The organism is Stenotrophomonas rhizophila, from assembly GCF_003751305.1.
Taxonomy (GTDB): domain Bacteria; phylum Pseudomonadota; class Gammaproteobacteria; order Xanthomonadales; family Xanthomonadaceae; genus Stenotrophomonas; species Stenotrophomonas rhizophila_B.
Window position 1 is genome coordinate 169,002 of sequence record NZ_RJKV01000001.1, and the last position, 57,121, is coordinate 226,122.

General features: G+C 66.7%; 50 protein-coding genes and 5 tRNA genes (2 of these 55 only partly in view). 33 read left to right on the forward strand and 22 right to left on the reverse strand.

Going from position 1 to position 57,121, the window contains the following annotated elements:
• On the forward strand, positions 1-873 hold the 3' portion of the coding sequence (pip, locus tag EDF74_RS00715) for a prolyl aminopeptidase (protein ID WP_123728413.1). The gene continues 72 nt to the left of window position 1, outside the view; only the last 873 of its 945 coding nucleotides appear in the window; its start codon lies beyond the left edge, outside the window; the stop codon is at positions 871-873.
• An 89-nt stretch (positions 874-962) separates the two neighbouring features.
• Here the strand turns inward: pip and EDF74_RS00720 are convergent, their stop codons facing one another.
• Positions 963-1,850 carry a LysR family transcriptional regulator gene (locus tag EDF74_RS00720; RefSeq protein ID WP_123728414.1) on the reverse strand — a complete coding sequence of 296 codons (888 nt, stop codon included), beginning with the start codon at positions 1,848-1,850 and terminating at the stop codon, positions 963-965.
• Between the two features lie 110 nt (positions 1,851-1,960).
• On the opposite strand from EDF74_RS00720, the gene EDF74_RS00725 reads away from it, so the two are divergent.
• Together EDF74_RS00725 and EDF74_RS00730 are read left to right on the forward strand one after the other, a co-directional pair.
• Positions 1,961-3,406 carry an MFS transporter gene (locus EDF74_RS00725; RefSeq protein ID WP_123728415.1) on the forward strand — a complete coding sequence of 482 codons (1,446 nt, stop codon included), beginning with the start codon at positions 1,961-1,963 and terminating at the stop codon, positions 3,404-3,406.
• A 4-nt stretch (positions 3,407-3,410) separates the two neighbouring features.
• A complete protein-coding gene (locus tag EDF74_RS00730; RefSeq protein ID WP_123729671.1) occupies positions 3,411-4,121 on the forward strand; it encodes a DUF7716 domain-containing protein in 711 nt (236 codons plus the stop codon).
• Here the strand turns inward: EDF74_RS00730 and EDF74_RS00735 are convergent.
• From EDF74_RS00735 to EDF74_RS00750, 4 genes are read right to left on the reverse strand one after another with little or no spacing between them, the layout of a single operon-like run.
• A complete protein-coding gene (locus EDF74_RS00735) occupies positions 4,078-4,887 on the reverse strand; it encodes an N-formylglutamate amidohydrolase (protein WP_123728416.1) in 810 nt (269 codons plus the stop codon). The genes EDF74_RS00730 and EDF74_RS00735 overlap by 44 nt on opposite strands.
• The gene (locus EDF74_RS00740; protein WP_123728417.1) at positions 4,880-5,431 is read right to left on the reverse strand and encodes an NUDIX hydrolase; all 552 of its coding nucleotides are present in this window, start codon (positions 5,429-5,431) and stop codon (positions 4,880-4,882) included. The genes EDF74_RS00735 and EDF74_RS00740 overlap by 8 nt, the downstream gene beginning before the upstream one ends.
• Positions 5,428-6,393, reverse strand: a complete 966-nt coding sequence (locus tag EDF74_RS00745) for a 5'-3' exonuclease (protein WP_226956695.1) — start codon at positions 6,391-6,393, stop codon at positions 5,428-5,430. The genes EDF74_RS00740 and EDF74_RS00745 overlap by 4 nt, the downstream gene beginning before the upstream one ends.
• Before the next feature lies 1 nt (position 6,394).
• A complete protein-coding gene (locus EDF74_RS00750; protein WP_123728418.1) occupies positions 6,395-6,970 on the reverse strand; it encodes a nitroreductase family protein in 576 nt (191 codons plus the stop codon).
• Between the two features lie 331 nt (positions 6,971-7,301).
• Here EDF74_RS00750 and EDF74_RS00755 point away from each other — a divergent pair, with 331 nt between their 5' ends.
• Positions 7,302-9,626, forward strand: coding sequence for a DUF1631 domain-containing protein (locus tag EDF74_RS00755; RefSeq protein ID WP_123728419.1), 2,325 nt, complete (start codon positions 7,302-7,304; stop codon positions 9,624-9,626).
• A gap of 71 nt (positions 9,627-9,697) precedes the next feature.
• The gene (locus tag EDF74_RS00760) at positions 9,698-10,780 is read left to right on the forward strand and encodes an NAD(P) transhydrogenase subunit alpha (protein WP_123728420.1); all 1,083 of its coding nucleotides are present in this window, start codon (positions 9,698-9,700) and stop codon (positions 10,778-10,780) included.
• A gap of 50 nt (positions 10,781-10,830) precedes the next feature.
• Here the strand turns inward: EDF74_RS00760 and EDF74_RS00765 are convergent, their stop codons facing one another.
• The 3 genes from EDF74_RS00765 to EDF74_RS00775 are packed head-to-tail and all read right to left on the reverse strand — an operon-like array spanning position 10,831 to position 12,166.
• Positions 10,831-11,259, reverse strand: coding sequence for a DUF3106 domain-containing protein (locus EDF74_RS00765; protein WP_123728421.1), 429 nt, complete (start codon positions 11,257-11,259; stop codon positions 10,831-10,833).
• Complete coding sequence (locus EDF74_RS00770; protein WP_428999128.1) at positions 11,259-11,594, reverse strand: hypothetical protein; 336 nt, start codon at positions 11,592-11,594, stop codon at positions 11,259-11,261. Before EDF74_RS00770 ends, EDF74_RS00765 begins: the two co-directional genes overlap by 1 nt.
• A complete protein-coding gene (locus EDF74_RS00775; protein WP_184996999.1) occupies positions 11,591-12,166 on the reverse strand; it encodes an RNA polymerase sigma factor in 576 nt (191 codons plus the stop codon). Before EDF74_RS00775 ends, EDF74_RS00770 begins: the two co-directional genes overlap by 4 nt.
• Before the next feature lie 130 nt (positions 12,167-12,296).
• Here EDF74_RS00775 and EDF74_RS00780 point away from each other — a divergent pair, with 130 nt between their 5' ends.
• Positions 12,297-12,605, forward strand: a complete 309-nt coding sequence (locus EDF74_RS00780) for an NAD(P) transhydrogenase subunit alpha (protein ID WP_123728423.1) — start codon at positions 12,297-12,299, stop codon at positions 12,603-12,605.
• A complete protein-coding gene (locus EDF74_RS00785) occupies positions 12,602-14,056 on the forward strand; it encodes an NAD(P)(+) transhydrogenase (Re/Si-specific) subunit beta (protein ID WP_123728424.1) in 1,455 nt (484 codons plus the stop codon). The genes EDF74_RS00780 and EDF74_RS00785 overlap by 4 nt, the downstream gene beginning before the upstream one ends.
• A 239-nt stretch (positions 14,057-14,295) precedes the next feature.
• On the opposite strand, the gene EDF74_RS00790 is transcribed toward EDF74_RS00785, so the two are convergent.
• Positions 14,296-14,715: a hypothetical protein gene (locus EDF74_RS00790; RefSeq protein WP_123728425.1), complete on the reverse strand. Its 420-nt coding sequence runs from the start codon at positions 14,713-14,715 to the stop codon at positions 14,296-14,298.
• A 118-nt stretch (positions 14,716-14,833) separates the two neighbouring features.
• Here EDF74_RS00790 and sufT point away from each other — a divergent pair, with 118 nt between their 5' ends.
• From sufT to EDF74_RS00805, 3 genes are all read left to right on the forward strand, one after another.
• On the forward strand, positions 14,834-15,385 hold the full coding sequence (sufT, locus tag EDF74_RS00795) for a putative Fe-S cluster assembly protein SufT (RefSeq protein ID WP_123728426.1): 552 nt from the start codon (positions 14,834-14,836) through the stop codon (positions 15,383-15,385).
• Between the two features lie 57 nt (positions 15,386-15,442).
• Positions 15,443-16,540, forward strand: a complete 1,098-nt coding sequence (locus tag EDF74_RS00800; protein ID WP_123728427.1) for a branched-chain amino acid aminotransferase — start codon at positions 15,443-15,445, stop codon at positions 16,538-16,540.
• Between the two features lie 422 nt (positions 16,541-16,962).
• Positions 16,963-18,708, forward strand: a complete 1,746-nt coding sequence (locus EDF74_RS00805; RefSeq protein ID WP_184997001.1) for a S8 family peptidase — start codon at positions 16,963-16,965, stop codon at positions 18,706-18,708.
• A gap of 66 nt (positions 18,709-18,774) precedes the next feature.
• Here the strand turns inward: EDF74_RS00805 and EDF74_RS00810 are convergent, their stop codons facing one another.
• From EDF74_RS00810 to wrbA, 3 genes are all read right to left on the reverse strand, one after another.
• Positions 18,775-19,260, reverse strand: a complete 486-nt coding sequence (locus EDF74_RS00810) for an asparaginase domain-containing protein (protein ID WP_026070231.1) — start codon at positions 19,258-19,260, stop codon at positions 18,775-18,777.
• Between the two features lie 103 nt (positions 19,261-19,363).
• A complete protein-coding gene (locus EDF74_RS00815) occupies positions 19,364-19,711 on the reverse strand; it encodes a DUF2069 domain-containing protein (RefSeq protein ID WP_123728428.1) in 348 nt (115 codons plus the stop codon).
• Positions 19,708-20,298, reverse strand: coding sequence for an NAD(P)H:quinone oxidoreductase (gene wrbA, locus EDF74_RS00820; RefSeq protein ID WP_019186096.1), 591 nt, complete (start codon positions 20,296-20,298; stop codon positions 19,708-19,710). Before wrbA ends, EDF74_RS00815 begins: the two co-directional genes overlap by 4 nt.
• 121 nt (positions 20,299-20,419) lie before the next feature.
• Between wrbA and EDF74_RS00825 the strand changes: the two genes are divergently transcribed.
• Entirely contained in the window at positions 20,420-21,694 is a 1,275-nt protein-coding gene (locus tag EDF74_RS00825; protein WP_123728429.1) for a YihY family inner membrane protein, read from the forward strand.
• Positions 21,691-22,254: a TlpA family protein disulfide reductase gene (locus EDF74_RS00830; protein ID WP_123728430.1), complete on the forward strand. Its 564-nt coding sequence runs from the start codon at positions 21,691-21,693 to the stop codon at positions 22,252-22,254. Before EDF74_RS00825 ends, EDF74_RS00830 begins: the two co-directional genes overlap by 4 nt.
• 59 nt (positions 22,255-22,313) lie before the next feature.
• On the opposite strand, the gene ppk2 is transcribed toward EDF74_RS00830, so the two are convergent.
• The 4 genes from ppk2 to hemA are packed head-to-tail and all read right to left on the reverse strand — an operon-like array spanning position 22,314 to position 27,241.
• A complete protein-coding gene (gene ppk2 / locus EDF74_RS00835) occupies positions 22,314-23,093 on the reverse strand; it encodes a polyphosphate kinase 2 (RefSeq protein WP_123728431.1) in 780 nt (259 codons plus the stop codon).
• A 51-nt stretch (positions 23,094-23,144) separates the two neighbouring features.
• Positions 23,145-24,854 carry a tetratricopeptide repeat protein gene (locus tag EDF74_RS00840; protein ID WP_123728432.1) on the reverse strand — a complete coding sequence of 570 codons (1,710 nt, stop codon included), beginning with the start codon at positions 24,852-24,854 and terminating at the stop codon, positions 23,145-23,147.
• Positions 24,855-24,879: 25 nt separating this feature from the next.
• Entirely contained in the window at positions 24,880-25,965 is a 1,086-nt protein-coding gene (prfA, locus tag EDF74_RS00845; RefSeq protein WP_123728433.1) for a peptide chain release factor 1, read from the reverse strand.
• The gene (gene hemA, locus EDF74_RS00850; RefSeq protein ID WP_019186102.1) at positions 25,943-27,241 is read right to left on the reverse strand and encodes a glutamyl-tRNA reductase; all 1,299 of its coding nucleotides are present in this window, start codon (positions 27,239-27,241) and stop codon (positions 25,943-25,945) included. The genes prfA and hemA overlap by 23 nt, the downstream gene beginning before the upstream one ends.
• Before the next feature lie 65 nt (positions 27,242-27,306).
• On the opposite strand from hemA, the gene EDF74_RS00855 reads away from it, so the two are divergent.
• From EDF74_RS00855 to EDF74_RS00895, 9 genes are all read left to right on the forward strand, one after another.
• A complete protein-coding gene (locus tag EDF74_RS00855) occupies positions 27,307-28,995 on the forward strand; it encodes a tetratricopeptide repeat protein (RefSeq protein ID WP_184997003.1) in 1,689 nt (562 codons plus the stop codon).
• Positions 28,992-29,651, forward strand: coding sequence for a lipoprotein insertase outer membrane protein LolB (gene lolB / locus EDF74_RS00860; protein ID WP_123728435.1), 660 nt, complete (start codon positions 28,992-28,994; stop codon positions 29,649-29,651). The genes EDF74_RS00855 and lolB overlap by 4 nt, the downstream gene beginning before the upstream one ends.
• Positions 29,648-30,517 (forward strand): 4-(cytidine 5'-diphospho)-2-C-methyl-D-erythritol kinase, encoded by an 870-nt coding sequence (ispE, locus tag EDF74_RS00865; protein ID WP_123728436.1) that lies wholly within the window; start codon positions 29,648-29,650, stop codon positions 30,515-30,517. The genes lolB and ispE overlap by 4 nt, the downstream gene beginning before the upstream one ends.
• Before the next feature lie 9 nt (positions 30,518-30,526).
• Positions 30,527-30,603: transfer RNA gene (locus EDF74_RS00870), tRNA-Gln, on the forward strand.
• 136 nt (positions 30,604-30,739) lie between these two features.
• Positions 30,740-31,699, forward strand: a complete 960-nt coding sequence (locus tag EDF74_RS00875; RefSeq protein WP_026070235.1) for a ribose-phosphate diphosphokinase — start codon at positions 30,740-30,742, stop codon at positions 31,697-31,699.
• Positions 31,700-31,810: 111 nt separating this feature from the next.
• Positions 31,811-32,425: a 50S ribosomal protein L25/general stress protein Ctc gene (locus EDF74_RS00880; protein WP_102789571.1), complete on the forward strand. Its 615-nt coding sequence runs from the start codon at positions 31,811-31,813 to the stop codon at positions 32,423-32,425.
• Between the two features lie 80 nt (positions 32,426-32,505).
• Complete coding sequence (gene pth, locus EDF74_RS00885; RefSeq protein ID WP_121044551.1) at positions 32,506-33,084, forward strand: aminoacyl-tRNA hydrolase; 579 nt, start codon at positions 32,506-32,508, stop codon at positions 33,082-33,084.
• 121 nt (positions 33,085-33,205) lie between these two features.
• Positions 33,206-34,297, forward strand: coding sequence for a redox-regulated ATPase YchF (gene ychF / locus EDF74_RS00890; protein ID WP_088434937.1), 1,092 nt, complete (start codon positions 33,206-33,208; stop codon positions 34,295-34,297).
• 351 nt (positions 34,298-34,648) lie between these two features.
• Positions 34,649-35,485, forward strand: coding sequence for a hypothetical protein (locus tag EDF74_RS00895; protein ID WP_148045893.1), 837 nt, complete (start codon positions 34,649-34,651; stop codon positions 35,483-35,485).
• Between the two features lie 113 nt (positions 35,486-35,598).
• Here the strand turns inward: EDF74_RS00895 and EDF74_RS00900 are convergent, their stop codons facing one another.
• From EDF74_RS00900 to EDF74_RS00925, 6 genes are all read right to left on the reverse strand, one after another.
• Positions 35,599-38,940, reverse strand: a complete 3,342-nt coding sequence (locus EDF74_RS00900; RefSeq protein WP_123728438.1) for an autotransporter outer membrane beta-barrel domain-containing protein — start codon at positions 38,938-38,940, stop codon at positions 35,599-35,601.
• Positions 38,941-39,345: 405 nt separating this feature from the next.
• Positions 39,346-39,987 carry a response regulator transcription factor gene (locus EDF74_RS00905; protein WP_123728439.1) on the reverse strand — a complete coding sequence of 214 codons (642 nt, stop codon included), beginning with the start codon at positions 39,985-39,987 and terminating at the stop codon, positions 39,346-39,348.
• 27 nt (positions 39,988-40,014) lie between these two features.
• Entirely contained in the window at positions 40,015-43,227 is a 3,213-nt protein-coding gene (locus tag EDF74_RS00910) for a hybrid sensor histidine kinase/response regulator (protein WP_123728440.1), read from the reverse strand.
• Positions 43,228-43,360: 133 nt separating this feature from the next.
• Entirely contained in the window at positions 43,361-44,599 is a 1,239-nt protein-coding gene (locus EDF74_RS00915) for an EAL domain-containing response regulator (protein ID WP_123728441.1), read from the reverse strand.
• Entirely contained in the window at positions 44,596-47,451 is a 2,856-nt protein-coding gene (locus tag EDF74_RS00920; RefSeq protein WP_123728442.1) for a response regulator, read from the reverse strand. Before EDF74_RS00920 ends, EDF74_RS00915 begins: the two co-directional genes overlap by 4 nt.
• Before the next feature lie 153 nt (positions 47,452-47,604).
• On the reverse strand, positions 47,605-50,352 hold the full coding sequence (locus tag EDF74_RS00925; RefSeq protein ID WP_123728443.1) for a TonB-dependent receptor plug domain-containing protein: 2,748 nt from the start codon (positions 50,350-50,352) through the stop codon (positions 47,605-47,607).
• Between the two features lie 262 nt (positions 50,353-50,614).
• Between EDF74_RS00925 and EDF74_RS00930 the strand changes: the two genes are divergently transcribed.
• The 12 genes from EDF74_RS00930 to rplL all read left to right on the forward strand — a co-directional run.
• Positions 50,615-51,634 (forward strand): isoaspartyl peptidase/L-asparaginase family protein, encoded by a 1,020-nt coding sequence (locus EDF74_RS00930; protein ID WP_123728444.1) that lies wholly within the window; start codon positions 50,615-50,617, stop codon positions 51,632-51,634.
• Positions 51,635-51,772: 138 nt separating this feature from the next.
• Positions 51,773-51,858: transfer RNA gene (locus tag EDF74_RS00935), tRNA-Tyr, on the forward strand.
• A gap of 28 nt (positions 51,859-51,886) precedes the next feature.
• Positions 51,887-51,960: transfer RNA gene (locus EDF74_RS00940), tRNA-Gly, on the forward strand.
• Positions 51,961-52,007: 47 nt separating this feature from the next.
• Positions 52,008-52,083, forward strand: a tRNA-Thr gene (locus EDF74_RS00945).
• Positions 52,084-52,124: 41 nt separating this feature from the next.
• Positions 52,125-53,315, forward strand: a complete 1,191-nt coding sequence (gene tuf, locus EDF74_RS00950; protein ID WP_123728445.1) for an elongation factor Tu — start codon at positions 52,125-52,127, stop codon at positions 53,313-53,315.
• A gap of 102 nt (positions 53,316-53,417) precedes the next feature.
• Positions 53,418-53,493: transfer RNA gene (locus EDF74_RS00955), tRNA-Trp, on the forward strand.
• 44 nt (positions 53,494-53,537) lie between these two features.
• Complete coding sequence (gene secE / locus EDF74_RS00960) at positions 53,538-53,945, forward strand: preprotein translocase subunit SecE (protein ID WP_019186114.1); 408 nt, start codon at positions 53,538-53,540, stop codon at positions 53,943-53,945.
• A 10-nt stretch (positions 53,946-53,955) separates the two neighbouring features.
• Positions 53,956-54,516 carry a transcription termination/antitermination protein NusG gene (gene nusG / locus EDF74_RS00965; RefSeq protein WP_019186115.1) on the forward strand — a complete coding sequence of 187 codons (561 nt, stop codon included), beginning with the start codon at positions 53,956-53,958 and terminating at the stop codon, positions 54,514-54,516.
• Between the two features lie 243 nt (positions 54,517-54,759).
• Positions 54,760-55,188: a 50S ribosomal protein L11 gene (gene rplK, locus EDF74_RS00970; protein ID WP_019186116.1), complete on the forward strand. Its 429-nt coding sequence runs from the start codon at positions 54,760-54,762 to the stop codon at positions 55,186-55,188.
• Positions 55,189-55,192: 4 nt separating this feature from the next.
• A complete protein-coding gene (gene rplA / locus EDF74_RS00975) occupies positions 55,193-55,891 on the forward strand; it encodes a 50S ribosomal protein L1 (RefSeq protein WP_121044663.1) in 699 nt (232 codons plus the stop codon).
• A gap of 387 nt (positions 55,892-56,278) precedes the next feature.
• Complete coding sequence (rplJ, locus tag EDF74_RS00985) at positions 56,279-56,812, forward strand: 50S ribosomal protein L10 (protein WP_123728446.1); 534 nt, start codon at positions 56,279-56,281, stop codon at positions 56,810-56,812.
• Positions 56,813-56,874: 62 nt separating this feature from the next.
• Positions 56,875-57,121, forward strand: partial view of a 50S ribosomal protein L7/L12 gene (rplL, locus tag EDF74_RS00990; RefSeq protein WP_019186119.1) — the 5' portion only. It continues 122 nt past the right edge of the window; 247 of the gene's 369 nt are visible here — the first part of the coding sequence; it begins with the start codon at positions 56,875-56,877; its stop codon lies beyond the right edge, outside the window.

Below are 57,121 nucleotides of genomic sequence, written 5' to 3' on the forward strand. Positions count from 1 at the left end.
TACTTCGAGCAGTGCGGCAATCCCGACGGCAAGCCGGTGGTGATGCTGCACGGTGGCCCGGGCGGCGGCTGCAGCGACAAAATGCGCCAGTTCCACGACCCGGCCAAGTACCGGATCATCCTGTTCGACCAGCGCGGTGCCGGCCGTTCCACGCCGCACGCGGACCTGGTCGACAACACTACCTGGGACCTGGTCGCCGATATCGAGAAACTGCGTGAGCACCTCACGGTGGACCGCTGGCAGGTGTTCGGCGGCAGCTGGGGCTCGACCCTGGCGCTGGCCTACGCGCAGACCCACCCGCAGCGCGTGACCGAGCTGGTGCTGCGCGGCATCTTCATGCTGCGCCGCTGGGAGCTGGAGTGGTTCTACCAGGAAGGCGCCAACCGCCTGTTCCCGGATGCGTGGGAGCACTACCTCAAGCCGATCCCGGCCGTGGAGCGCCACGACCTGATCTCGGCCTTCCACCGCCGCCTGACCAGCGACGACGAAGCCACCCGCCTGGCCGCGGCCAAGGCGTGGAGCGTGTGGGAAGGCGCGACCAGCTTCCTGCACGTGGACGACGACTTCGTGAACAGCCATCAGGACCCGCAGTTCGCGCTGGCCTTCGCCCGCATCGAGAACCACTACTTCGTCAACGGTGGCTTCTTCGAGGTGGAAGAACAGCTGCTGCGCGACGCGCACCGCATCGCCGATATCCCGGGCGTGATCGTGCACGGCCGCTACGACGTGGTCTGCCCGCTGCAGAGCGCGTGGGAGCTGCACAAGGCGTGGCCGAACTCGACGCTGGAGATCAGCCCGGCCTCGGGCCACTCCGCCTTCGAAGCGGAGAATGTCGACGCGCTGGTGCGGGCGACGGATCGTTTCGCGGGTTGAGGGAGGCGTGCCGACCAACGGTCGGCACCTACCGTGGCACCCGGTGATGTCGCGCGGTGGATCACGACCGTTGGTCGTGATGCGGCGGGTTACCAATCACCGCCCAACAACGCCTCGGCCAGCACCTGCAGCTTCGGCGACGCCTGTCGCGAGGGCGGGTACACCAGCGACAGCACCCGGCTGCGGCCCTCGAAGGGCTGCAGCACCCGCTGCAGCCGCCCGTCGGCCAGCGCATCGGCCACCGCGAAATCCATCACCTGCACGATGCCGATCCCGGCCAGCGCCCCTTCCACCAGCGGATCGCCGCTGTCGAACACCATCCGCGCCGGCGGCGTGAACTCGCGCAGCTGGCCCTCGGCCTCGCGGAACTGCCAATCCACCAGCCGCCCGCTGCGCAGATTGCGCACCGCCAGGCAGGCGTGATCGTGCAGCGCATCCACCGTCGCCGGTTCCCCGTGCTGCACGATGTAGGCGGGGGAGGCGACCGTGACCCAGTGCAACGGCCGCAGGGGGCGCGCCACCATGCGCACGTCGCTGATCGGCCCGGTGCGCAGTGCGGCATCGAAGCCTTCTTCGACCAGATCGACCAGCCGGTCGTTGAGCACCAGCTCGAACTGCAGCTGCGGATGCGCCGCCATCAACTGCCCGGCCAGCGGCACCAGCACCTTGCGCCCGAACATCGAGGGCGCCGTCAGCTTCAACACGCCCGACGGCGTGGAGGGGCGATCGCCCAGGCGGCGCTCGGCATCCTCCAGCCCGCTCAGCAGCGGCGCGCAGTGCTCGACGAACTGGCGGCCATCCGGGGTCAGGCTGACGTTGCGGGTGTTGCGGTGGAGCAGCCGCACCCCCAGGGCGCTCTCCAGCCGGCTGATCGCCCGTGACAGACCGGATTGGCTGATCCCCAGCTGGCCGGCGGCGACAGTGAAGCTGCGTGCTTCGGCCACCTGCACCAGCATGCGCACAGCGTTGAGGTCCATGGAACGCTCCGATTCATGCGGATATGCATGACAGATATCGAAGTATCCGGGTTTATTTCTGCAGCGTCATCAATGAGACTGCCCACCTTCTTACGCAGTACCGAGTCGGCATGACCTCCCCCCTGTCCCCCGCTGGCGCGCCGGCGCCCGCATTTCCACGCTTGGCCCTGGCCCTGCTGGCCACCGCCCAGCTGATCATCGCGCTGGACTCCACGATCATCTTCGTCGCCCTGCACGAGATGGGCGCGCAGCTGCGCATCAATGCCCAGCAGCTGCAGTGGATCGTCAGCGGCTACACCGTGGCGTTCGGCGGGTGCCTGCTGCTGGGCGGCCGTGCGGCCGATCTGCTGGGTCGCCGCCGGGTCTATCGGCTGGGCATGGCGCTGTTCGCGCTGGCCTCGCTGGTCGGTGGTTTCAGCACCAGTGCGTGGCTGCTGATCGCGGCCCGCGCGGTGCAGGGCATCGGCGCGGCGTTGCTGTTCCCGGCCACGCTGGCGCTGATCAACACGATCTACGCCGAAGGCGCGCCACGCAATCGCGCGCTGGCGATCTGGTCGATGGCCAGCGCCGGCGGCCTGGCCTTGGGCACGCTGCTCGGCGGCGTGCTGACCCAGAGCTTCGGCTGGGCCTCGGTGCTGCTGGTGATCGTGCCGTTCGCCGGCGGCTGCGCGCTGCTGGGCGGCTGGTGGCTGCCGCGCGATCCTGCGCCGCTGGCGGGCCGCTCGTTCGATCTGGCTGGCTGCGTCACCGTGACCCTCGGCGGCAGCCTGCTGGTGACCACCCTGGTGCAGGGCCCGGAGTGGGGCTGGCTGGCGCCACGCACGCTGATCTGCCTGGTCGTGTCGGCAGTGATGCTGGCCGCCTTCGTGCAGATCGAACGCCGCAGCCGCGACCCGCTGATGCAGTTCTCGCTGCTGCGCCTGCGCAGCCTGCGTGCGGCGATGCTGCTGACCCTGCTGTTCATGAGCAGCTACGGCGTGCAGTACTACTTCCTGGCGCTGTACTACCAGGATGGCTACGGCTGGAGCGCGCTGCAGGCGGGCCTGGCGTTCCTGCCGCCGACCCTGGTGTGCACGTTCGGCATCCGCATCGCCGAGCGCATGCTCGCGCAGCGTTCGCCGCGTCAGGTGCTGACGGTGGGCATGCTGGCCGGCGCGATCGGCATCGCCGCGGTCGCCGTCGCGCTGCCGTACGGCGCGACCTACTGGGCGCTGGTGCCGGGCATCGTGGTGCTCAGCCTCGGCCAGGGCATCACCTGGACGGCGATGTGGATCGTGGCCGGGCAGGGCGTGCCCGCCGCGCAGCAGGGTGTGGCCTCGGGCATGGCTGCCACCGCACAACAGATTGGCGGCGCGCTGGGTCTGGCGTTGCTGGTGATGCTGGCCAACGCCGGTCGCGGCAGCGCCGCCGCCAGCAGTGAGGCGGCCCTGCAGGGCATGATCCATGCGCAGTACGGCGCGGCCCTGTTCGCGCTGCTGGGTATGGGCGTCGCGCTGTGGCTGCGGCCCCAGGAAGACGCTGCGGCCGCAGCGCCGGTGTGCGCGAATGAAGGATGAGGCGATGACCGACCTGCTCACCCTTTGCCAGGCGCTTGAGGCGATCGCCGGATGCAGCAACGATCGTGACGTGTGGGACCGGTATGGCTGGGTCTATGCCACCGATGGCGACGAACGTGATGCGCGTTTCTGGTTGTCCGACCATGACGCTGAGCATGACGACCCCAGCGTGGAGGCATTCGCTGCCCAGCATGCGCTGAGCACGTATCTGGAGGCCGCCACCTTCGCCGATGTGCTGGACGTGCAGAAGCGCCAGTGTCCGTTGTCCACGCTGGAGGACTACGCGCAGGCGCTGGCGTACTACAGCGAGTACGACGCGTTCGCGCAGGTGGCGGGCATCGATGAAGCCCTGGGCGAGGCGACGGCCGAGGCGCGACAGTCCGCGCGTGCGCTGGGCGTGGGGCGCGGGATTTTCGCCGCGTTCGACGTGGCGCTGGTGCAGTGCCCGGCATCGAAGGTGAAGGACGCTGCCCGCCTCGTTGCAGCGGTGCTGGATGTCCCGGTGGGCCGGGCGTTGGCGTTGTGCCGTGAGCTGCCGGTGGAACTCGGTCGCGACCTGGAGCGCCCGCGTGCCGCTGCCATTGCGGCGGACTTCCAGGCGGCCGGCATCACGCTGGAGATGCGGGGATACCGTGCGTTTCCGTGGATGGATGCGCCTGCGACAGTACGCCTCATGCCGCTGGCACTGCCTCCAGCTGCGGCTGCAGGGCGGTGAAGATGCGCGCCAGCCGCTGCGCCCAGGCCTGCTGGCCGGCGGCATCGGCAATCAGGTCCTGGCGGATCTCCAGCTCCACGTGCACCAGCCCGCGGCCTTCGCCATGCACCGGCACGGCATAGTCGCTGGTGCTGCTGACCGCGTAGGGCTGGTTGTCGCCCACCACCAGGTCACCTTCTTCGCGCAGCGCCTGCAGGAGCGGAAGCGCAAAGCGCGTGTCCCGGTGGTACAGCACGCCGGCATGCCAAGGCCGCACAGCGTCGTTCATCACCGGGGTGAAGCTGTGCATCATCACCAGCAACGTCGGCCGGGCCTGCGCCTGGCGCGTGTCCAGCTCGGCATCGATGCGCGCATGGTAGGGCGCATGGATCGCCTCGATCCGCTGCTGACGCTGCAGCGGTGACAGGTGCTGGTTGCCGGGAACCACGGTCAGGTCGCTGACCGCCGGCATCAGCGTGGGCGAGGTCAACGGCCGGTTGCAGTCGATCACCAGTCGCGAGTAGGTCTGCGTGATCGCCCACGCATCGAGCAGGCGCGCCAGTTCAAGCGTGACGCCGGCGATGCCGATGTCCCAGCCGATGTGGCGGTCCCGTTCGCGCTGCGGCAGGCCAAGGTCGGCCAATGCCGCCGGCACCCGCTGACCGGCGTGGTCGGCGATCAGCACAAACGACGAGCGGCCCTGCGCCTGATGCACGGTGAACGGCGCGGGGTCGGCCGGGCCCAGCAGTGATGCCCCGGTGTGCGGAGGAGCGAACGCATCAGCCACGCGGGGTGCCGTCCAGATGGTGTTCGATCATCCACAGGCCGGCCCACAGCTTGGCGTCCAGTTCATAGCCCTGGCCCATCTTCTCGACCAGCCACGCGGCGGCGCGGGCGCGCGGGATCTCGTGCACGGTGATGTCTTCGCTGGCATCGCCGCCGCCCTCACCGACCTTGCGCAGGCCGGTGGCACGTACGAAGGCGATCTTTTCGCTGCTGGCCCCGGAGGAGGTCGGACCGATCATCAGCACCTCGGCGTGATCGGCGGTCCACCCGGTTTCTTCCTCCAGCTCGCGCACGGCCGAGACCTCGATCGACTCGCCGGCATCGATGTCGCCGACCAGGCCGGCCGGCATTTCGATGGTCCTGGCCTGCAGCGGCACGCGGAACTGTTCGACGAACAGCACGGTGTCATCCGGGGTGACCGCGATGATGATCGCGGCCAAGCCGCCAGCGTGGGTGCGCTCGCTGTACTCCCACGTGCCGCGCACGACCATGCGCTGGTACTTGCCTTCAAAAACGACCTTCGGGGCTTGCGTATTGGGGCTCATGCGAACTCACTGGCAACGGAAGAGGAATCGGACAGGCCGGCGGCGGTGAACAGGCGGCGCCGGGTCAACGGCCCGAACCGCAGTGCATCGCACAGGCCCTGCAGCATCTGTGCATCGGCCACGCCCCGGCTGAAATCCACGGCGGCGCCGTCCAGCGGCGCATCCAGCGCGATGGTGGTCAGCTGGCGCCACAGCAGCGCATGCTCGCGCTGTTCACGCAGGCGCACCGCCATCTGCGCTGCACCGCGCAGGCGCAGGAAAGGCACTTCATCCAGGCGCTCGTACAGCACGTCCAGGCTGCCGAAATGGGCCAGCAGCACCGCGGCGGATTTGGCCCCGACCCCGGTCACGCCGGGGATGTTGTCGACCGCATCACCGCACAGCGCCAGGTAATCGGCGATCTGGTGCGCATGCACGCCGTGGCGGGCCTTGACCCCGGCCATCCCCCAGCGCTGGTTGCGCGCGTAATCCCACTGCTCGTCATGCTCGAACAGCAGCTGCGAGAGGTCCTTGTCGGCGGAGATGATCACCCCGCGCATGCCGGCATCCCGGCGTGCATGCAGGGCGCTGCCGATCAGGTCATCGGCCTCGTACTCATGGTGGGCCAGCACGGCCAGGCCAAGCGCGGTGCACAGCGCCTTGCAGTGGGCGAACTGGCGGCGCAGCGCGTCGGGCGCGGGGTCGCGGTTGGCCTTGTAGGCGGCGTAGATCCGGTGCCGGAAGCAGCTGTCCAGGGCTTCATCGAAGGCGATGGCGATGTTGGCGGGGCGTTCGCGCTCGAGCAGGTCGAGCAGGAAGCGCGCGAAGCCGTGCACGGCATTGGTCGGCCAGCCCTGCTGATCCTGGAACTCATCGGGCATCGAATGCCACGCGCGGAACACGTACAGACTGGCGTCGACCAGGTACAGCGGCGCACGCAGCGGCGGGGGCGCCATGCCGGGGCCGGCGGGAAGGGCGGACATCTCAGCCCTCCCAGTCCTGCAGCAGCGCGACCGGGTCCGGGCGCTCGCGTTCGGGAACGGCGGTCTTCGGCGTGCCGATATGGATGAAGCCGGCGATCTGCTCGCCCTCGGCCAGGCCCAGGTGGGCGTGCACGGCCGGGTCGAAGGCCATCCAGGCGGTCAGCCACTGCGCGCCGAAGCCAAACGCCTGCGCGGCCTGCAGCAGGGCGAAGCAGACGCAGCCGGCGGTCATCAACTGCTCCGCCTCGGGCACCTTGGGGTTCGGGCGCGGGCTGGCGATGACGGTGATGATCAGTGGGGCATGGGAGAACCGTTGGCGATCCTTGTCCAGCTGGGCAGGCGACACCTGGGGGTCGCGCTGGACGGCGCGCTCGGCCAGGAACGCGCCCAGACTGTGACGCGCATCGCCAGCGATCCGCAGGAAGCGGTACGGCACCAGTTTGCCGTGGTCGGGCACGCGCACGGCGGAGGTGAGCATCCGCAGCAGGGTGTCCGGATCCGGACCGGGGTCGCCCAGTTGCTTGGCGGGGACCGAACGGCGGGCGTCCAGGGCATGCAGCGCGGGGGGAACGGACATGGTCTCTCAATCAGGCTTCACGATGCCCCGATTATAGTCGTCCGTGTTTGTGACACGGTCTTGGGCGATCTCGGTGCAATTTGCGACAAAGCGTGATGAACATCACCTAATCAGCGGACTTCCTTCACGTGGCTGTACTCGCTTCCACGTCCTGCTGCGCTTACGATACAAGGCCTGCCGGGTCACCGGTAATGAGGTCTAACGTGTCGACTGTTTCACTGTCTCTGACCGGTCGGCCGGCCTATCCTCCGAACGCGGGCGCATGGGGTGCGTCGACGTTCGTTGTATCCATGTTCTACTCAGTACCTGTGAAGGTGGGGAGCCTTCTCGCATGATCGCCACGCCCAATGTAGGGGGGCACCCGGGCCGTGACCCGGCGTTGTTGAAGATGGCCCGTGAGGCCGTGCTGCCTGGGCTGATCGAGTCGTTCTCGACGGTGCTGGCGCGCTTCGACGACGTGCTGTTCGACCGTGCCGGCACTGCCGGCGCGTCGCAGTTGCTGTTCCTGGATGGCATGCGCGAACTGCGCCGCCGCCGGGACGACATCGTGGCCGGGTTCCGCACTCACCTGGAGCAGGGCTGGGAGGCGCTGGAGCGGGGCGACCCGCTGTCGGCCGAAGCCACCTTGGCCGGTCAGATCGAGGATGGCCTCAGCCTGGTCCCTGAACACGTGCTGGAATCCCGCCTGGCGGTGCGCAACTTCGCCACCGTGCTGCTGCGTGACTTCAAGCCGGTGCTGTCGCGGCTTGACCGCCGCCTGGGCGCGATCGCCGGTGGTGTCGAGCTCAACGCCGATACCAATCCGATCAGCCCCGAGCATATCGGCGTGGCCATCCACGAGGCCTTCGCCGATTGTGAACTGGCACCGGAAGTGCGTCTGGTGCTGATCAAGCTGTGCGAGCGCGATCTGCAGCAGCCGATCGGCAAGCGCTACGAGAACCTGGATGAACAACTGGCCGCTGCGGGTGTGATGCCGCAGATGGCCGCGCGGCGGCCACCGCCGCGCGGATCGTCGCCGCCGCCGCGCCCCGAGCGCGAGGCCGGGGTTGACGGTTTCGATGCCGACACCGCGTTGGGCGGCACTGCCGAGGAGGGCCAGGCACCGGCCTGGGCCCGCCGCTTCGCCGATCGCTGGGCCGAGAGCCGCGGCCGCCTTCAGGGCGCCCAGACCGGGCATCAGGACCTGTCCGGCGATGCGGGAGACAGCCTCGGCGGCAACCAGGGCATGCTGCTCGATGCCCTGCACGAACTGCTGCAGCAGACCCGCCATGTGCGCGAAGACGCCACGTCGGCGGCCAGCGTCGCGGTCGGCCAGCAGCGCCCGCTGAGCCAGCGCGAAATGATGTCCGTGCTGTCGCTGCTGCAGGCCACGCCCAGTGCGACCCTGCGCGCGGCGATCGGTGAAGACGGTGAGTCGCTGGCGCAACGGCTGAAGAGCGAAGTGCTGTCCGGCGCGACCCGGCTCGGGGTCGATCCCGCGCAGGCGCGGCTGGACCCGCAGGACGAAGACGCGATCGATCTGGTCGGCATGCTGTTCGATGTGATGCTGGATGAGCGCGACCTGGAGGGCCGCTCGCGCGAGCTGATCGGCCGGCTGGTGGTGCCCTTCGTCAAAGTCGCCATGCTCGACCGCCGCATGTTCGTGCAGAAGACCCACCCGGCGCGCAAGCTGCTCAACTCGCTGGCCGAGGCCTGCGAAGGCAACACCGGCGAGAGCCAGGCCGAGCGCGTTCTGATGGGTAAGGTCGAGGAGATCATCGAGCGCCTGGTGGCCGAGTTCAACGAGAACCTGGCGATCTTCCTGACCCTGGAAGAAGAATTCCGCGAGTTCCTGACCCAGCACCGGCGCCGTATCGAGATCGCCGAGCGCCGTGCCGCCGAGACCCAGCGCGGCCAGGAAAAGCTCGAAATGGCGCGCCAGCGCGCCAGTACCGAACTGGACCGGCGGATTGGCGACACCACCTTGCCGCAGGCGATCGGTGAATTCCTGCGCCAGCCCTGGCAGCACCACCTGACCCTGACCGTGCTGCGCGAAGGCGAAGACGGCGCCTCGGTCGGTGAGGCACTGAGCCTGGCCGATGGCATGCTGGATGAGGTGGCCGAGGCGCGCCGGCATATCGTCGGCAAGCCGTGGCTGCAGGCTTGGCACCCCGCGCTGCGCAAGGTCTTTGCCAGCGTCGGTGTGCATGCCGACGCGGCCACCAGTGCCATCGATGCGCTGCACGATACCCTGCAGGGCATCGCCGAATCGCGCCCCGAGCTGGAACGCGCGCTGCCCGAACTGCCGCAGGTCGCGCTGCCCTCGCCACCGGCGCAGGAATCGGCGGCGGTGGAGCTGGGCAGCAAGGTGGATGTCAGCGATTTCGACAATGCCGATGCCGACCGCTTCCGCGGCCTGGAAATCGGCAGCTGGCTGGATTTCGTCGACAAGGACGGCAAGGTCCAGGCGGGCAAGCTGTCCTGGGTGAGCCCGATTTCCCAGCGCCTGCTGTTCGTCAACCGGCGCGGGGTACGGTTCTGCGTCGCCTCGCCGGAAGAACTGGCCGTGATGGTGCGCCTGGGGCGCCTGCGCGCGCATATCGACGATGGCGCCTTCGACAGTGCCATGCAGGGCGTGATCGATCGCCTGGATACCAAGAACGCCACCGTGCATTGACCCCGGGGGCCACCCTGGCCTGACGATCAGGTTACGATCAGCCCACAATCCGCTGATCGTCGGGGACAGGCATGGCTGTCGAGGTGTTGGTGGTAAAGGAACATGCGCCAGGGGAACGGCGCGTGGCGATGACGCCGGAAACGGCGCGCAAGTTGATCGCGCTGGGAGCGAGCGTCGCATTCGAGCCCGGTGCCGGGGTGGCGGCGGGCTTCCCCGATGCGGCCTATCAGGACGTGGGCGCCCAGCCAGCCGATGACGCCCGCCTGGGCCAGGCCGATCTCGTGCTGTGCGTGCAGCCCCCGTCCAATGACCGCCTGGCCCGGCTGAAATCCGGTGCCAGCCTGATCGGCATGCTGCACCCGCAGGCCGACGCCGAACGTGCGGGCCTGATCCAGTCACGTGGCCTGCAGGCGTTCCCGCTGGAACGTCTGCCGCGCACCACGCGCGCGCAGTCGATGGACGTGCTCAGTTCGCAGGCGGGCATGGCCGGTTACAAGGCGACCCTGATCGCGGCCCAGCGCGCGCCGCGCTTCTTCCCGATGCTCACCACCGCTGCCGGCACGATCCGTCCTTCCAAGGTGCTGGTGGTCGGTGCCGGTGTGGCCGGCCTGCAGGCGATTGCGACCGCCCGCCGTCTCGGCGCGCAGGTGGAAGGCTTCGATGTGCGCCCGGAAACCCGCGAACAGATCGAATCGCTGGGCGCCAAATTCCTGGATCTGGGCGTGAGCGCGGTCGGCGAAGGCGGCTACGCGCGGCCGCTGACCGATGAGGAACGTGCCGAGCAGCAGCGTCGCCTCGGCGAGCACCTGCGCACCGTGGACGTGGTGATCTGCACCGCCGCGGTGCCCGGGCGGCCCGCGCCGAAAATCGTCAGTACTGCGATGGCGCGTGGCATGAAGCCGGGCAGCGTGATCGTCGATCTCGCCGCCGAAACCGGCGGCAACTGCGAAGCCACGCAACCGGGCGAGGTAGTGGATCTGGACGGCGTGCTCATCGATGGTCCGCTCAACCTGGCCAGCCAGGGCGCAGTGCATGCCAGCGAGATGTATGCCCGCAACGTCTACAACTTCGTCGCGCTGTTCCTGAAAGACGGCGCGGTCACCTTCGACTGGGACGACGAACTGCTCGCCAGAACCCGCTGGGTCGCCGCCTGAAATAACAGGGACGGAGGTGGTTAATAATCCCCTCCGTCCCCGTTAACGGCTCAGCGCTTCGGCGGTGGCGGCGTCGGCGCAGGGTTGGCTTTGAGCCAGGCCTTGCGTTCATCCGGGGTCATCCGCGCCCAGCGGTCGCGCAGCGCCTGCCGCTGCTCCGGGGTCATGCTGCGCATCTGACCAAACAGTGCGCGCGCCTGTTCGCGCTGTTCCGGCGTCATGTTCTCGAAACGGTGGCGGCCCCGGTGCGCCTGCGCGCGCTGTTCCGGGGTCATGGTCAGCCAGCGCTGGCCGTGCTGGAGCATGCGCTCGCGTTGCGGCGCCGGCGCATCGTTCCAGCGGTCACGCACGGGCGCGATCAACGCTTCGCGCTGCTGCGGGCTGAGTGTGTCCCAGTCCGGGAGCGGGGCGGTCTGCGCCCAGCTGGCCGCACTCAGCGTCAGCAACACCAGCCCCAGGGACAGTCGCAGTTTCATCATCACTCCATTGCCAGGTCGGTACTGCCCAGCCACACATACAGATCGGGATTTTCGTCGAGAACGTCGCTGCCGTCATCGGCCGCGTTCGCCACGACCGGTGCCGGCGGGGCGGTCGATTCGCCGAGGAGGAAACTGTAGCCCAACGCGAGCGCGACCACCGCCGAACAGGCCGTGGCCATCCACCAGGACGGCGCATGCCGCTTGGCGGTCGAGGCGCCATGACGCGCGCTGCGCAACCGCGCCAGCGTGGCCGGCGAGAGCGTATCCAGCGCCTGCGCATGCAGCTGCCGCAGGGCGGCATCGTCATGCATCGAAGGGGGCAGGGGGCGGTTCACAGGGCGATCTCCAAAGACTGCTGCAGCGCCTGGCGGGCGCGCGAAAGATGGGTTTTGACCGCGCCTTCGCTGCAGCCCATGGCCTTGGCCGTGGTGGCGCCGTCCAGGTCCTGCAGCACGCGCAGGGTGAAGGCCTCGCGCTGGCGCGCAGGCAACTCCCGCAGCGCCTGTACAAGGCGTGCGTACTGATCGCGCTGCTCATGGGCCTGGGCCGGGCCGGGCGCGTGGTCGGCCCAGTCGATGTCATGGTCGCCGTCGGCCTCGTCGCTGCTGCGCCAGAACTTCAGGCGGAAGCCACGGCGGCGCTGCAGATCCACGACGCGGCGGCGCAGGATGCTCCAGAACAGCGGTGCCCACTCGGCGGCGGGTTTGTCGCGGTAGCCGAGCATCTTCAACATGCTGTCCTGCACCGCATCCAGCGCGTCGTCGCGCTGGCGCAGGCCGGCCTCGGCGAAGCGGAACGCGCGCGGGCCGATACCGGCCAGGAACGCATCCAGCGACACCGGCAGCACCACCTCGGCAGTGGCGGGCAGGTCGGCATCCGTCGACGGTAGGGGAGAGCTCACCAGCACAGGGTAGCGGTCCGGCAGGGGGATACCGTGAGAACGCCCCAGGGCGGGCGCGGTTGACCGGCCTGCCCGATTGGTTCAGCGCATGGTTATGATGCAGGGGACGGGATGACCGCCTGGGAGAGTGACTGCAATGAGCGACGGGTTCGTGGCGTTGTATATCTTCATGCTGGCCGCCATTGCCGGCCACGTGATCATTTCGCGGGTGCCGGTGATCCTGCATACCCCTTTGATGTCCGGCTCCAACTTCATCCACGGCATCGTGCTGATCGGGGCGATGGTGGTGCTGGGACACGCACAGACCCCGCTGGAGAAGATCATCGGGTTCATCGCGGTGGTGCTCGGCGCGGGCAACGCGGCCGGTGGCTACGTGGTGACCGAACGCATGCTCGACATGTTCAAGCCCAGCGCCAAGCGCGATACCGGGGAGAAGGCGCCTTGAACGTGACCACCGCGCAACTGCTGCAGTGGCTGGTCCAGGTGAGCTATCTGGTTGCCGCCACCCTGTTCCTGCTCGGCCTGCAGCGCATGGCCTCGCCGATGACCGCGCGCAGCGGCATCCGCTGGGCCGGGCTGGGCATGCTGATCGCCACGGTGGCGACGTTCTTCCTGCCCGAGCTGCACAACATCCCGCTGATCCTGGCGGCGGTGGCGATCGGCACGGGCGTGGCGTGGTGGTCGGCCAAGCGCGTGGCGATCACCGACATGCCGCAGATGGTGGCGCTCTACAACGGCATGGGCGGCGGCTCGGCGGCGGCGATCGGTGCGGTCGAACTGCTGCGTTTCTCGTTCCTGACCAACCGCGATACCACCCACTGGAGCGAGCAGGCACTGGCCGATCTCGCCGCACGCCAGCCGTCCTCCACCGTGCTGGCGCTGGCCGTGATCGGTTCGGCGATCGGCGCGGTCTCGCTGTCCGGTTCGATCATCGCCTGGGCCAAACTCGATGGTCGGCTCGACCGCCGCGTCACCTTCCCGGGGCAGCAGGTGTTCAACCTGCTGGTCGCGCTGGCGATGGTGGTGCTGGGGATCTGGGCGGCGGTCACCTTGAGCCCGCTGGCGATCATCAGCTTCTTCGTGGTCGCGCTCGCGTTGGGCGTGCTGATGACGCTGCCGATCGGCGGCGCGGACATGCCGGTGGTGATCTCGCTGTACAACGCGTTCACCGGCCTGGCTGTGGCTTTCGAGGGCTACGTGCTCGGCAACGAGGCGCTGATCATCGCCGGCATGATGGTCGGCGCAGCGGGCATCCTGCTCACACGCCTGATGGCCAAGGCGATGAACCGCCCGATCAGCGGCGTGCTGTTCTCCAATTTCGGTGGCGGCGGTGTCGCGCAGGAAATCAGCGGCGCGCAGAAGCCGATCGAGGCCAGCGACGTCGCTGCGATGCTGGCCTTCGCCGAGCGCGTGGTGATCGTGCCCGGTTACGGCATGGCCGTGGCCCAGGCCCAGCACAAGGTGTGGGAGCTGGCGCAGCGCCTGATCGATCGCGGCATCAAGGTGAAGTTCGCGATCCACCCGGTGGCCGGGCGCATGCCAGGGCACATGAACGTGCTGCTGGCCGAAGCGGGCGTGCCCTACGACCTGATCGCCGACATGGACGACATCAACCCGGAATTCCCCAACACCGACGTGGTGCTGGTGATCGGCGCCAACGACGTGGTCAACCCGGTCGCGCGCACGGACCCGGCCAGCCCGATCTATGGCATGCCGATCCTGGACGTGGTCAACGCGCGCAACGTAGTGGTGATCAAGCGCGGCAAGGGCACCGGCTTTGCCGGGATCGAGAATGCGCTGTTCTACGCCGATAACGCCCGCATGCTGTACGGCGATGGTGCGGGTGCGGCGAGCGCGCTGGTCAGCGAGCTGAAGGCGCTCGACGGCGGGCATTGAGGGGCGGATGCAATGGTCACGACCAACGGTCGTGACCTACAGCAGCACCGAAATTACGGCGGCATCCGACCGAAACCGGATCTACGGCGACACCGGACCTGCGGTAGTGCCGGCCGCTGGCCGGCTCAGCGTGATGCGTGAATGCCGTGCGATCCGTTCCAACGCCATGAGGCGCCGGCCAGCGTCCGGCACTACCGATGCATGCAACGCCACGCGGCGACAGCGCGCATGCAGGGCAGTTACTTCGCCACCCACCAACCCACGACCAGCGCCACGCCCAGCCACAGCCATTCGACCGCGCCGTTGGCCAGGCCGCTCAGGGTCCAGGCCAGATAGGGCCCCATGCGCAACGCTGATTCCCACGGGGTGAGTCCCATCGAGCCGCCGAGGTAGGCCGAAGCGATCCCCCAGTTGGCTGCCAGCGCCACCAGCACGGTGGCCAGCAGGGTCAGCACCACCCGGGTAGTACCGGCGCGCAGGGTGCCCAGACGCAGCATGAAGGCGATCTCCAACGCCGCCACAACCGCCATCCAGCCGGCCTGGCGGCCGGTCAGCAGGGCGATGAACAACCAGGCCAGCACGGCCGTGACGACACCAAGCAGCAACATCGGGGGCCAGAGCCAGTGACGGCTCCGGACAGGCACGGACGTGGGCGACATGCAATCTTCCTGTAAGTCCCCACAGGATACCGGCTTGCGCGGTGACCGGCGCGTGGGCGGCCACTGGGCTAAAATGGTCGCCTTGCGGGAATTGGCCGCGACCCCCATATCGATCCACATGTATTCCCGTAGCAGTGAACCTGTCCACTTCGAACGCGACTGCGAGGCCGTCATGGTCCCGCAGGGCGAAACGGTCACGCTGCCCGCTGGCAGCTATGGCTATATCACCCAGGCCCTGGGTGGCAGCTATACCGTCTTTGTCGAAGGCAATCTGTTCCGCATCGCCGGCAAGGATGGCGATGCCATCGGCAAGGAAGCGCCCCCGGCGCTGGAACTGCCCGCCGATGCCTCCGACGAGGAGGTCGAAAAACTGGTGTGGCAGCAGCTGCGCACCTGTTTCGATCCGGAAATCCCATTCAACATCGTCGATCTGGGCCTGGTCTATGAAGTGGACCTCAAGCACCTGGATGACGGCCAGCGCGAGGTCGAGATCAAGATGACCCTGACCGCCCCCGGTTGCGGCATGGGCGAGATCCTGGTCGATGACGTGCGCAGCAAGCTGGAAATGATCCCGACGGTGGCGCAGGCCGACGTCGAGCTGGTGTTCGACCCGCCGTGGGGCCGCCACATGATGTCCGAGGCCGCCCGGCTCGAAACCGGCATGCTGTAACCGCCCATCGCCAGCCGGCGTCACGGCGTTCCCCGTAACCAGAACAGGAAATATCCGGTGTCCCAGTCTTCCGTGAGCTTCAACACCACCCGTTCCGCCCAGCCGCGCAGCAGCGAGGAGCGTGAACGCATCCTGGCCGCCCCCGGTTTTGGTCTGCACTTCACCGATCACATGGTGGAAGTGCGTTGGGACAAGGACACCGGCTGGCACGATGCCGTGGTACGCCCGTACGGCCCGCTGCAGCTGGATCCGGCCGCCGCGGTGCTGCATTACGGTCAGGAAATCTTCGAAGGCATCAAGGCCTACCGCCACGCCGACGGCTCGATCTGGACCTTCCGCCCGGAGGCCAACGGCCGCCGTCTGCAGCGTTCGGCCCAGCGCCTGGCGCTGCCGGAACTGCCGGTGGAGATCTTCGTCGAATCGCTCAAGCAGATGATTGCGGTGGACGCCAGCTGGGTGCCGTCGGCTGACGAATCCAGCCTGTACTTCCGTCCCTTCATGATCGGCGATGAAGCCTTCCTCGGCGTGCGCGGGGCGCACAAGGCCGGCTACTACGTGATCGCCAGCCCGGCCGGTCCGTACTTCGCCAAGGGTGTGGCGCCGGTGTCGATCTGGCTGTCCACCGACTACGCACGTGCAGGCAAGGGCGGCACCGGCGCAGCCAAGTGCGGTGGCAACTACGCCGCTTCGCTGCTGCCGCAGCAGAAGGCGCAGGCGCAGGGCTGCTCGCAGGTGCTGTTCCTGGATCCGGTGGAAGGCAAGTACCTGGAAGAACTGGGCGGCATGAACGTGTTCCTGGTCTACAAGGACGGCACCCTGGTGACCCCGTCGCTGTCGGGCAGCATCCTGGAAGGCATCACCCGCGAGAGCATCCTGCAGCTGGCCCGCGACCGCGGCATGAAGGTCGAAGAGCGCAAGGTCACCCTCGAGGAGTGGAAGGACGGCGTGACCTCCGGCGATATCGTGGAAGCGTTCGCCTGCGGTACTGCTGCGGTGGTCACCCCGATCGGCCAGCTCAAGGGCGAAGGCTTCTCGGTGGGTGACATCAACGCGCCGGCCGGCGAAGTGACGATGTCCCTGCGCAAGGAACTGACCGACATCCAGTACGGTCGCCTGCCGGACCGTCACGGCTGGCTGGTCCGCCTGGACGCCTGATTCCTGCCGAGCCGAAGGGAACCAAAGAAACCCGCCTGGTGACAGGCGGGTTTTTTGTTGCCTGTCCTGCGGTGGCAACCTCGCAAGCCATTGATGCGCAAGCGTTGTCCTGGCCCCGTGGACAGTGACAGCCATTTCGGACATTCGTTGACGCAATTGGACTGTTCAAAACGGCTCGTGCGCCTTCACTTTCACAAACCCTCGACACAGAAAGTCTCAAATCCGACATTTCATGTCACTGAAGTGCAGCTGAAACATTGTTGATCGTGCGGTGAGCCACTAGCGTCGGTGTGGGCGGTTTGATGTCAGGGGAACCGATCCACTCACCGGGCCCGATCCGCGCCATCGCTTTCAGCAGCCCCCGGATCGGACCTGGATTCTCTGCCGCGACGACGGCATTCACTGTCTGAAAGGGAAATCCGATGTCTCATGTCTCGCAACACCGTTTGCGTCACCGTGCATTGGTTGTACTGGGCGCCTCTGTTCTGTCGACCCTGCTGCTGGCCACCCCGGCGTTCGCCGGTGATGTGCAGTTGAGCGGCCTGTCCTCGGCGCCGACCCACCAGCGCTTCATCGTGAAGTACAAGGATGGCAGTACCGAGGTCGCTACCCCGACCGCGCTGGCCAGTTCGCTGAAGGCCGCCGCCGCGGCCGTGCCGGCGGCCCAAGGCCGTGCGCTGGGGCTGCAGAAGCTGCGCCAGCTGGCGATCGGCCCGACCGTGGTCAAGGCCGACCGGCCGCTGGACCGCGCCGAAGCCGAACTGCTGATGCGCCGCTTGGCGGCCGACCCGGGCGTGGAATACGTTGAAGTCGATCAGCTGATGCAGGCCACCCTGGTGCCCAACGACACCCGCTTTTCCGAGCAGTGGGGCTTCGGCACCAGCAACGCCTCGATCAACGTACGCCCGGCCTGGGACAAGGCCACCGGCACCGGCGTGGTGGTGGCGGTGATCGACACCGGCATCACCAACCATCCGGACCTCAACGCCAACATCCTGCCCGGCTATGACTTCATCAGCGACGCGGCGATGGCGCGCGACGGCGGTGGCCGCGACAACAACCCCAACGACGAAGGCGACTGGTACGCCGCCAACGAGTGTGGCGCGGGCATTCCGGCCTCCAATTCCAGCTGGCACGGCACGCATGTGGCCGGCACTGTTGCGGCGGTGACCAACAACAGCAGCGGCGTGGCCGGCACCGCGTTCAATGCGAAGGTCGTCCCGGTGCGCGTGCTCGGCAAGTGCGGCGGCTACACCTCCGACATCGCCGATGCGATCGTCTGGGCTTCCGGCGGTACCGTCAGCGGAGTCCCGGCCAATGCCAACCCCGCCGAAGTGATCAACATGTCGCTCGGCGGCGGTGGCAGCTGCTCCACCACCTACCAGACCGCCATCAACGGCGCCGTCTCGCGCGGCACCACCGTGGTCGTCGCTGCCGGCAACAGCAACACCAACGTGTCCTCTTCGGTGCCAGCCAACTGCGCCAACGTCATCGCCGTTGCCGCGACCACCTCGGCCGGTGCCCGCGCCAGCTTCTCCAACTACGGCACCGGCATCGACATCTCGGCCCCGGGCCAGGGGATTCTCTCCACGCTCAACAGTGGCACCACGGTTCCGGGCACCGCATCGTATGCCTCCTACAACGGCACCTCGATGGCGGCGCCGCACGTAGCCGGCGTGGTCGCGCTGATCCAGTCCGTTGCCCCTACCGCCCTGAGCCCGGCCGCCATCGAGAGCCTGCTCAAGAGCACCGCACGGCCGTTGCCGGGCGCCTGCTCCGGCGGTTGCGGCGCGGGCATCGTCGATGCCGACGCGGCGGTGACGGCCGCCCTGGGCGGGACCAATCCGAACCCGGGCACCGGTAACGTGCTGCAGAACAACGTCCCGGTCACCGGCCTCGGCGCCGCCAGCGGTGCCTCGCTGGCCTACACCGTGACCGTGCCGTCCGGCCGCAGCCAGCTGAAGGTCACCATCGCCGGCGGCAGTGGCGATGCCGATCTCTACGTCCGCTCCGGCAGCGCCCCGACCGACACCGTCTACACCTGCCGCCCCTACCTGAGCGGCAACAACGAGACCTGCACGATCACCTCACCGGCGGCCGGCACCTGGCACGTACGGGTCAAGGCCTACTCGACCTTCTCCGGCCTGAGCCTCACCGCGCAGTACTGATCGCGGTCCCATCGCACCAACGCAGAACGCCCCGGCATGCCGGGGCGTTCGTTCAATCAACAGTGATTACGCAGCTTCGAACCGGTTCGCCGCCACGTTCTTGCGCACCTGTTCCGGATTCCAGATCCGGCCGTTCATCGCAATGTACACACCGCTCGGCAACGACTGCACCGCACCGATCGCACACCCGATGTTGAACTCCGCATCCGAGCCGCGGAAGCGCGCCGGGCTCAACGCACCGGTCATCACGATCGTCTTGTCGGTGATCGACTTCAGCACCTGGCCGGTCTGCACCATCGAATCGGTGCCGTGCGTCACCAGTACATGCCGCGTCGGCTGGGCGGCGATCGTGGCCCGGATCAACTCACGGTCCTCGTCGGTGATGTGCAGCGAATCCTTGCGCAGGATCGGGATCACATTGAAACGGAAGGTCACGCCCAGCTCGCGCAGGATCATCCCGATCTGCGGATCACCGATCTGATAGTCCGACTTGTCGTCGAAGTAGATCTTGTCGATCGTGCCACCGGTGGTGATGATCAGTAGTTCTTCCATTGCAAGCATCCTGGGTACCAGACAGAAGGGCACGGAACCGCCGCGCCGACCCGTAGATGATACGGCTGCCGCCCGCCCGATGCAGGCTTGGGACGCCGGACGGTCAGCCAGCCGTTGTCCTGCGGCCGAAGCGCCGGCGCAGCCCCGGCGTGCTGGCGACTCCGATCACGGCCAAGGCCAGCCCCAGCTCGAGCCAGCCCCACAGCGCCACCTCCGGGTGGCTCCAGGCGCTCATCACCCCGTGGCTGAACCAGAACAGCGCCAGCACGCCAGCCCAGAACATCGCCTTGCCACGCCGCACCAGCACGCCCAGCGCCAGCAGCAGCGGCGGCAGCGTGAACACCAACTGGGTGGCCAGCCAATGCTTGTCCTGCGCGAACCAGACCGCGAACAGCACCGCCAGCGCCACCAGCAGCAGCGCAAGGACGATTTCCTGGGCGCGCGTGCTCACGCCAACCGCCGCGCGATATCGGCCACCCTGCGCCCCAACGCGCGGGCCAGGATGCTCTCATCCTCGCTCGGCACCGGGTTGTCGTCCGCGCCGGCCACGTGGCTGGCGCCATACGGCGTGCCGCCGGTGGTGGTGTGGCTCAGCGCCGGCTCGGTGAAGGGAATGCCGACGATCAGGCAGCCGTGGTGCAGCAGCGGCACCTGCATCGACAACAGCGTCGATTCCTGCCCACCGTGCAGCGAGGCTGTCGAGGTGAACACGCCCGCCGGCTTGCCGGCCAGGGTGCCGTTGACCCATTCCGCACCCAATCCGTCCAGGAAGTGCTTCACCGGCGCGGCCATGTTGCCGAAGCGGGTCGGGCTGCCCAGCAGCAGTCCGGTGCATTCGGCCAGGTCGGCCACGCTCACATAGGGTGCGCCGTCCTCGGGCACCGGCGGCAGCGCGGTCTGCGTCACCGCCGCCACCGGGGGTACCGTGCGCAGCCGCGCGCTCATGCCCGGCACCTCGCCGATGCCGCGCGCAATCTGGCGGGCAAGCCGTGCCACTGAACCGCCACGGCTGTAGTACAGCACCAGGATCTCCGCCATTTCGCTTTCATCTCATTGCGTCCGATGCCGGCAGTATGGCAACGCAGCCCGCTCAGGGCGAGGCCGGTCACTGTGAGCGGGCGTGCATGCCCCACACCCGTCATCGGGTACCCTTGCGCCGATGGAACCTCTCGATACGATCAACCTGTGGATCGAACGCGTCCGGGACCGTGCGCGCACGATCAGCTTCGGCCGCTTCCTGTGGCGCCGCTTCCTGGATGACCGCCTGTTCCAGGCGGCCGCCTCGCTGGCCTACACCACGGTGTTCGCGCTGGTGCCGCTGGCCATCGTAGTGTTCGGGGTGCTCTCGGCGTTCCCGGTGTTCGATCGCTGGAGCGATACCCTCAGCGACTACGTATTCTCCAACTTCGTGCCCAACGCCGCGCGCGCCGCCGAAGGCTACCTGCGACAGTTCTCGGCCAGTGCCGGGCAGCTGACCGCCGCCGGCTTCATCGCGCTGGTGGTGTCGCTGCTGATCACGCTCAACAGCGTGGAGGAAACCTTCAACCAGATCTGGCGGGTGAGTTCGACCCGGCCCAAGCTGACCCGCTTCCTGGTGTACTGGACCGTGCTCACCCTCGGCGCGATGCTCGCCGCGGCCTCGCTGGCGGTCTCGGCGCGGGTGTTCGCGCTGCCGCTGTTCGGCACCAGCGAAGGTCGCTGGCTGGCCAACGTCTCACTGACGGTCGCGCCGATCCTGATCGAGTTCGTCTGCATCATGCTGGTCTACCGCGTAGTGCCGCACCACACGGTCAAATGGCGCCATGCCGTCCCCGGCGCGATCCTGGCCGCGATCATGCTGGAGCTGGTGAAGTGGGGCATGGGTGCTTACCTGGGCAGCTTCCAGTCCTACCAGAAGCTTTACGGCACGGTTGCCTTCGTGCCGATCCTGCTGCTGTGGATCTACCTGTGCTGGGTCTCGGTGCTGCTCGGCGCATCGCTCGCCTCCTCGATCGCCGCGTTCCGCTACCAGCCGGCCGACCTGCGCCTGCCGGTGGGGTATGAAATCTATGGCCTGCTGCGCTTGATCGGTCGCTTCCACCAGGCCCGTGCCGATGGCCGCAGCCTGGATGACGATGAAATCCTGCGGTTGGAGCCGATGCTGACCGATTCGCTGTTGCAGACGTTGCTCTGCGACCTGGAAGCGATCCGCGTGGTGCGCCGCGACGAGCAGGGCGAATGGCTGCTCGCGCGCGACCTGGACAAACTCACCCTGGCCGACCTGTACGAGACCACGCAGATGCGGATCCCGATCAAGGAAGCCTACCTGCCGTATCGCGACGACAGCCTGGGCACGGCCTCGGTGGCCGCGCTGGACACCTTGCGCCTGCCGCTGCGCGAACTGCTCAAACGCCGCGTCAGCGACATCTACTCGACCCCCGGAGACAAACCATGACCGCCAAGCCCCTGCTGCTGGCCCTGGGCCTGCTCACGCTGGCCGCCTGCAACAAGCCCGCCGCACAGAGCGAGGCCACTGCGCCTGCCGCCCCGGCCCCGATCAACGAGCCCGCCGCGCCGCCGACCGAAGCCGTGCCGGCCACCGAACGCAAGACCGTCGAACAGCCGACGCTCAAAGCCAAGGCGCTGGATGGCACCGACTACGACCTGGCCGCGCACCGCGGCAAGTGGGTGGTGGTGAACTTCTGGGCGACCTGGTGCGCCCCGTGCCGCAAGGAAATGCCCGAGCTCTCCGCGCTGCACGCGATGCGCAATGAGATCGAGGTGGTCGGGCTGGCCTTCGAGGACATCGAACCGGCCGAGATGAAGGCCTTCCTGGAGAAGCGTCCGGTCACCTATCCGATCGTGATCGTGGATACGTACAACCCGCCGGAAGACTTCGCGATCCCGCGCGGCCTGCCGATGACCTACCTGATCGCGCCGGATGGCAAGGTCGCCAAGGAGTTCCTTGGCCCGGTCACCGCGCATGACATCGAAGCGCGGATCAAGGAAGGCTGAGTCTGACGGGCGTGCCGGTTCATGACCGGCACGCCGTTGCCGCGCTGCGCGCGGTGGATCTACGTGGTGACGAAGGGTTCGATCGGCTTCAATACCCCGAAGTGCTCCTTGTGCAGCTTGCCCTTCAACGGCGGCAGCGCCAGCACCGGTTCGTCCACGCGGGTGTCGGGCAGGCGATCGAGCAGGTTGCGGATCAGGCCCAGCCGCCCACGCTTCTGGTCGTTGAAGTCCACCAGCGTCCACGGGGCATCATCGTTATGTGTCGCGCGCAGCATCGCTTCGCGGCTCTCGGTATAAGCGCTGTACTTGCTGCGTGATTTCAGGTCCACCGGCGACAGCTTCCAGCCCTTGAGCGGATCGAGGTGGCGCTCGGCAAAGCGCTTTTCCTGTTGTGCCTGGTCCACGCTGAGCCAGTACTTGAACAGCACGATGCCATCATCGATCAGCAGCTTCTCGAACACCGGCGTCTGTGCCAGGAAGCTGCGGTACTGCGCCTCGGTGCAGTAGCCCATCACATGCTCGACGCCCGCGCGGTTGTACCAGCTGCGGTCCATCAGCACGATCTCGCCCGCCGCCGGCAGGTGCGAGACATAGCGTTGGAAATACCACTGTGTGCTTTCGCGGTCGGTCGGCTTGGGCAGCGCGACGACTTTGCACTGGCGCGGATTGAGATGCTCGGCGATCGCCTGGATCGCACCGCCCTTGCCCGCGGTATCGCGGCCTTCGAACAGCACCAGCACGCGCTGCCCGGTGTGCTGCACCCAGCGCGCCATCGCCGCCAGTTCCAGTTGCATTGGTTCCAGCAGGGCCTGGTAGTCCTTGCGCTTGAGCTTGCCCATCGGCGTGCCTCGGTGATTCACAGGGAAGCCCGAGCCTAGCGCAGCCGATGCTCAGGCGATGTGTGGGCCCTGCCAGCCGCGTTCGCGCGCGAGCGTTTCGATCACCTCGGTGAGGTCGCGCGCGAAACCGGCCATGTCGAACAGGCCGCTGTCCTCGCGCCGTTGCGCCAGGGTGGCGCGCGCGGCCTGCAATGCAGCCGGGTCGTTGCCGAGCTGGATGGCGGTAGCCACGAACGCCGCGTCATCGGCCACGTTGAACGCGTGCATGCCCAGGTGGTGGTTCAGGCTGCCGGCCACCCGTGAGGCGAACGTCGCGCCGGGGCAGGTCAGCACCGGGCAGCCGGCCCACAGCGCATCGGAGGCGGTGGTGTGGGCGTTGTACGGGTGCGTGTCCAGGAACAGGTCGGCGTGCTGGTAACGCGCCAGGTACTGCGGGTGCGGCAGGCGTGGCATGAACACCAGGCGCGCCGGATCCAGCTGCGCCTGGCGTGCCGCGCTGCGCAGCCGTGCATCGGCGTTGCCCGGGCCGGAGAGCAGCCACAGCACGCTGCCGGGCACGCCGTGCAGCACCGCGAACAGCCGCTGCATGCTGCGCGGATTGAGCTTGTAGCTGTTGTTGAAGCAGCACAGCACCACGCCCTGCGCGGGCAGGCCGCAGTCCTCGCGCGGGGGCGCCGGTTCCAGCACGCGGGTGTTGTCCGAGGGCTGGAACGCGCGCGGCAGGCGCCGCACGTTCTCACTGAACGCCGGTGCCAGCGCGTCGGGCAGCACGAAGGCATCGGCCAGTACATGATCGATCCACGGCGCGCCGGAGGTGCCCGGGTAGGCCAGCCAGTTGATCTGCACCGGGGCCGGGCGCATCGCCAGCACCTGCGGGGTGCCGCCACCGCCCCAGCCGCGCAGATCGAACAGCACATCGATGCCGGCCTCGCGGATGCGCCGGGCGATCACCTGATGCGGCTGCGCGCTGACATCGTGCAAGGTGTGGGCGGCCTGCTGCAGACGCTGACGGATGCTGCTGCCGTCGTCCGCGCTGAGCGCGAACAGATGCAGGTCCAGCGTGCCCAGCGCGCGCAGCTGTTCGAACAGGGCGACGGTCAGCAGGCCGGTGGGATGCGCGCCGAAGCCGTTGGAGAGGAAGCCGACCCGCAGCGTGCCGTGCGCGCGCACCGTGGCCGGCGGCAACCGCGCGATGCCCTCGGCCAGCGCCGCTGCACGCTGCCGCGCACAGGCCAACTGCTCGGCGGCGCTGCTGTCTTCGCTGAGGAAGGCGAACGGCTCGACCACCGCCTGGCCCTGCGCGACGGCCTGGCGCACCAGCGCCGACAATCGCTCCAGATCCCGCCAATCGCACAGCCGGCGCTGCCAGTTGAGCAGCTGCGCAGCGATGTAGGGCTCGCCCGGCAGAAGACGATGCGCATGGCGATACGCATCCGCCGCCGCCTCGGGCTGCCCCGCGTCTTCCAGAGCGTGGCCGAGCCACAGAGTGATGCCGGGGTGCTGGGGCGCGCGATCCGCCGCCTGTCGCAGCAGTGTGGCGGCCTCGCCATGGCGGCCTTGCATCCAGCGCGCGCGCCCCAGCCGCGCCAAGGCCTCGGGATGGTCGCCGCGCAGCTGCAGCGCGCGGGTGGCGGCCTGTTCGCCGGCGCGCACATCGCCGGCTTCCAGCTCCGCGTCGGCCAGCATCACCCAGGCAATGAAATCGGCCGGTTGCCGCTGCACCGCCTGGCGCAGCTGCAGGCGCTGCGGATCGGCACTCATCGCTGCCGCCCCGCGTCGATCATGCTCAGTTGCCTTCCGCGAGCCGGGCCAGCTCGTCGGCCTGGTGTTCGTGGGTCAGCCGGCTGACCAGTGCATCGAGATCGCCGGTCAGGATGTTGGGCAGGTCGTACAGGGTCAGCCCTTCCACGCGGTGATCGGTGATCCGCCCCTGCGGGAAACTGTAGGTGCGGATGCGCTGGCTGCGGTCGCCACTGCCGACCTGCAGCCGGCGGCTTTCGGCCTGCGCGGCGGCCTGCTTGCTGCGTTCGGTATCCAGCAGCTGCGCTTTGAGGCGTTTCATCGCCTTGTCGCGGTTGGCGTGCTGGCTGCGCTCGGTCTGGCATTCCACCACCACGCCGGTGGGCAGATGCGTGATGCGGATCGCCGATTCGGTCTTGTTGACGTGCTGGCCACCGGCGCCGGAGGAGCGGTAGGTGTCCACGCGCAGGTCGGCCGGGTTGATCACCACGTCCTCGACGTCATCCGCCTCGGGAATGATCGCCACCGTCGCGGCCGAGGTATGGATGCGGCCCTGCGACTCGGTCGCCGGCACGCGCTGCACGCGGTGCGTGCCCGATTCGAACTTCAGCCGCGAGAACGCGCCACGGCCGACCACGCGCGCCACCACTTCCTTGTAGCCGCCATGTTCGCCCGGGTTGTCCGATTCGATCTCGACCTTCCAGCCCTGGCGCTCGGCATAGCGGGCGTACATGCGGAACAGATCGCCGGCGAAGATCGCCGCCTCGTCACCGCCGGTACCGGCGCGGACTTCCAGGAACAGGTTGCCGTCATCGCGCGGATCGCGCGGCACCAGCAGCAGGGCCAGTGCTTCGTCCAGCTGCTGCAGGCGCTGCTGCGCGGCGATGATTTCCTCGTCGGCCAGTTCGCGCAGGTCGGGGTCCTCGCGCATCGCCTCGGCGGCGGCGAGATCGGCCTTGGCGCGGGCTTCGTCGGCCAGCGCAGCAGCGACCGGCTCCAGCTGCGAAAACTCGCGCGAGAGTGCGCGGAAACGGTCGTTGTCGCCGACCACGGCGGGGTCGGACAACAGGCGTTCCAGTTCTTCGCGGCGCTCGGCCAGCGCTTCCAGCTTACGGCGCAGGGTCGGCGTCATCATTCCTCGCTACATCGGTACGCACGGCAGGGTGCTGGTAACCCGGCTTGGCCGGGAACAGGCGCTCGGCGGCGCGGGTGAGTTCAGTATCGCCGCTGAGCGCGGCCGCGCGCAGGGCGGCGGTCGGCGGGTGCAGCAGGCGGTTGGTCAGGCCGTGCGCGAGCAGCTCGAGCACCTCTTCCGGTGATTTGCCGTGGGCCAGCTGTTGGCGGGCTTTCTCCAGCATCTCCACGCGGGTCGCTTCGCCATAGGCGCGCAGTTGCCGCAGCGGGGCCTGGTGCACGCTGGCCTGCAGCGTTTCCACGAAGCGGGCGACCTGCAGCTCGATGATCGCTTCGGCCTCGGCCGCGGCTTCACGGCGGCTGCGGCGGTTGTCTTCGACCGCGCGCTCCAGATCATCCACGGTGTACAGGAAGGCGTCGGCCAGTTCGCCCACGCCGGCCTCGATATCGCGGGGCACGGCCAGATCGAACAGCAGCATCGGCTTGTGCTTGCGGGTTTTCAGTGCGGCGGCCACGTGCGCCCGGGTGATCACCGGCTCACGCGCGGCGGTGGCCGAGAACACCACGTCGGCCTCGCCCAGATGGCGGTCCAGCTCACTCAGGGGCAGGGCGACGCCGCCATGACGGCTGGCCAGCTCCTGCGCATGGGCCAGGGTGCGGTTGGCGATCAGCAGCCGACGCACGCGCCCTTCGCTGAGATGGCGCGCGGCCAGCTCGATGGTCTCGCCGGCGCCGACCAGCAGCACGGTGGAATCTTCCAGCCGCGCGAACGAGTTCTGCGCCAGGCGCACCGCGGTGGAGGCCACCGAGACCGGGTTGGCGCCCACGCGGGTATCGGTCCGCGCGCGCTTGGCCACCGAGAAGGTCTGCTGGAACAGCCGGTCCAGGCGCTGGCCGAGCAGGCCATGATCACGCGCCAGGGCCCAGGCATCCTTCACCTGGCCCAGGATCTGCGGTTCGCCCAGCACCATCGAGTCCAGCCCGGTGGCGACCCGGAACAGGTGGCGGACCGCGTCGGCGTCGGCGTGCTGATAGAGGTACCCGTGCAGCGTGCCGGCATGCGACTCCAGCCACTGGGCCAGCGCGTCACCGGATTCGGCCACCGCGTACAGCTCGGTGCGGTTGCAGGTGGAGAGCAGGACCGCCTCGGCCACCTGTGGGGTATCGCGCAGCGACGCCAATGCCTGGGGCAGGGCGTCGCCGCCAAAGGAGGCGCGTTCGCGCAGTTCCACTGGCGCGGTCTGGTGATTCAGTCCGAGCACCCACAGGGTCATTGTTCAGTTGCTTGCGATAAGCTGCTGGCCATTCAAGTCGTCATTTTAAGGCTCAGATGCCCCCGATGCCCGCATTGATTCGCATCTCCAGCGTTCTGCTGCTGTCGTTGTTCACCGCCAACGCCCTGGCCGCCCCCCCGGCAGCCCCGGCGAAGGCCAAGGACAGCACGGCCGAGGCGGTCCCCCTGGCCCCGGTCATGGCGGGCGAATTCGCCCTGCAGGCAGGCAAACTGGGCGACGCCGCGCGCTGGTACCTGGAGGCGGCCGAGGCCAGTGAAGGCGATGCAGGCCTGGCTGAGCGCGCCTCCCGGATCGCCATGCTGGCCAACGATGACAAGCGCGCCGCCCGCGCGCTGGCCCTGTGGGAGCAGCGTGCGCCGCGCTCACTGGCCATGCGCAGCAGCACCGCCGCGCTGGACATGCGCCAGAACAAGGTGAAGGCCGCCCGCACCGAACTGCAGGCGCTGCTCAAGGACCCGGACCCCACCGCCTGGAAGTTCGCGATCGGCGCCCTGATCAGTGGCGGCAGCGATCCCAAGGTCCCGGCCCAGGTGCTGGGCGAGCTGGTGGATGCCAATGCCATCCCCGACCGCCTGGAGGTCTGGCAGGAGTTCGGCCGTCTGGCCATGCGCATGGAGGAGCCCGAGCTGGCCCGGCGCATGGTCGATGAGGTGGTCAAGCGCTTCCCGGACGAGCCGCGTGTGGCCCTGCTGCATGCCAGTCAGCTCACCCAGGCCGGCAAGGCCGATGAGGCGCTGGCCCTGTTGAAGGGCGTGGAGCCCAAGACCACGCAGGACCCCGAGCTGCGCAATGCGGTGGCGATCTCCTACGATCTGATGGGCCAGCCCGCCGCGGCCGAGCGCGTGCTGGCGGTCGGCCCGCAGGATGTGCAGACCTACGGCATGCGTGCCTCGCTGCTGGCCAAGCAGAAGGACGACCCCGGCCTGTTGGCCCTGTATACCGAGCTCTCCCGGCAGGCCACCAAGCCGGATCCAGCCCAACGCCTGCTGCTGGGCAAGATCGCCGAGTACCTCAAGCGCTACGAGGAGGCGGTCAACTGGTATCACAGCGTGCCCGGTGGCCCGGAGCGCGATGAGTCGCGCCTGCGCGCAGCCAATGCGCAGAACGAACTGGGCCGCACCGACAAGGCACTGGCCGAAGTGCACGCCATCCAGTCCGATGCCACCGTCGATGACGATGCCCGCCGCGATGCCTATCTGCTCGAGGCCGAGCTGCGCCAGCGCGGCAATGACGATGCCGGTGAGCTGGACGCGCTGGCCCGTGGCCTGGCCGCGTATCCGGACGAAAACGCGCTGCTGTATGCCCGCGCGCTGGCCTGGGAGCGTCGCGATGACATCCCGCGCGCCGAGGCCGACCTGCGCAAGGTGCTGGTCACCGATCCGGAGAACATCGCCGCGCTCAACGCGCTCGGCTATACCTTGGCCGATCGCACGCAGCGTTATCAGGAAGCCTTGGAACTGATCGACCGCGCGCGCGTGGCCGAGCCGGACAACGCCGCCATCGTCGACAGTTATGGCTGGGTGCTGTATCGCCTGGGCCGCAACGAAGAAGCGCTGGTGCAGCTGCGCCGCGCCTGGACCCTGGCCAAGGATGCGGAGATCGCCGCGCATGTGGGCGAGGTGCTGTGGGTGTTGAACAAGAAGGACGAGGCGCGGCACTTCTTTGAAGAGGCCCGCAAGCTGGACCCGGACAACCGCGCCCTGCAGCGCGTGATCGAGAAATACGGCGTATGAATCTGCTGTCCCTGAAGGCCGCGTTTGCCGCGGCCCTGGCGTTGTCGCTCTCCGCCTGCGTGTCGCTGGATGAGCGCAAGGCGCCGTCCGCCCCGACCGTTGTCACCGCGGTATCGGCCGCTGCGCAACAGGCCGAGGCCGAGCGCATCGCGGCCGTGCGTGCGCAGCCGGTCTGGTCGTTCCAGGGCCGGGTGGCGATCAGCAAGGGCCGCAATGGCGGCAGCGGCCGCATCGACTGGCAGCAGCAGGCGGCCGGCTATGTGGTCGAGCTCAGCGCGCCGGTCACCCGGCAAAGCTGGAAGCTGACCGGCGACAGCCATCACGAGGGCGGCCGTCTGGAAGGTCTGGAAGGCGGCACGCGCGAAGGCGAGGATGCCCAGCAGGTCCTGCTGGAGGCCACCGGCTGGGACATCCCCGTCAACCAGCTGCCGGATTGGGTGCGCGGTCTGGTCGCCGATGCTGCCCCGGCCGGGTTGGTCGAGCGCGACGGCGAAGGCCGCCCGCGTCGCGTGCAGCAGCTGGGCTGGGAGATCCAGTACCTGGATTGGTACCCGGCCGAGGCCGGTCGCCCGGTGCTGCCGCGCCGGATTGAAGCGGTCAAAGGCGACGCGAAGGTGCGCCTGGTGGTCGACAGCTGGGTACTGGCCACGCCATGAGCAGGCTGGATGCAGTCGACGGCGGGTCGACCTGGCCGGCCCCGGCCAAGCTGAATCTGTTCCTCCACATCACCGGGCGGCGCCCGGACGGTTATCACCAGCTGCAGACGGTGTTCCGGCTGCTCGATTGGGGGGATCGGATCCATCTGCGTGTCCGCGACGACGGCCGGATCCGCCGTGAGGGCGACTCCGTGGCCGGCGTCGCCGAGGCCGATGATCTGGCGATCCGCGCCGCGCACCTGTTGAAGGCTGCAGCGAACATCGCCCAAGGTGCCGATATCGGCGTCGAAAAGCGCGTTCCGGCGGGCGGCGGTTTCGGCGGCGGGTCCTCCGATGCCGCCACCGTCCTGGTCGCACTGAACCGCCTGTGGGGCGCCGGTCTGGAGGTCGACGCGCTGGCCGCGCTGGGTCTGCAGCTGGGCGCGGATGTGCCGGTCTTCGTGCGCGGGCACAACGCCTGGGCCGAGGGCGTGGGCGAACTGCTGACCCCGATCGCACTGCCGCCGGCCTGGTTTGTGCTGGTTCATCCCGGCGTTCACGTGCCGACTCCCGCACTTTTCGCATCACCGGATTTGACGCGGGATGCCCCAGTGGCGAAAATAGCGGACTTCGCTTCCGGGTCTTTGCTCGGGAATGCGTTCGAGCCGGTCCTGCGCCGCCGCGAACCTGCCGTAGAGGCAGCGCTCGCAGCGTTGAGCAGTATCGGCCGGGCACGACTCACCGGGTCGGGAAGCGGTTGTTTCGTCGAGTTCGCTACGCGCGCTGCTGCAGAGCAGGGCCTGGCGCAATTGCCGAAGGAACTGCGGGCATGGGTGGCTGCGGGCGTGGAGCGCTCGCCACTGCTTGATGTACTCGAGCGTTACTGATTTTGATGCAGGGGCGTCGCCAAGAGGCCCAAGGCACCAGGTTTTGATCCTGGCATTCGGAGGTTCGAATCCTCCCGCCCCTGCCACTAGCGGATATCTGCCGCGACTCCATGCGCATGTCTGCGCGGGCGCGGTGCATACGCCGCGGTGTTGTCACCGCAGACACCTCCGGGTGCCGGCGGCCCAGTTCTCCGCCAATCGCTCCCGCCCGAGACCGTCATGATGCAAGAACACCCCAACCTGCTGGTATTTTCCGGCAACGCCAACAAGCGCCTTGCGCAGAGCATCTGCAAGGAACTGGGGGTGCGGCCTGGCAAGGCATTGGTGTCGCGCTTCTCCGATGGTGAAGTGCAGGTCGAGATCGAGGAAAACGTCCGTAAGCAGGACGTGTTCGTGATCCAGCCGACCTGTGCGCCCAGCGCAGAGAACCTGATGGAACTGCTGGTCCTGATCGATGCGCTCAAGCGCGCTTCGGTCAACAGTGTCACCGCCGTGGTGCCGTATTTCGGCTATTCGCGCCAGGATCGCCGCATGCGCTCCTCGCGCGTGCCGATCACTGCCAAGGTGGCCGCAAAGATGTTCAGCGCTGTCGGGGCTGACCGGGTACTGACGGTGGATCTGCATGCCGATCAGATCCAGGGTTTCTTCGACATGCCGGTGGACAACGTATACGCCTCGCCGCTGCTGCTCGCCGATATCTGGCGCGCCTACGGCACGGAAAACCTGATCGTGGTGTCCCCGGACGTGGGTGGTGTGGTGCGCGCGCGCGCCGTCGCCAAGCGCCTGGACGATGCCGATCTGGCGATCATCGACAAGCGCCGCCCGCGCGCCAACGTCTCCACCGTGATGAACATCATCGGTGACGTCGAAGGCAAGACCTGCGTGATGGTCGATGACATCGTCGATACCGCCGGCACCCTGTGTGCGGCCGCTGCAGCCCTGAAGGCGCGTGGCGCCCTCAAGGTCGCCGCGTACTGCACCCACGCCGTGCTCTCGGGCCCGGCGGTGGACAACATCAACAACTCCCAGCTCGATGAGCTGGTGGTGACCGACACCATCCCGCTGCGTGAAGAGGCGCGGGTGTGCAGCAAGATCCGCCAGCTCAGCGTGGCGGAAATGCTGGCCGAGACGATGCGCCGCATCGCCTTCGGTGAGTCGGTCAGCTCGCTGTACGTGGATTGATTTTTCCGCCCACCGGCAACGGTGGGTGGTTTCCCGGGGAGATCTGGTCGCGGATCTCCCCTCATCGCCTCGCCATCATGGCGCGGCAAACAACGAAGGTAGTAAATCAGCATGGCCAAGAATCATGAAATCAAGGTCGTCCAGCGCGAACTGCAAGGCAAGGGTGCGAGCCGCCGCCTGCGTGGCGCTGGCCAGATCCCGGCGATCATCTACGGCGGCGACGTCGAGCCGAGCGTCATCCAGCTCAACCACAACGAAATCTGGCTGGCCCAGCAGAACGAGTGGTTCTACTCGTCCATCCTGGACCTGAACCTGGATGGCAAGGTCACCAAGGTGCTGCTGCGTGACATGCAGCGCCACCCGTTCAAGCAGCTGATCCTGCATCTGGATTTCCTGCGCGTGAACGAGAACGAAGCGCTGACCGCCAACGTCCCGCTGCACTTCATCAACGAAGACACCTCGCCGGCTGGCAAGGCTGCCGACGTCGTGGTCACCCACGAACTGAAGGAAGTGAGCATCACCTGCCTGCCGAAGGACCTGCCGGAATCGATCGACGTCGACCTGGCCGACCTGAAGGCTGGTGACGTGATCTACCTGTCGGACATCAAGCTGCCGAAGGGCGTCGAGATCCCGGCGCTGGCCCAGGGCAAGGACCATGACGACGCGATCGTCACCGCCAAGCTCGGCAAGGAAGAAGCTGCCGACGAAGCGCCGGCTGCAGAGTAAGTGATTGCGGCGCCTGTCCTTCGTGGCAGGCGCCGTTTCTGTATGTACCGGCACAGAGCGGGTACCGACGAAGAAGAGTAATGACAGGATTGCGATTGATCGTTGGTCTGGGCAACCCCGGACCCGAGCACGCCCAGACCCGGCACAATGCCGGGTTTCGTTTCATTGACGCCCTGGTCGAACAGGCCGGCGCGCGCTGGAGCGTGGACAGCAAGTTGTTCGGCGAGACCGCCAAGGTCGATATCGCCGGCCAGCCGGTATGGCTGCTCAAGCCCGCCACCTTCATGAACCTCAGTGGCAAATCGGTCACCGCGGCGCAGCGCTTCTGGAAGATCGAACCGGAAGAAACGCTGCTGGCGCACGACGAGCTGGACCTGCCGCCCGGCGTGGCACGGCTCAAGTTCGACGGTGGCCACGGCGGCCAGAACGGCCTGCGCGACACCATCCGTCTGCTCGGCCACGGCAGATTCCACCGCCTGCGCATCGGCATCGGCCATCCCGGCCACAAGGACCGCGTGGTCCCGTGGGTGCTCGGGCGTGCCAGCAAAGACGATGATGTGCTGATCGGTCATGCCGTCAACGATGCGATCGACGTCCTGCCGCTGGCAGTGAAAGGCGATTTCAGCGAAGCGATGAAGCGGCTGCACACCCCGAAGTAACGTGACCGGTGACTGACGTTACCGGGAGGTAGCGACCGTCGGTCGGTACGGAAAATGATTGGAAAAGCAGCGCCGAACGTCGCTGCTTCCCCAATCACTTTCACCCCAGAGGTTGTCAAAGATGGGTATCAAATGCGGCATCGTCGGTCTGCCCAACGTCGGCAAATCGACCCTGTTCAATGCGCTGACCAAGGCGGGCATCGCGGCGGCCAACTTCCCGTTCTGCACGATTGAACCGAACGTCGGCATCGTGCCGGTGCCGGATCCGCGCCTGAACGAGCTGGCTGCCATCATCAACCCGCAGAAGGTCATCCCGACCGCGGTCGAGTTCGTGGACATCGCCGGCCTCGTCGCCGGCGCGGCCAGTGGTGAAGGCCTGGGCAACAAGTTCCTGGCCCACATCCGCGAAGTGGATGCGATCACCCACGTGGTGCGCTGCTTCGAGAATGCCGACGTCATCCACGTCAACAACAAGGTGGACCCGCTCTCGGATATCGACACCATCGATACCGAACTGGCCCTGGCCGATCTGGACAGCGTCGAGAAGGCGCTGAACCGCGCCGAGCGCGCTGCCAAGGGTGGCGACAAGGAAGCGGCGGCCCGCAAGCCGGTGCTGGCCAAGCTGCAGGCCGCGCTGGCCGACGGCAAGGCGGGTCGTACCGCCGGCCTGGACGAGGAAGAGAAGGCGCTGGTCCGTGACCTGTTCCTGCTGACCCTCAAGCCGGTGATGTACATCGCCAACGTGCTGGAAGACGGCTTCGAGAACAATCCGCATCTGGACGCCGTGCGCGCCCGTGCCGCCGAAGAGGGCGCGCAGGTGGTGCCGGTCTCGGCTGCGATCGAAGAAGAGCTGTCCCAGCTCGACGACGAAGACCGCGATACCTTCCTGGCCGACCTGGGCCTGTCCGAGCCGGGCTTGAACCGCGTGATCTACGCCGCGTACCAGCTGCTGGGCCTGCAGACCTACTTCACCGCGGGCGTGAAGGAAGTCCGCGCATGGACCGTGCGCAAGGGCGCCACCGCCCCGCAGGCCGCCGCCGTGATCCATACCGATTTCGAGAAGGGCTTCATCCGCGCTGAAACCATCGCGTATGACGACTTCATCAAGTACAAGGGCGAGGCCGGTGCCAAGGAAGCGGGTCGTCTGCGTCTTGAAGGCAAGGAATACCGCGTGCAGGAAGGCGACATCCTGCACTTCCGCTTCAACGTCTGAGTTCCTCGCACGTTGAGGTCCGCAACGCCCCGCCCTGAGCGGGGCGTTTGCGTTTGTGGGGAGCGCATTCCATGCCATGAACAGGCTGGATAAAAAATGACCAACCATCGAAATGCTTGCCTGGTATGCCTCCGCCTCACTTGTCCACAACAAACCCCCACGCCTCTCCACGCACCGTGTGGAAAACCGGCGCGCGGTAGTGCCGGCCGCTGGCCGGCAACCCATCTGACCCGCCTGCAAGCGATGTGGACAATTTCTGACCACCACTGAAGACCCTTGCAGTGCATCGCTCACACAGGGTTGTCCACAGCAAACCCCCATCGCTTTCCACGGTGTGTGTGGAAAACCGCGATGGGTATCTGGATAAAAATTCACCGTGCACCGCAAAGCCTTCTGGCAAACGGCTCGCCGCCGCTTATCCACATGATTTGCATGTGTCGTTCCACATGGCGTGTGGAAAAAGGGGGTGGTTCATTCCTCCACGTCGCCTTCCACACCCGCTGCGCACAACCGATACTGTGGCCCCGACACGGATGCCGCCCCATGACCGATCTACCACGCGAATCTGTACGCAGCGTGCTCTCCCAGTTCCTGCTGGTTACCGCCGTCCTGATCTGCAGCGCCATCGCGGTGCTGGCGGTGCTGCTCGCCTTCGCCGTGCAGCCGGATGCGCACAGATACGCCTACATAGCCATCCTGATCGATCAGCGACCCATGGCCGACGCCACGTTGCGTTTTCTCCATGCGCGATTGACCTCCGGCACCCAGGTGATCACCGCGATCGCGCTTCTGCTGGCCGGCGCGTCGTGGTGGTTGGCCAGTGTCGCCAAGGCCGCGTGTCTGCGCTACAACAGTCGCCCGCTGCCGCCTGCCATCCCGGCTGTTCCGGCGCGCACGCGCCTGCTTGCCTGGTGCATCCGGCTGGGGCTGGCCACCGCGGCTGTGCCGTTGCTTTACAGCACCTGGGTGCTGGGGCTGGAGATCATCGTCCTGCTGCTCAGTCCGGATCCTTATTCCGCGGATGAGCGGACGCACAGCGCCTTGCAGGTGCTGTACTGGACACTGAGCGCGAATGGGACGCTGCCGATCACCGCGGCCTGCGTGTTGACGCTGGCCGGTGTGGTGACCGCCTATTGGCTGACGAACCGACTGCTGCTTCCATCGCCCGCCACGCCGGTTGTCGCGTAGCGTCCTGCGCCTGGAGGCGCGGCCGGGCCGCATCGCCGGGACAGAACTCCCCAGCGGCCCCCAAACGGTGCGCTTGCCCGCTTCCGGTCACATGACCGGAAGCGGGCAAGCCGTTACCAGTTCAGGGAAACACCCAGCTGTGCGCTGGTATCGCGATAGCCCTGGCTGCCGGTCTGGTGGCTGATCTGGCCCCAACCACGCCAGCCCCCGGACAGGTTGACCTGCACGCCGGCCTTGGCCTCGTACAGGTCGTCAGGCAGATCACGACGGATCGCTTCGCCGTCCACCGCGATCGCCGACGCATTGCCGCCCGACCACCAGTTCACCGCGACGAAGGGATGTACTTGACCCTGCTTCCGGGTCAGCGCGCGGGTATACAGGCGCGCGCCGAGCCGGGTGCTGGTGCCACCCACGCGGCGGCTTTCCACGACCGTGCCATTGGTCTCGACGACCTCATCGGCGTTGTAGTGGTTGTGGATCACCTGCAGCTGCGGTTCCAGATATACACCCCGCTGCCCATTGCTGTGCAATGGCAGGGTATAGCCGCCTTCCACAGAGCCACTCCAGCTGCGTGAGCGGTACCGTTGCTCGGCCAGGCCCTGGCCCTGCACGCGGTTGCGGAAACGGGCGTACTGCAACCAGCTGTCCACATACGCACCGGGAAGCATGCCGGCCTCCTGCAGCCAAGTGCCGTAGAGGCCCAGGCTGGTACCGGACACTACGCCGCGCGCGGTGTAGCCGGTCACCCGCGAGGTGGCGTCATTGGTGGCGCGGCCATGTCCACCCATCAACCCAACCTGCAGCTGGCCACCCGCGGTTTCGGCAAGAGCATGTCCAACGCCCATCATCACGCTGTCCACGCGGCTGTCCACGCGCACCTGCTCCCCCGCAGCGTGGCGATCCATGGTGCTGCTGCGCACGTTTGCCCAGGCGAGCGCGCCCGGGGAGTCGTCGGATGGGACGCGCATGGGATCGCCCGCACGATCATGCAGACTGTGCTGGAACATGCGCAGCGCGGTGGATTGGTTGGCGAGATAGACGGCGGGCTCCGGACGTTCCACCTTCAGTGCAGGTGGTGTCCCCGGGTCAACCGGATCAGGGCGTGCTGGATCCACGGGATCCACGGGATCCACTGGTGCCGGGGGATTCGCCGGGTCGACCGGATCGACCGGATCAACCGGATCGACCGGATCAACCGGATCAACCGGATCGACCGGATCAACCGGCGGCACATACACCGAGCGCAGGTACCAATTGCCGTCATCCGGATCGGCCACGCCACCCTTGTACAGGAAGTAGTCGTACGCACCGGCAACCGCGCGGCCCTGCAGGGTGAACTGCGCCTCCGACTGGCCGGCCACGCTGATCAGGCGGATGCCTTCGCTGGTCAGTGCACCTGCACCGCCTGCGTTGTCGACCCTCACGTTGGCGGTGCCGCTGCTGTTGCCTTGGATCACCAGCGCATCGCCACGGGAGTTGTCATCGCCAAGCTGGCGGTTCATCACCCAGGTGCCGCCGTTGCCGAGGTAGTCGCCAGTGATGGTCAGCGTCTTGAAGTCGTCCTGCGTGGGCGCGACGAACGCGATGGTACCGGCATGCTGCAGCGTGGCCACGGTGGAGTCGCCACGCAGGTTCCAGCGGCTGCTGTCATCCAGTGACAGCGAGGCCACGTGGAAGCCGCTGTCGCTGCGCAGTGCGCCGGTCAGCACGCTGCCGTTGCCCAGGGCCATCCGTACGTTGGCGGTGGCGCTGTCCACGACCACATCGCCGGTCAGGCGGCTGTTGTCAGCGGTGAACACGATGTCGGAGGTCGCCACCGAGCTGCCATCGGTGAACACGGTGTCGCTGACACGCAGCAGGCGGCCGCCTTCCACCGCACCGGCCTGGCGCGCGATCACATCCGTATTGGTGAGGGTCAGATCCTGATTGCTGCCCTGCAGCCACAACGCCGGTCCGTCCTCAGTCTGCAGCTGGCTGTTGTTGAATGCCAGCCGGTTCCAGTACGGACCGAACACCGTGATGTAGGAGCGGTAGACACCGGAACCGGCTCCCTGCGCATGGACCGCGACGTTGTCTGCGGTGAGTACCGCAGTATTCATCTGCACGATGCCGAACGACGCATCGCCCAGCACGTTGATGTGGCCGCCGTCCAGTTGAACGTCTGCGGTACTGCCGCCCAGGAACACACCGCCACCGCCATTGCCGTAGGTGGTGATATCCAGTCCATTGGCGCGGATACGCGAGTAAGGCGTTGGTGGGTTGCTGCCCGATGCGCGGAGTCCGTACACACCGTCGCCATGGGTGTCGATGCTGCCGCCGTTGATCGTTGCAGTGCCGCCCCAGACATCGATGCCATGGCCATAGCCATTGGTGCCGTACGTGCTGATCACGGTATCGGTCAGATCTGCCAGCGACGCCGAGCTGGACAACCACAGTCCGGATTGCCCGTCACGCACAGTGAAATGCGCCCCGTTGGCGGTCAGCCGGCCCCAGTCGTTGATGTTGACGCCGTAGCCACCGGTCGTCTCGAAACGGCCCCCGGTCACTTCGGCTGTTGCGTACAGCCGATTGGTCTTGTTGCCCAGTAGACGGATACTGCCACCCGTTGTGGTGGCGCTGCCCCCGCTCATGCGCAGCAGGCCGCCGCTGCTGATATCGAAGTAGCCGTTGGTGACATCGACATCGGTCAGCGACAGCACGCTGCCAGTATCACTGGAGGAGAGGCGCCCGCTGAAGCCGTTGTTGCCTGGCGCAAAGGTCAGCTGCAGTGATTCCATCGACAACAGCGCGCCGGATGCCGCCTGCACGGCACTGTTGGCGCCGCTGTCGATACCCGTGCCGACAACATGCAGTTCACTGCCACTCCCGGTGGCGTAAAGCGCATGGCCAGCACTGCTCACGTGGCCGCCGGTCAGCCAGACTTTGCCGCCGCCGGTGGCGTTGACCGTGCCGTAGCCCGAGCCGTTGCGGTAGGCATCGATGACCAGGTTGTCGGCGCGGATGACGCTGCCGGCACCGCTGGCGTTGAGCGCATAGCCAACGCTGGCGCTGCCATCGCCCAACTGCAGGTGCCCGCCGTTGATCACTGCACTGCCGCCGGACATGGCGCCGATGCCGCTGCCATTGGCGGTCACGCGCAGGTCCAGGTCGGTACTGGTCAGCGCGGCATCCTGGCCCTGCACCGTGACGGCATAGCTGCTGCCGGCGTGGACTACGCTGTCACCACGGGCCAGATCGAACGCGTCGCCGGCATTGACCGTGATCGGGGTGGTGTACTCCACCGCAGCGGCGGGCAGCGCCGCCAGCAGCGCGACGCACAGCGCCAGCCGTGTCGGCAGGCCACCGCCACGGGTGGCGGTCACGCCTGAGTGCGTGCCGCGCCGCTGGGCAAATTCGGACGCAACCACGCAGCGTCCACTCACGGGATCCCGTACCAATCGGTAGATTCTGTTCATCCTGCCTATCTCGTTGCAAGGCAGCCGCCCGGCGTGCACCCGGTGCGTCTGCAGGCCATGACGATCGCCACGTTGGCGATCACCGTCGGGGCATCACCGGAGATGGCCGGCAACGCTGCATGGCGACAAGGCGCGGGGGAGGAGGGCAAGATGGCGATGCCATCGCCACGACACGCAACCGCGTGTCTCAGGGGCGTCCTTGAAGCCGTACCGGCGAAGGCGCAGGGCACTGCCGTGATCAGGCACGACCGTTGCGCCACCGGTATGCACAGGCTAGGCAGTGGGTGCCGCTGCTGACATCAGGCGATCCTTAAACTGCTTCAGGCAGGCGCTGGGATTGGGCGGCCAGTCAGCTGCCGCATGTCCGCGCGGGCGGTGCACCCGGCCGTCACCGGCCTTCGCGGCTCAGTTGAACAGGTCAGAGGCCAGGCAGAAGGTGATCAGCTCCTGGTCGGTCTTGGCGCCCAGCTTGCGCATCGCGCTGACCTTCTGGGTGCTGACGGTTTTGCTGCTGCGATTCAGGCGCTTTGCGATGTCGCCCACACTCTGGCCGTTGGCAAACAACCGGATGACTTCGAACTCGCGCGGTGACAGCAATGACGCGGACGATGCATCGCCTGTCGCGGGCAGAGCGTCCTCGCGAGGCAGGTCCGGCGAGCGGTAGATGCGCTGCGCCAGCAATGAGGCGAGGGCGACGTTGAGTTCCTTCAGATCGCCGCTTTTACGCACCACGCCACTCGCGCCGGCCCGGTACATCTCGGCGATGATCGACGGATTGGAGACCATGGTCAGGATCAGGATGCGCGTGTCTGGAAAGTTGCGGTCGAGATACGAGATCAACTTGATGCCATCGCCCAGCGTGTCATCGCCTGGCATGTTGTAATCGGAAATCACGATGTCCGGACCGAGCGTCTGCATCAGCTCGACCAGCGCGGTGGGGTTCTGCGCTTGACCCACCACCTGCAGGCGCGGGTCCCGTTCGATCACATCGCGGATACCCGCCAGAACGATCGGGTGGTCATCGGCAATGACGATCTTGGTCTGCATGCGTGTTCTCGGCACCGGTAGTAGCAATCAAGGGACATCCAGGGTTCCCGGCGGCGAGCCTTCCAGTCGCACCAATGCGTGTTCCAGGCGCGCCAGGAACGCACCGCACGCGTCCACCGCGGCACCTGCGGCGAGTCTATCTTCGATCGCCTCGGCAGCGTCGACCAACGGCTGTGCCGACACCATCACCAATGCGCCCCGGATGCGATGCAGCATCTGTCCCGCCGCGACGGCGTCACGAGCCTGTATCGCGTGGGACAGCGCACGCAGGTCGCTGCGCATGGTGGTCAGAAAGAGTGCACGCAGATGGTCGGGGACGAGGATGGTATCGCCCGGCATATCGTGACCTGGTGAAGCATCGGCCGTGGTCGGGGGCTCCCGCTCAACCACGCCGCTCAATTGGCGATACAGCGCCTGGAGCGAAATCGGCTTCACCAGGCAGCTGTCCATGCCTGCGCTGCGGCAGCGCTCACGCTCTTCGGGCGCCGCGTTGGCGGTCGCACCGATGATCGGGACACGCACGCCCTTGGCACGCAGCTGGCGGGTGAGGGCGTACCCGTCGATATGCGGCATGTTCACATCGGTCAGCACGGCGTCGAACCGGCGCTGCGTCCAGTAACCCAAGGCTTCGTCGCCATCGCTTGCGACCACGGCGTGGCAGCCGAGCTGTTCCAGCTGCTCGCGCAGGATCATCTGGTTGATGGGATTGTCCTCGGCGACCAGCACGTGCAGTCCCAGACGGCGGAACTGCGGTGCGGGCGCCGGTACGCGAAGCGGTGCGTCATCACCGCCAGCCATCAGCAGCGCATCCACGATCGCATCCAGGTTGTGCAACGCCACATCCCATCGTCCGTCGATCAGCTCGGGGTGGTCGCCGCCATCTGTCCTGGCCACGACGTGCGGTCCGGACCAGTCCGGAACGGGCTCGTCCAGAACAGCGTCGAGCATGGCGGTCTCCGGGTTGAAATTCTGTGCCGATTCGCGGTGATAGACCTGCGCCGCAGCGCCACGCTGGCGCAGGCGCTCACACAGGTTCTCGGCCAGTTCGCGCACTGAGGAGCGCACGTAAACCGCAGGATGCTGCGCAAACGTGGGGCGGATCTCCGGCAGCTCGGGGCTCTCTGCCAGCGCAAGGTCGAAGCTGAAGCTGCTGCCCAGCCCGCTGTCGCTGACCACCCGCAGTTCGCTGTCCATCAGCTCCAGCAGATGGGCGCTGATCGCCAGTCCCAAGCCGGTTCCCCGCATCGCATCGGTGGCCGGGTTGGCCTGGTAGAACGGTTCAAAGAGGCGGAGCTGGTGTTCCTGCTGGATGCCGATCCCCGTATCGGCCACCTGCCATCCCAGCTGCGGCAGCTCGCCCGGCTCGCTGAGTCCGCGCAGACGCACCACGATGCGACCCACATCGGTGAACTTGATCGCGTTGCTGATCAGGTTGTTGAGCACCTGCCGGATCCGCGCGGCATCGCCGATGACCAGCGCGGCGACATTGCTGTCGATGCAGGCATACAGTTGCAGCCGCTTGCGCGTGGCCGATCCCGCATAGGAGCGCACGACGTCCTCGGTCAGACCGGCAGGGCAGAACGCCACCGGCTCCAGCACCAGCTGGCCGGCCTCTGCCTTGGAGACATCCAGGATGTCGCTGATCAACTGCATCAGGGTCGATGACGATCGCTGGATGGTCCCCACGTATTCCTGCTGGCGGCTGTCCAGTGGCGTCAGACCGAGCAGTTCCAGCGTTCCCAGTACCCCGTACAGCGGCGTGCGTATCTCATGGCTCATGGTGGCCAGGAACAGGCTTTTGGCACGATTGGCCTGGTCGGCCGCCACCCGGGCCTGCTGCAGGACCTGTTCGGCCTCATGCTGAGCGGTGAGATCGATGAACAGGCACAGCATCACCGGCTCGCCCCGGTAGCGAGCGGCCGTGGCGGTGATCAACAGGTGGCGTCCGTCGGGCGTGGTGTACGGTTGCGCGGCCGGCCGCTGCGCATCCACATCGGCCAGTGCGTCGGCGCGCCACACCCCATGCCAGCCGGGTGCATCCTGGTCTTCCCCCAGCCAGCTGCGTACCAGCGCGTTTTCGAGAATCATCTGTCCGTCGCGACGGCGCAGCAGGCACAAGCCGATCGGTGCGGCGTCCAGCACGGTGCGGCTGAACGCTTCGCTTTCCAACAGACGTTCATGGTTCTCGCGAAGGGGTACCAGTACCGATCGCCGATAGCTGCGCAGCACCAGCACGCCACCGAGGGCCAGCAACAGCGCGGCGACCACACTGCCGATCAGGGGGCCGCGCGGATGGCTCAGCAGGCGCGCCCACCGCACCTGATAGACCGCCTGCCAGCCGTCACTGGTTCGCATGCGGTAGACCACGCCCGTTGGCGTGAAGCTGCGCTCCGCGCCGCGGCCATCGCCGTTCACGGCAGGGCCGTGCACGGGTCGGCCGTTCGGGTCGATGATGGACAGCTCATCGTAGATCGCCTCGCCGAGAATCTGGCGGTGCGCATCGAGGCGGGAAAGGTCCAGAAGGCATGCGATCGCTGGCATCGCCGCCGCGTCCACATCGCCCCATGCGCTGATGTCCTGCGGCGCCTGCGCGATCGATAGGAGGCGATTGTTGCCGTCGCCCGGGTCGCGCTGGAACCAGCGCACATCACCACGTTGCAAGGACACACTGGCCGCTACCGCGTGGATGTAGTGCAGAAGCGCCTGCGACGATGCCGACGAGGGGCGCACCGGATCGATGTCATCGACCGTCAAGGGCACCAGCAGCCCGGCGGTTCCCTCGCCACTGACCAGCAGGCAGCGCGGTGAGGGATAAAGCGATTCCGCCCAGAACGCACCATAGAAGCCGGAGAACCGCACACCGAGTGACGCGGCGGACGTCGGCGGCGGCGTGTCGTCGTGCAGGACCGAGAAGGGGATGAACGCGAGCGTCGCGCTATCTGACTGGGGCACACGGGACAGCGGCTCGCTGCGCACCGTGCCCGGTGGCCCGCCCGGTGCCGGCGCACGCTCATGGTCGTGGGCACGCCATCGCCGCATGAAGCGTTCCTGTTCCTGCAGCGCACCACTCAGCCGGCGGAAGTGGAAGTCCACCTTGCCCTGTTCCTCGTTCAACAGCTGCAGCGTGGTCGACAGCACCAGCCCTGCCTGCACCGTGGCCAGAACGATGACGCCGATCAGCAGCGCATGCACGCGCAGCGAGCGGCGGGCGAGTCGGCGGATGGGTGCAGCCTCGGGCATGGAAGTCCCCTCTGTGATGGTGGCTCAGGGCGCCGGCCGCAGCGCACTGCCGTCTTGCCCGTTCGATCATGCACCGCGCGCCAAGCATGCGGAGCAGGGTTTGACGACGTGGTGAATGTGGGCGGAGACCGCCTCAGCGCGGTGCCAGTGCACCCGGCTGGCCCAGCTCAGTATGCCGGTGCGCCGCCTTTTCCTGGTCCAGCAGCGCGCCGAACGTTTCGGCCGGGATCGCCCGTGAAATCAGGAAGCCCTGGACCTGGTTGCACCCCAGCTTGCGCAGCGTAGCCAGTTCGGCGTCGGTCTCCACGCCTTCAGCGACGATGTTCAGTCCCAATCTGCTGCCCAGCGCGATCACCGTCGCCAGCGCGCTGTGCAACGCGGGGTCCCGCGCGCATCCACGGACCAGGGCACCGTCGATCTTGACCTCGGTGAAGGGGGTGCTGACCAGATTGTGCACCGTGCTCAAGCCCTGGCCAAAATCATCCTGGGCCAGCCCGAAGCCCTTCATGCGCAGGCGGCACGCGCCGGCGTAGTAGTCGCTGACATGGTGCGTGGTACTGCTCTCCATCAGCTCAAAACACAGGTCGGCCGGTGTGCCGCCCTGTTGCAGAGTCAGATCCAGCAGTTCGTCCGGCAGGTTGCCGCGCTCCAGAAGGTGAGGCGGCAGGTTGATCGATACCGGGATGCGGAATCCCTGCTCGCGCCAGCGTGCCTGGGCCTGGATGCTGGCCTTGAGGATATGGCGCAGCACCGCCGATTCGAGCCCGTGCTGCTCGATCAGAGGCAGGAAGCGGCCAGCCTGCAGCGTGCCATGTTCGGGATGGCGCCAGCGCACCAGCGCCTCGGCGGCCACCACCAGGCCGGAATCCAGCGACTTCTTCGGCTGGAACCACGCGGTGATCTCCCCGTCATCGATCGCCCGGCGCAGGCGTTCGCGGGTTGCGTTGATCGGTACCTCGACCGGCGCGTGCGCGGGGCCTACTCCACTGCGGGCGTCGTCCAGCTGTGCCAGCAGCTCACGCACGTCGGCCGGCGAGACCGGCTTGGGCAGGATACCGAGCACGGTGATGCCCAGCGACTCGGCCATCAGCCGCGCCGAGGCCATCATCCGCTGCGACACGGAGCTGACCAGCGCCAGCATCGGCCTGTGCTCCTGTGCGGCCAGCGCCTGGATGAACTGGATGCCATCCACGCCCGGCATCATCAGGTCCGTCACCACCAGGTCGTAGCGCTGCCAGTGGCACATCTCTACCGCGTCGGCGGCATCGCCCGAGGTATCCACGGTGACGCCGGGTGCGGCGTTGAACATGTTGGCGAGGAACCCGCGCTGGAAGGCCTGGTCTTCGAGAATCAGTACACGTTGGTGGCTCATGCCGTGGCTCCTGCGGTCAATCCGCCCAGCGCACGGCGGAGGGTGGCGATATCGATCGGCTTCACCAGGTAGTCATCCATGCCCTCGGCCAGGCACCGTTCGCGCTCGTCAGGGGTGGCATTGGCGGTTGCGCCGATCACGGGCATCGCGTAGCCCTGCTGGCGCAGGTGCCGTGTCAACGCGTGGCCGCCGAGGCCGGGCATGTTGATGTCGGTCAACACCACATCGAAGGGCTGGGCGCGGCAGCAGGCCAGTGCCTCATGACCATCGGAGGCGGTCGCCACGTGGCAGCCCAGCGTCTCCAGCTGCTCCTTGAGGATCAGCCGGTTGATCGGATTGTCCTCGGCAACCAGCACCCTCAGTCCGAGCGGGGCAGACACGATCGGTGTCGACGTGGCGACCGTCACCTGGTTTCCCTGTTGCAGGCGGTACACGGCATCGGCGATGGCACGGATGCTGAGCAGGGTGACCGTCAGCTGGTCCGGGCGCATCGGATCCTCGCAGGCCGGGTCGCCGCCGTCGGCGGTTGCGACCACGCGCGGGCCCGGCCACTCGACCGGAATGGCATCGCGCGGATCACTGTCAAGCAGGATCGCGCCCGGTTCGATCGGACCCGTTGCGTCCTCGCTGTAGCGTCGTGCCGTGGCGCCCCAGCGCTGCAGCCATTGACAGGCGCTATCGGTGAGCTCGGTGATGGCGCAGCGCACGTACACCGGGGGGTGCGGCAGCAGCGATGGGCCGTCATCCACGGCGGCGGCGTTGATCGGGGTGCCCTCCTGTACGCCCAGCGGCAGGATCACGGTGAAGCTGCTCCCCAGTCCGGGCTCGCTCACCAGGCGCATTTCACCGTTCATCAGGCGCACCAGGTGGTCGCTGATCGACAGCCCCAGTCCGGTGCCATCGTTGCGACCCTGGGCACCTGCCTGGCGGAATGGCTCGAACAGCCGGGGATGATCGGCGGCCGCGATACCGATCCCGGTGTCGGTGACCTGCCAGCTCACGGTGGCGGTGCCGCCTTCGCAGGCGAGCAGCCTGACCCGCAATACGATGCGTCCGCTGTCGGTGAACTTGATCGCATTGCTGAGCAGGTTTCCCAGTACCTGGCGGATCCGGTCGGCATCCCCGGTCACCTGCGCCGGCAGCCGCGGATCGGTGCAGACCACGATCTGCAGCTGCTTGCGCGCCGCGGCGGCGGCATAGGCACGCAGCGTGGTTTCGGCCAGTTCCAGTGGCGAGAACGCCACGGTGGCCAGGGTCAGTTGGCCCGATTCGATCTTGGATACATCCAGGATGTCGCTGATCAGCTGTAACAGTACCGATGATGACTGCTGGATGGTCTTGAGGTACTGCGCCTGGCGTGAATCCAACGGCGTGTTGCCCAGCAGTTCCAGCGTGCCGAGGACCCCGTACAGCGGTGTGCGGATCTCATGGCTCATGGTGGCGACGAAGGCGCTCTTGGCCTGGCTGGCTTCATCGGCGGCCTGCTTGGCGGCGGACAGTGCAGCCTGGATCTGGCGATGCCGCGTGATGTCGTTGAACACGCACAGCAGTACGTCATCACCGTGGTACCGCGTGGCCGCGGACAGTACCTGCAGCTGCCGTCCATCCCGGGTCGTGAAGTCGACTCCGCGCCGGTGCGAACGACAGGGGACAGGGCCGCTTGCGCTGCGCCAGGCGCCGGTCCAATCGCCCGTGCGGGTATCGCTCCCGAGCCAGTCGCGGGCCAACTGGTTCTCCAGCATCACCTGGGCGTCGTGGCAGCGCAGCACGCACATGCCGACCGGCGCCATTTCGATCACGGTGCTGCCGAAGTCGAAGCTGTCCCTCAGCTGCAGGTGCTGCTGATGGGCCGGCTGGATCAGCTGGCGGTCGATGCGTCGGATGAGCACCCGCAGCGCGCAGACCGCGGCCAGGCACAGCAGCAGCGACACTGCGGCGTGTCCGGCCATGTCGCGCAGCAGCAGGGTGGAGGGAACGTGGTAGACAAGCCGCCAGCCGTCCTGGCCGATGCTCTTGATCAGTGCCAGTCCCTGCGGCAGCCCGCGCGCCCAGACGAAGGCGAACGCATCGTCGCGCTGGCCGTACAGCCAGGTCGCGGGTGGACCGGTGTCCGCTCGGCTGGAGAGTACTGGCTTGCTATGCCCGTCGAGCAGGAGGAAATCCCCGATGCCTTGTCCATTGACCATGCTTGCCACAGCGCCTGGCGCTAGCGCCAGCACCAGCCAGTTCGTGGGATCGGGTGCTTCGTCGGCGGCCCGAAACAGGTAGAGCGTGCCCCCTGGCCGGTCGGAACTCAGCCAGTACACGCTTGTGCCAGGCATCGCACGGAGGGCATGTGCGCGTAGAAGGGAGGCCGTCAGCTCGACCGGCGGGGGCGTTGCCGGGGTCCGCCGGCCGTGCAGCCACTGACGCGGCGCGTCCGGATCGGCGCTGACGTGGATGAGCTGTGCGCCGAACTCGGCCAGCGTCCGCTCGGCGCGTGAGGACAGCAGCAGAGTGAGCTGGCGGCCATCACGACCCGTTCCCAGCGGCAGGCGCTGGACCTCGCTGTCGTCCCGGCTTGCGGGACGGGGCAGTGCGGAGGCTGGGATCGACGGCGAGGACTCCACCACCGAATCCACCAGATAGTTCAACAGCGCCTCGCGATGATCGAAGTACAGCTGCGCGCGGTAGGCGGCGGCATTCATGTCGCGGCGATGCACCGAGACATCATCGCTCAGCTGCGCCAGCAGGTAGAACCCCGCAGTGCCGATCAGGCAGAACAGCACGCAGAGCGACAGCCAACGCAGCAATACGTTGGCCGCCACCACCGGGGCGTCAAGGGAGGAGCGTCGGGGCAGAAGACGGTGCATGCGCGCATGCTAGGAAGCGAAGGCGGGCAGGCCCATCAGTCGATCCCTAAAACCGTGCGCCGAGGCGCGAGCGCATGGCTGCGGTTCAGCGGGGTGAAAACCAACGGGCCCGCACAATGGCGGGCCCGTCAGCGATGCGATGGTGGCGGCGGATTAAAGTGCCGTACCGCCAAACTTGTGGGTGTACTGCAGGTTGATCGTCCGGCCCACGGTGTCGAACCAGGACACGTCGTAATACGGATACGGCGTATACGTCGCATCCTTCGGCGGCAGCTTGTTGGCGATGTTGACCACCGACAGCGACAGGCGCGAATGATCATCGAAGCGGTACTGCAACGACACGTTGTAGCGGTACGTCGCCCCGATCCACGGGCTGTCGCCGCTGTCCGGATCGAAACTCTGGTCGTAGCTGTCGTAGGTCGGCAGTTTGCCCAGGCGCGAGCCGTACAGCGTGGCCGACCACGCCGCGTTCTCCCAGGTCACGCTCGCACTGGTCTTGGTGCGCGGAATGTCGAAACCGCTGTTGATCGCGAACTGGTCCTCGACCACATCGCCTTCAAACTGCTGGAAATCGTGCGTCTTCACCCAGGTGTGGTTGCCACTGAGGATGAAGTCACCGATCCCGGTGCTCAGGCGGTAGCGCAGGCCCACATCGATGCCGCGCGTCGTTTCGCGCGCGATGTTGATCGGGCTCACGTGCACGCCGTACAGGCGGCCATCACTGGTGCGGGTAACCCGGCTGATCGCATCCACGCAGGTCGGCGACGCCGCGTCCGCGTCGCCCAGGCGGCAGGCCGCCTCGTCGCGCAGGATGGTGCTCACATCCATGTCCTGCACCTGGTCGCGCATGTCGATATCGAACCAGTCCACCGACACATCCAGACCCGCTGCCGGCGACCACACAAAACCAGCACTCCACGAGGTGCTGGTTTCCGGGTCCAGCTTGCGGTTGCCTTCGCGCGTGCGGATCAGGTTCTCTTCGTAATCCGAGCAGTCATCGCCGCCGTCCACCGCGCAGGCGTAGTAGTCGTTGGCACTGGTTTCATCATTGCCCGGGCCGGCATACACGTAGTGCAGGTCCGGCGCGCGGAACGCGGTGCCGTAGGAGCCGCGCACCAGCAGCGTATCGATCGGGCGCCACTCCAGGCCACCGCTCCAGGTCGCCTTGCCGATGGTGTTGCCCGAGTAACGGTACTGGTCGAAGCGGCCGGCCAGGCTGACGTTGAACGTGTCATGCAGCGGCAGGCGCAGCTCGGCCGCGGTCGCCCAGCGGTTGCGGCTGCCGTGGCCATCCGAATCCTTCCAGCTGTAGTAGTAGTACTGCGTCGCCAGCGGGTCCGGATTCAATGCGTAGGACTGATTGCCGAACTCGGCGGTCGCCGCGAAGCCGGCCTTGCCGCCCGGCAGCTCGAACAGCTCGCCGTTGGTCAGGGTCAGTGCGGCGGTCTCGGTGCGCGACTTCGGGGTATAGGTGGTGCGCGCGGCGATCGAATCGTACTCGCTGCGGCTCAGCGGCCGGTACAGGCGCGCCGGGTCGGCGTTGAACACCGGGAACACGTTGTCGTCGTCATCGGTGTACTCGCCCAGCTGCTCGCCCAGGAACAGCGCATTGGCCTTGGCGGCGATGATCTGCGGCCAGCGGATGCTGGACTGGTACTGCGAATGGCTCAGCGAGGCCTCGTATTCCCAGTCCGCGCCAAGCGCGCCCTTGAAGCCGGTGGTCACGCTGAAGGTCTTCTGGGTGCTGCGCACCATGCCGTTGTCGAGTCCGCCCATTTCCTCGGGGGAGAACTGGCGCTGCCAGAACTCCACCTGGTCGGTGGCCTGGTTGTAGAAGTAGCCGTCCTCATTGCCGTCGGCCGCCATGCGGCCCCACTGGGTCACATCGCGCATCAGTGCCAGGTCGTGGTAGCCCATCTGCACATCGGCGAACCATTCCGCGCCGTTGTCGAAGGCATAGCGCAGCGAGGCATAGCCGTTGGCACCGCGGCGCTTGCTCAGGATCGTGCCGTAGCCGATCGAGCGGTCGCTGCCGCAGTAGAAGCCATACCGCGCCCGCTCGGCGTACTGGGTGCTGCCGTTGTTCTGGCCGGCCAGCGCATCGCAGGTTGCCTGGCCCGGGTCCAGGTAGTCGTCGTTGTAGTCGGTGCGCAGGTAGGCGCGGCGCAGGGCGCGGGCGCTCTCGGTCGGCGCGTCCAGCGTAGAATCCTGCTGGCCACGCTCATAGGCCCACAGCGGGGTCTGCGACTGCAGCTCCAGACTGTAGACCGCGCTGAAACGGCCGGCGTCGAAGCCACTGGCGATGCTCATGTCGAAGGACTCACCACCGCCTTCGCTGGTGGTGCCCATGCGCATGTCGACCGTGGTGCCGTCCACCTGCTTCTTCAGGATGAAATTGACCACGCCGGCGATCGCGTCCGAACCGTAGATCGCCGAGGCGCTGCCGGTCAGCACTTCGATGCGCTCGATCATCCCGATCGGGATGTTGGAGACGTCGGTGAAGTTGCTGCGGCCCTGGAAGGGCATCGGGAAATCGGCGATGCGGCGGCCGTTGACCAGCACCAGGGTGTGATTGGGGCCGAGGCCGCGCAGGTCGACCTGCTGCGCACCGGGCGAGAAATCGGCGCCGCTGGAAGACTGCTGGCTCTGGGTCTCACCGCCGTTCTGGGTCATCGAGCGCAGCACGTCCGGCACGCTGGTGAAGCCGCTGGCCTGGATCTGCTCGGCGGTGATGACCGTGACCGGGGCCGGCCCCTCCACCTGCGCGCGCGGAATGCGCGAGCCGGTGACCTGCACCGTATCCAGTTGCTGCACCCCGGGGGCGGGCGTCTGGGCACCCGCAGTTGCGGCCACACCCATCAACGCCAGCTGGATCGACCACGCCATCGCCTGTTTACGCATGAGAATTCTCGAGAAGAAAGTGTCGGCCTCGAGGGAGGCCTGTCCCCCATTCACATTTCGCGAATGGACGGCGCGCATTTAACGCCTTTTTCACGGGGTTGACCACTGCCAATTTCTCTGGCACAGGGTGGAAGCGCTTTCAGGCCGGTTTTGTTCAGCCTCGTCAACGCCCACAACGGTTTCCGGTCTTCCAACCGCCCGCCCTACCCACGGTGCGCTGCCCTCGCCATGATGGGGCTCCAACCCTCGGAGTGCCTTGCCCATGTCCCGTTCCAGCGCGCTGTTGCTCTCGCTGTGTCTGTCGATCCCCTTGGCTGCCAGCGCTGCGGCGGCCGAGCCGGTGCTGGTGATCCACGGCGGTGCCGGGGTGGAGCGCAGGGATCTGTCGCCTGCCGAGGAAAGCGCCGCGCGTGCCGCCCTGCGGCAGGCATTGGTGAAAGGGCATGCCGTGCTGACCGCCGGCAAGCCGGCACTGGAGGCAGTCACCGCGGCGATCACCGTGCTGGAGGACGATCCCACCTTCAATGCAGGCAAGGGGGCGGTGTTCACTCATGACGGGCGCAATGAACTGGATGCGTCGCTGATGGATGGCGCCACGCTCAAGGCCGGCGCGGTGGCCGGTGTGCAGCGTGTGCGCAACCCGATCCTGCTCGCCGAAGCGGTGATGCAGCATTCCCCGCACGTGATGATGGTCGGGCAGGGCGCCGAGGCGTTCGCCAGCAGCCAGGGCATTCCCCTGGTGGATCCGTCCTACTTCCGCACCGACAAGCGCTGGCAGCAACTGCAGAAGGCGCTGAAGGAAGAGGCCAGCGGCCAGGCCCCTGTGGAGCTGGACACGGCCCGCCACTTTGGCACCGTCGGGGCGGTCGCGCTGGACAAGGACGGCAAGCTTGCCGCCGGCACCTCCACCGGCGGGATGACCAACAAGCGCTATGGCCGCGTGGGCGACTCACCGATCATCGGCGCGGGCACCTATGCCGATGCAGGATGCGCGGTATCGGGCACGGGCTGGGGTGAGTACTACATCCGCACGGCGGCCGCGCACGATATCTGCGCACGCATGCAGTACCTCAAGCAGGGGCCGGTGGAGGCCGGGCGTGCCGTGATCAACGAACGCATTCCCGCACTCGGCGGCGATGGCGGGGCGATCGTGCTTTCCGCCGACGGTCGTGCAGCGACCCCGTTCAACACGCAGGGCATGTATCGCGGCTGGATAGGGGCCGATGGCGTGCCACACGTGGCGATCTTTGCCAGCGAGACCCTGCCGTTGCCAGGCCAATAGCCTGTCCCGACAAGGCTATTGCAGATTCGTGTGAAAAAATTCAAAAAGGTTGTTGACAGAACCCCCGTTTATCCCCAAAATTCACGGCTCTTCCACCCCACACCGAAAACGCTTCGGCGCCACGGGACAGGGTGGTAAGGAGGGATACCCAAGCGGCCAACGGGGGCAGACTGTAAATCTGCTGGCTTACGCCTTCGGTGGTTCGAATCCACCTCCCTCCACCAGTTTCATGTTGTGGCAAGAGCTTCCGATGCGGGAGTAGTTCAATGGTAGAACCTCAGCCTTCCAAGCTGATGGTGCGGGTTCGATCCCCGTCTCCCGCTCCATTGAATGAATTTGAATATATTCAAATTCGTGCCATAATACAAAACTCGCTCACGTAGCTCAGTCGGTAGAGCACCTCCTTGGTAAGGAGGAGGTCGAAGGTTCGATTCCTTTCGTGAGCACCATCTAAGTGCTACCAATTCAGACGATTTCGAGATAAGCAGCCATGGCCAAGGGTAAGTTCGAGCGCACCAAGCCGCACGTCAATGTCGGCACCATCGGTCACGTTGACCACGGCAAGACCACGCTGACCGCCGCACTGACCAAGATCGGTGCCGAGCGCTTTGGCGGTGAGTTCAAGGACTACTCGTCGATCGACGCCGCGCCGGAAGAAAAGGCGCGTGGCATCACGATCTCGACCGCGCACGTCGAATACGAATCCACCGAACGTCATTACGCCCACGTCGATTGCCCGGGCCATGCTGACTACGTCAAGAACATGATCACCGGTGCTGCCCAGATGGACGGCGCGATCCTGGTCTGTTCGGCTGCTGACGGCCCGATGCCGCAGACCCGTGAGCACATCCTGCTCTCGCGTCAGGTCGGCGTGCCGTACATCGTCGTCTTCCTGAACAAGGCAGACATGGTCGATGACGCCGAGCTGCTGGAACTGGTCGAGATGGAAGTCCGCGAGCTGCTGAGCAAGTACGACTTCCCGGGCGACGACACCCCGATCATCGCGGGTTCGGCCCGTCTGGCGCTGGAAGGCGACCAGAGCGAGATCGGCGTGCCGGCCGTGATCAAGCTGGTCGAAGCTCTCGACAGCTGGATCCCGACCCCGGAACGTGACATCGACAAGCCCTTCCTGATGCCGGTCGAAGACGTGTTCTCGATCTCGGGTCGCGGCACCGTCGTCACCGGTCGTATCGAGCGCGGCGTGATCAAGGTCGGCGAAGAAATCGAAATCGTCGGTATCCGTCCGGTCCAGAAGACCACCGTCACCGGCGTGGAAATGTTCCGCAAGCTGCTCGACCAGGGTCAGGCAGGCGACAACGCCGGTCTGCTGCTGCGCGGCACCAAGCGTGACGACGTCGAGCGTGGCCAGGTTCTGGCCAAGCCGGGTTCGATCAAGCCGCACACCACCTTCGACGCCGAAGTGTACGTGCTGTCCAAGGATGAAGGCGGCCGTCACACCCCGTTCTTCAAGGGCTACCGTCCGCAGTTCTACTTCCGTACCACCGACATCACCGGCGCTTGCGAACTGCCGGAAGGTGTGGAAATGGTGATGCCGGGCGACAACGTGAAGATGGTTGTCACCCTGATCAACCCGGTCGCCATGGATGAAGGCCTGCGCTTCGCGATCCGCGAAGGCGGCCGTACCGTCGGCGCCGGCGTGGTCTCCAAGATCATCGCGTAATATTGCAATACCGGCGGTTGCTTAGCGCTGCCGGTCTCGCGAAAGGCGGGCCGGGAACCTCGGTCCGCCTTCGCCGTCTAAGGGAAGGCAAGTTTTTTCAGTACGCCAGTAGCTCAATTGGCAGAGCAGCGGTCTCCAAAACCGCAGGTTGGGGGTTCGAGTCCCTCCTGGCGTGCCACTTCTCCCTTCCAGCGGCTATGCCGCCACAGTAGCCAGAGCCGGATGAACAGCAAGATCGAGCATTCCAAAGACAACGCCTCCACGGGAGGTGACATCGTCAAGTACGCCGCCGCAGCTATCCTGGTGCTGGCGGGTCTTTTTGCTTGGTATTGGTTCGGTGCTCCTGAGCATGCCTCCCAAAGTGCATGGGCCGGTCCGCTTCGCGGTCTGGCCGTTGTTGTTGGCCTCGTGGCCGGCCTTGGCGTGTTCCTGCTGACCGGCAAGGGTCGCGACACGCGTGAATTCCTTTCCGAATCGCGTTTCGAACTGCGCAAGGTGGTCTGGCCGACGCGCCAGGAAGCCATTCGCATGACTTGGGTGGTGATCGTTGTGGTGATCATCCTCAGCCTGCTGCTGGGCGGATTTGACTTCGTGATTCAGAAATTGACCCAGTGGTTCCTGGGTCGATAAGGAGAAACCAGTGAAGCGTTGGTACGTCGTTCACGCCTATTCGGGCTTCGAAAAGTCGGTTGCGCAGGCTCTGCGCGATCGCATCGTGCGTGACGAGATGCAGGAGCGCTTCGGTGACGTCCTGGTCCCGACCGAGGAAGTGGTTGAAATGCGCGCCGGCCAGAAGCGCCGTTCCGAGCGCAAGTTCTTCCCGGGTTACGTGCTGGTCCAGATCGAGACCCACGAAGAAAACGGTATCCCGCGCATCGACAACGAGAGCTGGCACCTGGTCAAGGACACCTCCAAGGTGATGGGCTTCATCGGCGGTACCGCCGATCGTCCGCTGCCGATCCGCGATGAGGAAGCCGCCGCCATCCTGGACCGCGTTCAGGAAGGTGTGGAAAAGCCCCGTCCGAAGGTGCTGTTCGAGCCGGGCCAGATGGTCCGTGTCACCGAAGGCCCGTTCAACGACTTCAACGGTGTGGTCGAAGAAGTCAACTACGAGAAGAGCCGTCTGCGCGTCTCGGTGCTGATCTTCGGTCGTGCCACCCCGGTCGAGCTCGAGTTCGGCCAGGTCGAAAAGGCCGTCTGAGCCTGAGGGCAGTAGGTTCCGGGCTGCCGCCCGGAACCTGAACGGCCTGCACCCACCCGCCTTGAGGCAAGGGTGGAAAAAACCTGATATAGTGCGCGGCTTCCTGCCAGGAAGCTGGCAAAAAGCAAGGGCCGCCGCGAGGTGGCCTTCTGCGTGAATTCAAAACGCGATGCCGGGACGCGTGATTCCCGGTCCGATGGGGAGCCTGTTGTCGTAAGGCGCTAGCACCCGGAGAGCATACTCATGGCAAAGAAAGTTGTCGGTTATATCAAGCTGCAGGTGAAGGCCGGTCAGGCCAACCCCTCGCCGCCGGTCGGTCCTGCGCTGGGTCAGCGTGGCCTGAACATCATGGAATTCTGCAAGGCCTTCAATGCCGCCACGCAGAAGCTGGAGCCGGGTCTGCCGGTGCCGGTCATCATCACGGCCTACTCGGACCGTACCTTCACCTTCATCACCAAGAGCACCCCGGCTGCCGTGCTGCTCAAGAAGGCTGCGGGTATCTCCTCGGGTTCCAAGCGCCCGAACACCGAAAAGGTGGGCAAGGTGACCCGCAAGCAGCTCGAAGAGATCGCCAAGACCAAGGAAGCAGACCTGACGGCTGCCGATCTGGATGCCGCGGTGCGCACCATCGCCGGTTCTGCCCGTTCCATGGGCCTCGTGGTAGAGGGTTAAGAAGATGGCACAGACCAAGCGTGAGAAGGCCATCAAGGCCGCCGTCGTCCCGGGTAAGGCATATGCCTTCGAGGACGCCATCAAGATCCTGAAGACCGCTACCAAGGCCAAGTTCGTCGAGTCCTTCGACGTCGCTGTGCGCCTGGGCGTGGACGCCAAGAAGTCCGACCAGCAGGTGCGCGGTTCCACCGTGCTGCCGTCCGGTACCGGCAAGAGCGTGCGCGTTGCCGTCTTCGCACCGGCCGGTGCCAAGGCTGACGAAGCTCTGGCCGCTGGCGCCGAAGCCGTGGGCATGGACGATCTGGCCGAGAAGATGCAGGCCGGCGATCTGAACTACGACGTCGTCATCGCGACCCCGGACGCCATGCGCGTCGTGGGTAAGCTGGGCACCGTGCTCGGCCCGCGCGGCCTGATGCCGAACCCGAAGGTCGGCACCGTCTCGGCCAACCCGGGCGAAGCCGTCAAGAATGCCAAGTCGGGTCAGGTGCGTTACCGCACCGACAAGGCCGGCATCATCCATTGCACCATCGGCAAGGCCGACTTCGCCGAAGACGCGCTGAAGTTGAACCTGCAGGCGCTGCTGATGGATCTGGTCAAGGCCAAGCCGGCCACCTCGAAGGGCACCTACCTGCAGAAGGTATCGGTCAGCTCGACGATGGGCCCGGGCGTGACCATCGACCAGTCCTCGCTGTCGCTGAAGTAATCGTTTCAAGCGGGTACCGGGCCCCGGTCCGGTACCCGCGATATTTGAAGGCAATCCGAGTGGGGCTCGCCCTGCAGAGATAGCCGTCAAAGACCGCAGGCGCGGTCAGTACATACCGGCGACGGGCAGGGATGCTCGCATTGGCAGGGAGTCGCCGCCGGCGCAGTACCGAACGCTTAATCGATTCTTTCGGGAATCACCCTGCGTAGATGGTGCCCTTCTGGAGTTTTTCTGGTTTACGCACGTCTGGGTTTTCCCAGGTTGGCCATCCAGGTCTAGAACGGCCCACCCTTGGAACATCACCTGATGTTCCCGGCGTCCAGGATGGATGCCGCCCAGGACCGCACACGGCAGGAGCCGTAAGCGGAGTTCAATTGGAGGAGTGCAATGGCTCTCAATCTGTCCCAGAAGCAAGAAGTAGTCGCCGAGCTGGCAGACGTCGCCGCCAAGGCCCACTCCTTGATCGCAGCCGAATACGCTGGCACCACGGTCTCCCAGATGACCGCGATGCGCAAGCAGGCACGCGAAACCGGCGTTTTCTTGAAAGTTGTCAAGAACACGCTGGCGGCACGTGCAGTGGAAGGTACCGAATACGAATGCGCCAAAGACGCGCTCGTCGGTCCGCTGCTGTACGCGTTCTCGCTCGAGGAGCCCGGCGCAGCCGGTCGCCTGATCAAGGATTTTGCCAAGACCAACGACAAGCTGCAGGCAAAGGTCGTGGCCATCGGCGGGGAACTGTTCCCGGCTGGCCATGTCGACGTGCTGGCCTCGCTGCCGACCCGTGATCAGGCCCTGGCCATGCTGGCCCGCGTCCTGGCCGAGCCGGTCACGATGTTCGCCCGTGCCGTCAAGGCCGTGGCCGACAAGCAGGGTGGCGGTGAAACCGCTGACGCTGCCGAGCCGGTCGCCGAAACCGCCTGAGTCGACGTTTCCGTGGTTCCGAACGGAACCTCAACCCAGAAAATTATCCAAAGGTAATCAAAATGTCCCTTACCAACGAACAGATCGTCGACGCCATCGCCGAGAAGTCCCTGATGGAAGTGATGGAGCTGGTCAAGGCCATCGAAGAGAAGTTCGGCGTCTCCGCCGCTGCTCCGGTCGCCGCAGCTGCTGCTGCTGGCCCGGCTGCCGCTGTTGAAGAGCAGACCGAATTCGACGTCATCCTGAAGTCGGCCGGCGACAAGAAGGTCGAAGTCATCAAGGCTGTCCGCGCCATCACCGGCCTGGGCC

Coding starts and splice junctions, on each gene's coding strand:
- EDF74_RS00825 (WP_123728429.1), top strand. CDS start 20,420: ATGGAACCTCTCGATACGATCAACCTGTGGATCGAACGCGTCCGGGAC.
- EDF74_RS00930 (WP_123728444.1), top strand. CDS start 50,615: ATGTCCCGTTCCAGCGCGCTGTTGCTCTCGCTGTGTCTGTCGATCCCC.
- wrbA (WP_019186096.1), bottom strand. CDS start 20,298: ATGGCGGAGATCCTGGTGCTGTACTACAGCCGTGGCGGTTCAGTGGCA.
- rplA (WP_121044663.1), top strand. CDS start 55,193: ATGGCACAGACCAAGCGTGAGAAGGCCATCAAGGCCGCCGTCGTCCCG.
- EDF74_RS00750 (WP_123728418.1), bottom strand. CDS start 6,970: ATGTCCGTTCCCCCCGCGCTGCATGCCCTGGACGCCCGCCGTTCGGTC.
- EDF74_RS00915 (WP_123728441.1), bottom strand. CDS start 44,599: ATGAGCCACCAACGTGTACTGATTCTCGAAGACCAGGCCTTCCAGCGC.
- EDF74_RS00790 (WP_123728425.1), bottom strand. CDS start 14,715: ATGTCGCCCACGTCCGTGCCTGTCCGGAGCCGTCACTGGCTCTGGCCC.
- EDF74_RS00745 (WP_226956695.1), bottom strand. CDS start 6,393: ATGTCCGCCCTTCCCGCCGGCCCCGGCATGGCGCCCCCGCCGCTGCGT.
- hemA (WP_019186102.1), bottom strand. CDS start 27,241: ATGACCCTGTGGGTGCTCGGACTGAATCACCAGACCGCGCCAGTGGAA.
- EDF74_RS00805 (WP_184997001.1), top strand. CDS start 16,963: ATGTCTCATGTCTCGCAACACCGTTTGCGTCACCGTGCATTGGTTGTA.
- tuf (WP_123728445.1), top strand. CDS start 52,125: ATGGCCAAGGGTAAGTTCGAGCGCACCAAGCCGCACGTCAATGTCGGC.
- secE (WP_019186114.1), top strand. CDS start 53,538: ATGAACAGCAAGATCGAGCATTCCAAAGACAACGCCTCCACGGGAGGT.
- ispE (WP_123728436.1), top strand. CDS start 29,648: ATGAGCAGGCTGGATGCAGTCGACGGCGGGTCGACCTGGCCGGCCCCG.
- EDF74_RS00830 (WP_123728430.1), top strand. CDS start 21,691: ATGACCGCCAAGCCCCTGCTGCTGGCCCTGGGCCTGCTCACGCTGGCC.
- sufT (WP_123728426.1), top strand. CDS start 14,834: ATGTATTCCCGTAGCAGTGAACCTGTCCACTTCGAACGCGACTGCGAG.
- EDF74_RS00875 (WP_026070235.1), top strand. CDS start 30,740: ATGCAAGAACACCCCAACCTGCTGGTATTTTCCGGCAACGCCAACAAG.
- EDF74_RS00725 (WP_123728415.1), top strand. CDS start 1,961: ATGACCTCCCCCCTGTCCCCCGCTGGCGCGCCGGCGCCCGCATTTCCA.
- EDF74_RS00910 (WP_123728440.1), bottom strand. CDS start 43,227: ATGCCCGAGGCTGCACCCATCCGCCGACTCGCCCGCCGCTCGCTGCGC.
- ppk2 (WP_123728431.1), bottom strand. CDS start 23,093: ATGGGCAAGCTCAAGCGCAAGGACTACCAGGCCCTGCTGGAACCAATG.
- EDF74_RS00760 (WP_123728420.1), top strand. CDS start 9,698: ATGGCTGTCGAGGTGTTGGTGGTAAAGGAACATGCGCCAGGGGAACGG.
- EDF74_RS00755 (WP_123728419.1), top strand. CDS start 7,302: ATGATCGCCACGCCCAATGTAGGGGGGCACCCGGGCCGTGACCCGGCG.
- EDF74_RS00905 (WP_123728439.1), bottom strand. CDS start 39,987: ATGCAGACCAAGATCGTCATTGCCGATGACCACCCGATCGTTCTGGCG.
- EDF74_RS00740 (WP_123728417.1), bottom strand. CDS start 5,431: ATGAGCCCCAATACGCAAGCCCCGAAGGTCGTTTTTGAAGGCAAGTAC.
- pth (WP_121044551.1), top strand. CDS start 32,506: ATGACAGGATTGCGATTGATCGTTGGTCTGGGCAACCCCGGACCCGAG.
- rplK (WP_019186116.1), top strand. CDS start 54,760: ATGGCAAAGAAAGTTGTCGGTTATATCAAGCTGCAGGTGAAGGCCGGT.
- EDF74_RS00925 (WP_123728443.1), bottom strand. CDS start 50,352: ATGCGTAAACAGGCGATGGCGTGGTCGATCCAGCTGGCGTTGATGGGT.
- EDF74_RS00840 (WP_123728432.1), bottom strand. CDS start 24,854: ATGAGTGCCGATCCGCAGCGCCTGCAGCTGCGCCAGGCGGTGCAGCGG.
- EDF74_RS00895 (WP_148045893.1), top strand. CDS start 34,649: ATGGGTATCTGGATAAAAATTCACCGTGCACCGCAAAGCCTTCTGGCA.
- EDF74_RS00730 (WP_123729671.1), top strand. CDS start 3,411: ATGACCGACCTGCTCACCCTTTGCCAGGCGCTTGAGGCGATCGCCGGA.
- ychF (WP_088434937.1), top strand. CDS start 33,206: ATGGGTATCAAATGCGGCATCGTCGGTCTGCCCAACGTCGGCAAATCG.
- prfA (WP_123728433.1), bottom strand. CDS start 25,965: ATGACGCCGACCCTGCGCCGTAAGCTGGAAGCGCTGGCCGAGCGCCGC.
- EDF74_RS00720 (WP_123728414.1), bottom strand. CDS start 1,850: ATGGACCTCAACGCTGTGCGCATGCTGGTGCAGGTGGCCGAAGCACGC.
- EDF74_RS00855 (WP_184997003.1), top strand. CDS start 27,307: ATGCCCGCATTGATTCGCATCTCCAGCGTTCTGCTGCTGTCGTTGTTC.
- lolB (WP_123728435.1), top strand. CDS start 28,992: ATGAATCTGCTGTCCCTGAAGGCCGCGTTTGCCGCGGCCCTGGCGTTG.
- EDF74_RS00880 (WP_102789571.1), top strand. CDS start 31,811: ATGGCCAAGAATCATGAAATCAAGGTCGTCCAGCGCGAACTGCAAGGC.
- rplJ (WP_123728446.1), top strand. CDS start 56,279: ATGGCTCTCAATCTGTCCCAGAAGCAAGAAGTAGTCGCCGAGCTGGCA.
- EDF74_RS00780 (WP_123728423.1), top strand. CDS start 12,297: ATGAGCGACGGGTTCGTGGCGTTGTATATCTTCATGCTGGCCGCCATT.
- EDF74_RS00920 (WP_123728442.1), bottom strand. CDS start 47,451: ATGCACCGTCTTCTGCCCCGACGCTCCTCCCTTGACGCCCCGGTGGTG.
- EDF74_RS00810 (WP_026070231.1), bottom strand. CDS start 19,260: ATGGAAGAACTACTGATCATCACCACCGGTGGCACGATCGACAAGATC.
- EDF74_RS00900 (WP_123728438.1), bottom strand. CDS start 38,940: ATGAACAGAATCTACCGATTGGTACGGGATCCCGTGAGTGGACGCTGC.
- EDF74_RS00765 (WP_123728421.1), bottom strand. CDS start 11,259: ATGATGAAACTGCGACTGTCCCTGGGGCTGGTGTTGCTGACGCTGAGT.